At 72.0% G+C, this 56282-nt stretch carries 52 protein-coding genes and 1 tRNA gene (1 of these 53 only partly in view); 18 read left to right on the top strand and 35 right to left on the bottom strand.

The annotated features are described in order from the left end of the window. Positions 1-206, top strand: partial view of an ABC transporter ATP-binding protein gene (locus tag ACIBJF_RS03715; protein WP_399172032.1) — the final stretch only. The gene continues 745 nt to the left of window position 1, outside the view; 206 of the gene's 951 nt are visible here — the last part of the coding sequence; its start codon lies beyond the left edge, outside the window; the stop codon is at positions 204-206. Continuing rightward, positions 203-919: an ABC transporter ATP-binding protein gene (locus ACIBJF_RS03720; RefSeq protein WP_351800624.1), complete on the top strand. Its 717-nt coding sequence runs from the start codon at positions 203-205 to the stop codon at positions 917-919. Before ACIBJF_RS03715 ends, ACIBJF_RS03720 begins: the two co-directional genes overlap by 4 nt. A 67-nt stretch (positions 920-986) precedes the next feature. On the opposite strand, the gene ACIBJF_RS03725 is transcribed toward ACIBJF_RS03720, so the two are convergent. After that, complete coding sequence (locus ACIBJF_RS03725; RefSeq protein ID WP_356304553.1) at positions 987-1643, bottom strand: response regulator; 657 nt, start codon at positions 1641-1643, stop codon at positions 987-989. Positions 1644-1745: 102 nt separating this feature from the next. Here ACIBJF_RS03725 and ACIBJF_RS03730 point away from each other — a divergent pair. Then, positions 1746-1818: transfer RNA gene (locus ACIBJF_RS03730), tRNA-Leu, on the top strand. 260 nt (positions 1819-2078) lie between these two features. Here the strand turns inward: ACIBJF_RS03730 and pyk are convergent. After that, a complete protein-coding gene (gene pyk, locus ACIBJF_RS03735) occupies positions 2079-3515 on the bottom strand; it encodes a pyruvate kinase (protein WP_399172033.1) in 1437 nt (478 codons plus the stop codon). 208 nt (positions 3516-3723) lie between these two features. On the opposite strand from pyk, the gene ACIBJF_RS03740 reads away from it, so the two are divergent. Continuing rightward, positions 3724-5541 carry a bifunctional metallophosphatase/5'-nucleotidase gene (locus ACIBJF_RS03740; protein WP_399172034.1) on the top strand — a complete coding sequence of 606 codons (1818 nt, stop codon included), beginning with the start codon at positions 3724-3726 and terminating at the stop codon, positions 5539-5541. A 52-nt stretch (positions 5542-5593) separates the two neighbouring features. Here the strand turns inward: ACIBJF_RS03740 and ACIBJF_RS03745 are convergent, their stop codons facing one another. The 6 genes from ACIBJF_RS03745 to ACIBJF_RS03770 form a co-directional block, all read right to left on the bottom strand. Further along, positions 5594-7006, bottom strand: coding sequence for a lysine N(6)-hydroxylase/L-ornithine N(5)-oxygenase family protein (locus ACIBJF_RS03745; protein ID WP_399172035.1), 1413 nt, complete (start codon positions 7004-7006; stop codon positions 5594-5596). Further along, a complete protein-coding gene (locus tag ACIBJF_RS03750; protein ID WP_399172036.1) occupies positions 7003-8379 on the bottom strand; it encodes a pyridoxal phosphate-dependent decarboxylase family protein in 1377 nt (458 codons plus the stop codon). Before ACIBJF_RS03750 ends, ACIBJF_RS03745 begins: the two co-directional genes overlap by 4 nt. 140 nt (positions 8380-8519) lie before the next feature. Then, complete coding sequence (locus ACIBJF_RS03755) at positions 8520-9350, bottom strand: NAD(P)H-binding protein (protein ID WP_399172037.1); 831 nt, start codon at positions 9348-9350, stop codon at positions 8520-8522. A 111-nt stretch (positions 9351-9461) separates the two neighbouring features. Beyond that, positions 9462-11975, bottom strand: a complete 2514-nt coding sequence (gene pepN / locus ACIBJF_RS03760) for an aminopeptidase N (RefSeq protein WP_399172039.1) — start codon at positions 11973-11975, stop codon at positions 9462-9464. A gap of 601 nt (positions 11976-12576) precedes the next feature. Then, complete coding sequence (locus tag ACIBJF_RS03765) at positions 12577-12924, bottom strand: chorismate mutase (RefSeq protein ID WP_399172040.1); 348 nt, start codon at positions 12922-12924, stop codon at positions 12577-12579. A gap of 5 nt (positions 12925-12929) precedes the next feature. Further along, positions 12930-13847, bottom strand: a complete 918-nt coding sequence (locus ACIBJF_RS03770; protein ID WP_399172041.1) for a helix-turn-helix domain-containing protein — start codon at positions 13845-13847, stop codon at positions 12930-12932. A gap of 98 nt (positions 13848-13945) precedes the next feature. Here ACIBJF_RS03770 and ACIBJF_RS03775 point away from each other — a divergent pair, with 98 nt between their 5' ends. Both ACIBJF_RS03775 and ACIBJF_RS03780 read left to right on the top strand, forming a co-directional pair. Further along, positions 13946-15703 carry a beta-galactosidase family protein gene (locus ACIBJF_RS03775; protein ID WP_399172042.1) on the top strand — a complete coding sequence of 586 codons (1758 nt, stop codon included), beginning with the start codon at positions 13946-13948 and terminating at the stop codon, positions 15701-15703. Between the two features lie 57 nt (positions 15704-15760). Beyond that, a complete protein-coding gene (locus tag ACIBJF_RS03780) occupies positions 15761-16642 on the top strand; it encodes a hypothetical protein (RefSeq protein WP_399172043.1) in 882 nt (293 codons plus the stop codon). Positions 16643-16689: 47 nt separating this feature from the next. On the opposite strand, the gene ACIBJF_RS03785 is transcribed toward ACIBJF_RS03780, so the two are convergent. Continuing rightward, on the bottom strand, positions 16690-18129 hold the full coding sequence (locus tag ACIBJF_RS03785; protein ID WP_399172044.1) for an MFS transporter: 1440 nt from the start codon (positions 18127-18129) through the stop codon (positions 16690-16692). Positions 18130-18274: 145 nt separating this feature from the next. Here ACIBJF_RS03785 and ACIBJF_RS03790 point away from each other — a divergent pair, with 145 nt between their 5' ends. After that, positions 18275-18757 (top strand): MarR family winged helix-turn-helix transcriptional regulator, encoded by a 483-nt coding sequence (locus ACIBJF_RS03790; protein WP_399172046.1) that lies wholly within the window; start codon positions 18275-18277, stop codon positions 18755-18757. 25 nt (positions 18758-18782) lie between these two features. Here the strand turns inward: ACIBJF_RS03790 and ACIBJF_RS03795 are convergent, their stop codons facing one another. Both ACIBJF_RS03795 and ACIBJF_RS03800 read right to left on the bottom strand, forming a co-directional pair. After that, positions 18783-19394: a TetR/AcrR family transcriptional regulator gene (locus ACIBJF_RS03795; protein ID WP_351800585.1), complete on the bottom strand. Its 612-nt coding sequence runs from the start codon at positions 19392-19394 to the stop codon at positions 18783-18785. 24 nt (positions 19395-19418) lie between these two features. After that, positions 19419-20141: a VWA domain-containing protein gene (locus tag ACIBJF_RS03800; RefSeq protein WP_399172047.1), complete on the bottom strand. Its 723-nt coding sequence runs from the start codon at positions 20139-20141 to the stop codon at positions 19419-19421. A gap of 137 nt (positions 20142-20278) precedes the next feature. On the opposite strand from ACIBJF_RS03800, the gene ACIBJF_RS03805 reads away from it, so the two are divergent. Both ACIBJF_RS03805 and ACIBJF_RS03810 read left to right on the top strand, forming a co-directional pair. Beyond that, on the top strand, positions 20279-21145 hold the full coding sequence (locus ACIBJF_RS03805) for a rhomboid family intramembrane serine protease (protein WP_399172048.1): 867 nt from the start codon (positions 20279-20281) through the stop codon (positions 21143-21145). A gap of 56 nt (positions 21146-21201) precedes the next feature. Beyond that, positions 21202-21879, top strand: coding sequence for a hypothetical protein (locus ACIBJF_RS03810; protein ID WP_399172049.1), 678 nt, complete (start codon positions 21202-21204; stop codon positions 21877-21879). A gap of 111 nt (positions 21880-21990) precedes the next feature. Here the strand turns inward: ACIBJF_RS03810 and ACIBJF_RS03815 are convergent, their stop codons facing one another. From ACIBJF_RS03815 to ACIBJF_RS03825, 3 genes are all read right to left on the bottom strand, one after another. Beyond that, on the bottom strand, positions 21991-23454 hold the full coding sequence (locus ACIBJF_RS03815) for a glutamate synthase subunit beta (protein WP_399172050.1): 1464 nt from the start codon (positions 23452-23454) through the stop codon (positions 21991-21993). Beyond that, positions 23447-28042: a glutamate synthase large subunit gene (gene gltB / locus ACIBJF_RS03820; protein WP_399172051.1), complete on the bottom strand. Its 4596-nt coding sequence runs from the start codon at positions 28040-28042 to the stop codon at positions 23447-23449. Before gltB ends, ACIBJF_RS03815 begins: the two co-directional genes overlap by 8 nt. Positions 28043-28493: 451 nt before the next feature. Further along, positions 28494-29225, bottom strand: a complete 732-nt coding sequence (locus ACIBJF_RS03825) for a VIT1/CCC1 transporter family protein (protein ID WP_351800571.1) — start codon at positions 29223-29225, stop codon at positions 28494-28496. Between the two features lie 257 nt (positions 29226-29482). Here ACIBJF_RS03825 and ACIBJF_RS03830 point away from each other — a divergent pair, with 257 nt between their 5' ends. Genes ACIBJF_RS03830 through ACIBJF_RS03860 form a run of 7 tightly spaced genes read left to right on the top strand, consistent with a single transcriptional unit; the run spans position 29483 to position 37368 of the window. Continuing rightward, positions 29483-30706, top strand: coding sequence for an ADP-ribosylglycohydrolase family protein (locus ACIBJF_RS03830; RefSeq protein ID WP_399172052.1), 1224 nt, complete (start codon positions 29483-29485; stop codon positions 30704-30706). Next, the gene (locus tag ACIBJF_RS03835) at positions 30703-31821 is read left to right on the top strand and encodes an ADP-ribosylglycohydrolase family protein (RefSeq protein WP_399172054.1); all 1119 of its coding nucleotides are present in this window, start codon (positions 30703-30705) and stop codon (positions 31819-31821) included. Before ACIBJF_RS03830 ends, ACIBJF_RS03835 begins: the two co-directional genes overlap by 4 nt. 8 nt (positions 31822-31829) lie before the next feature. Then, entirely contained in the window at positions 31830-33032 is a 1203-nt protein-coding gene (locus ACIBJF_RS03840; protein ID WP_399172056.1) for an ADP-ribosylglycohydrolase family protein, read from the top strand. Beyond that, entirely contained in the window at positions 33020-34432 is a 1413-nt protein-coding gene (locus ACIBJF_RS03845) for an ADP-ribosylglycohydrolase family protein (protein WP_399172057.1), read from the top strand. The genes ACIBJF_RS03840 and ACIBJF_RS03845 overlap by 13 nt, the downstream gene beginning before the upstream one ends. Then, entirely contained in the window at positions 34429-35322 is an 894-nt protein-coding gene (gene rbsK, locus ACIBJF_RS03850) for a ribokinase (protein WP_399172058.1), read from the top strand. Before ACIBJF_RS03845 ends, rbsK begins: the two co-directional genes overlap by 4 nt. A 37-nt stretch (positions 35323-35359) precedes the next feature. Continuing rightward, on the top strand, positions 35360-36559 hold the full coding sequence (locus ACIBJF_RS03855; RefSeq protein WP_399172060.1) for a CaiB/BaiF CoA transferase family protein: 1200 nt from the start codon (positions 35360-35362) through the stop codon (positions 36557-36559). Then, positions 36556-37368, top strand: a complete 813-nt coding sequence (locus ACIBJF_RS03860) for an HpcH/HpaI aldolase/citrate lyase family protein (protein WP_399172061.1) — start codon at positions 36556-36558, stop codon at positions 37366-37368. The genes ACIBJF_RS03855 and ACIBJF_RS03860 overlap by 4 nt, the downstream gene beginning before the upstream one ends. An 81-nt stretch (positions 37369-37449) precedes the next feature. Here the strand turns inward: ACIBJF_RS03860 and lgt are convergent, their stop codons facing one another. From lgt to ACIBJF_RS03905, 9 genes are all read right to left on the bottom strand, one after another. Beyond that, entirely contained in the window at positions 37450-38418 is a 969-nt protein-coding gene (lgt, locus tag ACIBJF_RS03865; RefSeq protein ID WP_399172062.1) for a prolipoprotein diacylglyceryl transferase, read from the bottom strand. Positions 38419-38520: 102 nt separating this feature from the next. Further along, positions 38521-39297: a DsbA family protein gene (locus tag ACIBJF_RS03870; RefSeq protein ID WP_399172063.1), complete on the bottom strand. Its 777-nt coding sequence runs from the start codon at positions 39295-39297 to the stop codon at positions 38521-38523. A gap of 111 nt (positions 39298-39408) precedes the next feature. Next, a complete protein-coding gene (gene trpA / locus ACIBJF_RS03875) occupies positions 39409-40227 on the bottom strand; it encodes a tryptophan synthase subunit alpha (RefSeq protein WP_399172064.1) in 819 nt (272 codons plus the stop codon). Then, positions 40224-41507, bottom strand: coding sequence for a tryptophan synthase subunit beta (gene trpB, locus ACIBJF_RS03880; protein ID WP_399172065.1), 1284 nt, complete (start codon positions 41505-41507; stop codon positions 40224-40226). The genes trpA and trpB overlap by 4 nt, the downstream gene beginning before the upstream one ends. 68 nt (positions 41508-41575) lie before the next feature. Then, complete coding sequence (gene trpM, locus ACIBJF_RS03885; protein WP_399172066.1) at positions 41576-41809, bottom strand: tryptophan biosynthesis modulator TrpM; 234 nt, start codon at positions 41807-41809, stop codon at positions 41576-41578. A 21-nt stretch (positions 41810-41830) separates the two neighbouring features. Further along, positions 41831-42640 (bottom strand): indole-3-glycerol phosphate synthase TrpC, encoded by an 810-nt coding sequence (gene trpC, locus ACIBJF_RS03890; protein WP_323375029.1) that lies wholly within the window; start codon positions 42638-42640, stop codon positions 41831-41833. Between the two features lie 135 nt (positions 42641-42775). Further along, positions 42776-43225 (bottom strand): DUF2752 domain-containing protein, encoded by a 450-nt coding sequence (locus ACIBJF_RS03895; RefSeq protein ID WP_399172067.1) that lies wholly within the window; start codon positions 43223-43225, stop codon positions 42776-42778. A gap of 115 nt (positions 43226-43340) precedes the next feature. Next, positions 43341-43601 carry an HGxxPAAW family protein gene (locus tag ACIBJF_RS03900; RefSeq protein WP_399172068.1) on the bottom strand — a complete coding sequence of 87 codons (261 nt, stop codon included), beginning with the start codon at positions 43599-43601 and terminating at the stop codon, positions 43341-43343. 187 nt (positions 43602-43788) lie between these two features. Continuing rightward, positions 43789-44427: a TIGR02234 family membrane protein gene (locus ACIBJF_RS03905; RefSeq protein WP_399172069.1), complete on the bottom strand. Its 639-nt coding sequence runs from the start codon at positions 44425-44427 to the stop codon at positions 43789-43791. Between the two features lie 262 nt (positions 44428-44689). On the opposite strand from ACIBJF_RS03905, the gene ACIBJF_RS03910 reads away from it, so the two are divergent. Beyond that, complete coding sequence (locus tag ACIBJF_RS03910; RefSeq protein WP_399172070.1) at positions 44690-45907, top strand: peptidase S8; 1218 nt, start codon at positions 44690-44692, stop codon at positions 45905-45907. Between the two features lie 6 nt (positions 45908-45913). Here the strand turns inward: ACIBJF_RS03910 and ACIBJF_RS03915 are convergent, their stop codons facing one another. Together ACIBJF_RS03915 and hisI are read right to left on the bottom strand one after the other, a co-directional pair. Beyond that, positions 45914-47392: an anthranilate synthase component I gene (locus tag ACIBJF_RS03915; protein WP_399172072.1), complete on the bottom strand. Its 1479-nt coding sequence runs from the start codon at positions 47390-47392 to the stop codon at positions 45914-45916. Positions 47393-47403: 11 nt separating this feature from the next. Further along, positions 47404-47817 (bottom strand): phosphoribosyl-AMP cyclohydrolase, encoded by a 414-nt coding sequence (gene hisI, locus ACIBJF_RS03920; RefSeq protein ID WP_399172074.1) that lies wholly within the window; start codon positions 47815-47817, stop codon positions 47404-47406. Between the two features lie 83 nt (positions 47818-47900). On the opposite strand from hisI, the gene ACIBJF_RS03925 reads away from it, so the two are divergent. Further along, entirely contained in the window at positions 47901-48536 is a 636-nt protein-coding gene (locus tag ACIBJF_RS03925) for a TIGR03085 family metal-binding protein (RefSeq protein ID WP_399172075.1), read from the top strand. A 22-nt stretch (positions 48537-48558) separates the two neighbouring features. Here the strand turns inward: ACIBJF_RS03925 and ACIBJF_RS03930 are convergent, their stop codons facing one another. The 10 genes from ACIBJF_RS03930 to hisD all read right to left on the bottom strand — a co-directional run bounded on the left by ACIBJF_RS03930 (position 48559) and on the right by hisD (position 56209). Further along, the gene (locus ACIBJF_RS03930) at positions 48559-49803 is read right to left on the bottom strand and encodes an MFS transporter (protein WP_399172076.1); all 1245 of its coding nucleotides are present in this window, start codon (positions 49801-49803) and stop codon (positions 48559-48561) included. Positions 49804-49816: 13 nt separating this feature from the next. Beyond that, positions 49817-50404, bottom strand: coding sequence for an ArsR/SmtB family transcription factor (locus tag ACIBJF_RS03935; protein ID WP_399172077.1), 588 nt, complete (start codon positions 50402-50404; stop codon positions 49817-49819). An 84-nt stretch (positions 50405-50488) separates the two neighbouring features. Further along, complete coding sequence (gene hisF / locus ACIBJF_RS03940) at positions 50489-51244, bottom strand: imidazole glycerol phosphate synthase subunit HisF (RefSeq protein ID WP_399172078.1); 756 nt, start codon at positions 51242-51244, stop codon at positions 50489-50491. A 6-nt stretch (positions 51245-51250) separates the two neighbouring features. Next, positions 51251-51646 carry a RidA family protein gene (locus ACIBJF_RS03945; protein WP_399172079.1) on the bottom strand — a complete coding sequence of 132 codons (396 nt, stop codon included), beginning with the start codon at positions 51644-51646 and terminating at the stop codon, positions 51251-51253. After that, complete coding sequence (gene priA / locus ACIBJF_RS03950) at positions 51643-52368, bottom strand: bifunctional 1-(5-phosphoribosyl)-5-((5-phosphoribosylamino)methylideneamino)imidazole-4-carboxamide isomerase/phosphoribosylanthranilate isomerase PriA (protein ID WP_399172080.1); 726 nt, start codon at positions 52366-52368, stop codon at positions 51643-51645. The genes ACIBJF_RS03945 and priA overlap by 4 nt, the downstream gene beginning before the upstream one ends. Positions 52369-52371: 3 nt before the next feature. After that, complete coding sequence (hisH, locus tag ACIBJF_RS03955; protein WP_399172081.1) at positions 52372-53022, bottom strand: imidazole glycerol phosphate synthase subunit HisH; 651 nt, start codon at positions 53020-53022, stop codon at positions 52372-52374. Then, the gene (locus tag ACIBJF_RS03960; RefSeq protein WP_351800499.1) at positions 53013-53177 is read right to left on the bottom strand and encodes a hypothetical protein; all 165 of its coding nucleotides are present in this window, start codon (positions 53175-53177) and stop codon (positions 53013-53015) included. The genes hisH and ACIBJF_RS03960 overlap by 10 nt, the downstream gene beginning before the upstream one ends. Positions 53178-53181: 4 nt before the next feature. Then, on the bottom strand, positions 53182-53784 hold the full coding sequence (gene hisB, locus ACIBJF_RS03965; RefSeq protein ID WP_361124800.1) for an imidazoleglycerol-phosphate dehydratase HisB: 603 nt from the start codon (positions 53782-53784) through the stop codon (positions 53182-53184). After that, entirely contained in the window at positions 53781-54887 is a 1107-nt protein-coding gene (locus tag ACIBJF_RS03970; protein ID WP_399172082.1) for a histidinol-phosphate transaminase, read from the bottom strand. Before ACIBJF_RS03970 ends, hisB begins: the two co-directional genes overlap by 4 nt. Then, a complete protein-coding gene (hisD, locus tag ACIBJF_RS03975; protein WP_399172083.1) occupies positions 54884-56209 on the bottom strand; it encodes a histidinol dehydrogenase in 1326 nt (441 codons plus the stop codon). The genes ACIBJF_RS03970 and hisD overlap by 4 nt, the downstream gene beginning before the upstream one ends. Between the last annotated feature and the right edge of the window lie 73 nt (positions 56210-56282).

The following is a 56282-nucleotide window of genomic DNA, read 5'->3' on the forward strand; positions in this document are numbered from 1 at the left end:
ACCTCGGTGAGCCCTTCGAGGGCGACCCGGGAGCGGCGGAGGTCGCCGAGGTCGAGGCCGCCGAAGCCGAAGCCGCCCAGCCCGAGGCCGAAGCCGCGGCGGACGAGGCCGAAGCACCGACAGCAGGAGACGCAGCCGAAACCGACTCGGAGACGGAGTCCGCCGACGCGGAGAGCACCGGCACCACCAAGGGAGAGACCCAGTGACCGCACTGCTGGAGGTCGAGGACCTCAGGGTCGCCTACGGCAAGATCGAGGCCGTCAAGGGCATCTCGTTCAGCGTCGAGGCCGGCCAGGTCGTCACCCTCATCGGCACCAACGGCGCCGGCAAGACGACGACCCTGCGCACCCTGTCGGGCCTGCTCAAGCCCACGTCCGGAAAGATCGTCTTCGACGGCAAGCCGCTCACGGGCGTACCGGCACACAAGATCGTCGCACTCGGACTCGCCCACTCCCCCGAAGGCCGGCACATCTTCCCCCGCCTGACCATCGCCGAGAACCTCCAGCTCGGCGCCTTCCTCCGCAAGGACAAGGAAGGCATCGAGAAGGACATCCAGCGCGCCTACGACCTCTTCCCCATCCTGGGCGAGCGGCGCAAGCAGGCCGCGGGCACCCTCTCCGGCGGCGAGCAGCAGATGCTGGCGATGGGGCGCGCCCTGATGTCCCAGCCGAAGCTGCTCATGCTCGACGAGCCGTCGATGGGCCTCTCGCCGATCATGATGCAGAAGATCATGGCCACGATCAACGAGCTGAAGTCCCAGGGCACGACCATCCTGCTGGTCGAGCAGAACGCCCAGGCGGCGCTCTCCCTCGCCGACCAGGGCCATGTCATGGAGGTCGGCAACATCGTCCTGTCCGGCACCGGCCAGGACCTGCTGCACGACGAGTCGGTCCGCAAGGCCTACCTGGGCGAGGACTGACCCGAACGACGAGGAAGGCCCGCGCCCCCTTCTCCGGGGCGCGGGCCTTCCTCGTACAGGCCGGCCGTCAGCCCTTCTTGGCCGCCTTCTTCTCCTCGTTGTCCGCGATGACCGCCTCCGCGACCTGCTGCATCGACATACGCCGGTCCATCGACGTCTTCTGGATCCAGCGGAACGCGGCCGGCTCGGTCAGCCCGTACTCGGTCTGCAGGATCGACTTCGCGCGGTCCACCAGCTTCCGCGTCTCCAGACGCTGGGTGAGGTCGGCGACCTCCTGCTCCAGCTGCTTCAGCTCGGTGAAACGGGAGACGGCCATCTCGATGGCCGGGACCACATCGCTCTTGCTGAACGGCTTGACCAGGTACGCCATCGCACCGGCGTCCCGGGCACGCTCGACGAGGTCACGCTGCGAGAAGGCGGTGAGCATCAGGACCGGCGCGATGGACTCCTCGGCGATCTTCTCGGCGGCCGAGATGCCATCGAGCTTGGGCATCTTCACGTCCAGGATGACCAGGTCCGGCCGGTGCTCGCGGGCCAGCTCGACGGCCTGCTCACCGTCCCCGGCCTCGCCTACGACGGTGTACCCCTCCTCCTCCAGCATCTCTTTGAGGTCGAGCCGGATCAGGGCCTCGTCCTCGGCGATGACGACACGGGTCGTCAGCGGAGGCACGTGCGACTTGTCGTCGTCGGGCACGTCTACGGGCTGGGGCGACTCGGGGGTCACGGGGGCTCCTCGTTCCAGGCAGGGGTACTGCTGACAAGAGCCTACCTAGCTACGGTATGGTGGACGCGCGGAGGGTCACAGCTAACCTTCGTTTTGCAGGAAGCCCCGGTAGCCCAGCGGGAGAGGCACGGTGCTCAAACCACCGACAGCGTGGGTTCGAATCCCACCCGGGGCACTTTTCCTTTGATTCCAAGGTCGCGCCTCATAAGCGGATGTGCACGTTCTCGTGAACATCCGCTTTTTGCTGCGTGTTGCTGCGATCACTCACGCACGGTGTTCGCATGTACGACATCAGCACACGCAAGCGAGCCCTCGCGCCGGTGGGCCAGGGTCGAAGCCTGAACTCCGTCAGCATGGAAATGGGCATCTCCCGGCACGCGACACCCACGTCGGCCCCAAACACTGAAAAGGCCCCGCAAATGGAGCCCCGGCCAGTTACTTCGGGCTGTCGTCCTCCCCGATGTGGTGGACCCGGACCATGTTGGTCGAGCCGGAGACGCCGGGCGGGGAGCCCGCCGTGATCACCACGATGTCGCCCTTCTCGCAGCGGCCGTACTTCAGGAGCAGCTCGTCCACCTGGTCGACCATGGCGTCGGTGGAGTCGACGTGCGGGCCGAGGAAGGTCTCGGCGCCCCAGGTGAGGCTGAGCTGGGAGCGGGTGGCCGGTTCGGGGGTGAAGGCCAGGAGGGGGATCGGGGAGCGGTAGCGGGAGAGGCGGCGGGCGGTGTCTCCCGACTGGGTGAAGGCGACCAGGAACTTGGCGCCCAGGAAGTCGCCCATCTCCGCCGCCGCGCGGGCGACCGCGCCGCCCTGGGTGCGGGGTTTGTTGCGCTCGGTGAGCGGGGGCAGGCCCTTGGCGAGCATGTCCTCCTCGGCCGCCGCGACGATCTTGGCCATGGTGCGTACGGTCTCGACCGGGTACTTGCCGACGCTGGTCTCGCCGGAGAGCATCACCGCGTCCGTGCCGTCGAGGACCGCGTTGGCGACGTCGGAGGCCTCGGCGCGGGTCGGCCGGGCGTTGTCGACCATGGAGTCGAGCATCTGGGTGGCGACGATGACCGGCTTGGCGTTGCGCTTGGCGAGTTTGACCGCGCGCTTCTGTACGATCGGCACCTGTTCCAGGGGCATCTCCACGCCCAGGTCGCCGCGCGCGACCATGAGTCCGTCGAAGGCGGCCACGATGTCGTCGAGGTTGGCGACGGCCTGGGGCTTCTCGATCTTGGCGATCACGGGGAGGCGGCGGCCCTCCTCGGCCATGATCCGGTGTACGCCCTTGGCGTCGTCGCCGCTGCGGACGAAGGAGAGCGCGATGACGTCGAAGCCGGTGCGCAGCGCCCAGCGCAGGTCCTCCTCGTCCTTTTCGGACAGGGCGGGGACGGAGACGGCGACGCCGGGGAGGTTGAGGCCCTTGTGGTCGGAGATCACGCCGCCCTCGACGACGAGGGTGCGGATGCGTGGGCCGTCGACCGCGGTGACCTCCAGGCAGACCTTGCCGTCGTCCACGAGGACGCGCTCACCGGTGGTGACGTCGGCGGCGAGGCCGGCGTAGGTGGTGCCGCACTGGTGGCGATCGCCTTCGACGCCTTCCTCGACGGTGATGGTGAAGGCGTCGCCGCGTTCAAGGAGTACCGGTCCTTCGGCGAAACGGCCGAGCCGGATCTTCGGGCCTTGAAGGTCGGCGAGGATTCCGACGCTGCGGCCGGTTTCGTCGGCCGCCTTGCGCACTCGCTGGTAGCGCTCCTCGTGTTCGGCGTGGGTGCCGTGGCTGAGATTGAATCGGGCCACGTCCATTCCGGCGTCGACCAGTGCCTTGATCTGGTCGTACGAGTCGGTGGCGGGCCCCAGAGTGCAGACGATCTTTGCTCGGCGCATATGTCGAGCCTAGGCCTTACCAGCGGGTAGAGAATCGGCCCCACGTGACCACTCAACAACCTTTGAGTAAAGGGTCATTGACAAGTGTTGAATTGTGCGGTCACTCGCTCCGATGAGCGAATTCCCTTCGTGTGAAGTCTGGCGTGGCGGGTCATGTCCAAGTCAGAATCTACGCGCGTCGTTGACTGATTCACGAGGAGACCATGAGATGCCTTTGAACCGCCGGAAGTTCATCAAGCAGTCCGCCGCCACGGGGGCGGGAGTGGCGATCGCCGGCGCGGCGGCGGCTCCGGCGGCCGAGGCCGCGCAGCCCCACACGCCCGTTCACCCCGTCAAGCGGTACTCCCTGACCGTCATGGGCACCACCGATCTGCACGGCCATGTCTTCAACTGGGACTACTTCAAGGACGCGGAGTACTCCGACAAGGCCGGCAACGCGATGGGCCTGGCCCGCATCTCGACCCTGGTCGAGGAGGTGCGCAGGGAGAAGGGCCGCCGCAACACCCTGCTGCTGGACGCCGGTGACACCATCCAGGGCACTCCGCTGACCTACTACTACGCCAAGGTCGACCCGATCACCGCCGAGGGCGGCCCGGTGCACCCGATGGCGCGGGCGATGAACGCGATCGGGTACGACGCGGCGGCGCTCGGCAACCACGAGTTCAACTACGGCATCGAAACCCTGCGGAAGTTCGAGGAGCAGCTCGACTTCCCGCTGCTCGGCGCCAACGCGGTCGACGCGAAGACCCTGCGGCCCGCCTTCCCGCCGTACGTCGTCAAGACGTTCCACGTGCCCGGCGCCAAGCCGGTCAAGGTGGCCGTGCTGGGTCTGACCAACCCGGGCATCGCGATCTGGGACAAGGCTTACGTGCAGGGCAGGTTGGCGTTCCCGGGGCTTGAGGAGCAGGCCGCGCGCTGGGTGCCGAAGCTGAGGTCGATGGGCGCGGACGTGGTCGTGGTGTCCGCGCACTCGGGTACGTCGGGCACCTCGTCGTACGGCGACCAGGTGCCGTACGTGGAGAACGCGGCCGCCGACGTGGCCCGGAAGGTGCCGGGCATCGACGCGATCCTGGTCGGGCACGCGCATGTGGAGATCCCCGAGCTGAAGGTCGTCAACGAGAAGACCGGCAGGACGGTCGTGCTCTCCGAGCCGCTGTGCTACGCCGAGCGGCTCACCCTCTTCGACATCGAGCTGGTCTTCGGCAGGGGCGGGTGGGAGGTCGAGTCGGTCTCCGCGTCGCTGCGCAACTCCAACACGGTCGCCGACGACCCGGAGATCACCCGGCTGCTGAAGGAGGAGCACCAGAAGGTCGTCGCGTACGTCAACCAGGTGGTGGGCCGGGCCACCGAGACGCTGACCACGGTCGAGGCCCGCTACAAGGACGCCCCGATCATCGACCTGATCACCAAGGTGCAGGAGGACGTGGTCAAGGCGGCCCTCGCGGGCACCTCGTACGCCTCGCTGCCGGTGATCGCCCAGGCCTCGCCGTTCTCCCGGACCTCCGAGATCCCGGCGGGCGATGTGACCATCCGGGATCTGTCGGGCCTGTACGTGTACGACAACACGCTGGTCGCCAAGCTGCTGACGGGGGCCCAGGTGCGGGCGTACCTGGAGTACTCGGCGGAGTACTACGTCCAGACGGCCGCCGGCGCCCCCGTCGACGTCGACAACCTCACCAACGCCGGTGGCCGCCCCGACTACAACTACGACTACGTCTCCGGGCTGTCGTACGACATCGACATCGCCCGGCCGGCCGGGTCCCGGATCAGGAACCTCACCTTCGACGGCGCCCCGCTGGACGACGCCCAGCGGTTCGTCCTGGCGGTGAACAACTACCGGGCGAACGGCGGCGGTGCGTTCCCGCACGTGGCCACCGCGCAGGAGCTGTGGTCGGAGTCCACGGAGATCCGCACCCGGATCGCGGAGTGGGTCGCCGCGAAGGGTGTGCTGGACCCGAAGGACTTCGCGTCGGCGGACTGGAAGCTGGTGCGGGACGGTGTGCCGGTGTTCCAGGGGGTGGCGTAGCTCGGTGCCGGGCGGGGGTGGCGCGGCGGCGGCGTCGGGCGGCTGCCGCCCGTCACCTTCCCTCGACCAGTGGTGTGAGGCGCGGTGCCTGGCGGGCCTGCGGCATGCGGTGCGGTGCTGCCTCGAGTCCGAACGAGGTGAAGGCGGTTCGTGAGGGCTGCGGGTAGGGCTCCTTTCCGGTGAGGGAGTTGAGGATGGTGGCGCTGCGCCAGGCGGCGAGGCCAAGGTCGGGGGCGCCCACGCCGTGGGTGTGCCGTTCGGCGTTCTGGACGTACACCGAGCCGGTCACGGACGGGTCGAGGACGAGCCGGAACTCCTCGTCGATGCACGGGCGTTCGCTGCTGTCGCGGCGGATGTAGGGGTCGAGCCCGGCGAGGATGCGGCCGAGCGGGCGTTCGCGGTAGCCGGTGGCGAGGACGACGGCGTCGGTCGTCAGCCGGGAGCGGCTGTCCTGCTGGAGGTGTTCCAGGTGGAGCTCGATCCTGGTGTTGGCGATGCGGCCCGCGGTGCGGACCCGGACGCCCGGGGTGAGGACGGTGTCGGGCCAGCCGCCGTCGAGGGTGCGCCGGTACAGCTCGTCGTGGATGGTGGCGAGGGTGCCGGCGTCGATGCCCTTGTGCAGCTGCCACTGGGCGGCGACCAGCCGGTCGCGGACGGGTTCGGCGAGGGCGTGGAAGTAGCGGGTGTAGTCGGGGGTGAAGTGCTCCAGGCCCAGCTTGGAGTACTCCATCGGCGCGAACGCCTCGCTGCGGCCGATCCAGTGCAGCTTCTCGCGTCCGGCGGGGCGGTGCCGCAGCAGGTCGAGGAAGACCTCGGCGCCGGACTGTCCGGAGCCGACGACGGTGACGTGGTCCGCGGCGAGGATCTCGGCGCGGTGGTCCAGGTAGTCGGCGGCGTGGACGACCGGCACGCCCGGGGCGTCCACCAGGGGCTGGAGCGGATCGGGCACGTGGGGCGCGGTGCCGACGCCGAGGACGACGTTGCGCGTGTAGGTGCGGCCCAGGGCCTCGGCCTCGCCCTCGGCGTCGAGCTGGGTGAAGTCGACCTCGAAGACGTCTCGTTCGGGGTCCCAGCGGACCGCGTCGACCTGGTGGCGGAAGCGCAGCCCGGGCAGGCTCTGTGCGACCCAGCGGCAGTAGGCGTCGTACTCGGCGCGCTGGAGGTGGAAGCGCTCGGCGAAGTAGAAGGGGAAGAGCCGCTCGCGGGCTTTGAGGTAGTTCAGGAAGCTCCACGGGCTGGTCGGGTCGGCGAGGGTCACCAGGTCGGCCAGGAAGGGCACTTGGATGGTGGCGCCCTCGATGAGCAGGCCGGGGTGCCAGTCGAAGCCGGGGCGCTGTTCGTAGAAGACGGCGTCGAGTTCGGCGAGCGGGTGGGCGAGGGCTGCCAGCGAGAGGTTGCACGGGCCGATGCCGATGCCGACCAGGTCGCGGGGGGATGTGGGCTCGTGTCGTGGGGGGTTGGTCATGCGAGGGTGCCTTCTTCGACGAGTTTCAGGAGCTGGGCCAGGTCGTCCGGCCGGGTGTGGGGGTTGAGGAGGGTGGCCTTGAGCCAGAGGCGGCCGTCGAGCCGGGTGCGCCCGAGGACGGCCCGGCCCTCGTGCAGCAGCCTGCGGCGTACGGCGGCGACGGCGTCGTCGGTGGCGTCCGCGGGGCGGAACAGGACGGTGCTGATCACGGGCTGGTCGTACAGCTCGAAGCCGGGGTGTTCCCGGACGAGGGCGGCGAAGCCGTGTGCGTGGGCGCAGACCTGGTCGACGAGGGCGCCGAGTCCGGTGCGGCCGAGGGTCTTCAGGGTGACCGCGGTCTTGAGGACGTCGGGGCGGCGCGTGGTGCGCGGGGAGCGGCCGAGCAGGTCGGGGAGGCCGGCGTCGGTGTCGTCGTCGGCGTTCAGATAGTCGGCGCGCTGGTGGAGGACGGCGAGTTCGCCGGGGCGGGCGACGGCGAGGAGGCCTGCGGCGATCGGCTGCCAGCCGAGCTTGTGCAGGTCGAGGGTGACGGTGTGGGCCGCTTCCAGCCCGGCGAGTTTCTTCCGGTGCCGGTCGCTGAAGAGGAGGCCTCCGCCGTAGGCCGCGTCGATGTGCAGGCGGGCGCCGTGCGCGGCGCACAGGCCGGCGATCTCGGGCAGCGGGTCGATGAGGCCGGCGTCGGTGGTGCCGGCGGTGGCGGTGACCAGCAGGGGGCCGGAGAGCGTGGTGAGGGCCTCGTCGAGGGCGGCGAGGTCGAGGGTGCCGCCGGCCGCGGGGACGACGACCGGGTCGGGCAGGCCGAGCAGCCAGGCGGCGCGTGGCAGCGAGTGGTGGGCGTTGGCCCCACACACGAGGCGCACGCTGCCGCCGTGTGCCTCGCGGGCGAGCAGCAGGGCGAGTTGGTTGGACTCGGTGCCGCCGGTGGTGACGAGGGCGTCGGCGAGGCCGGCGGCGTGGGCGAGGGCGCGGGTGACCGCGGCCTCCAGGGCGGAGGCGGCCGGGGCCTGGTCCCAGGAGTCCAGGGAGGGGTTGAGGGCGCTGACGGCGAGGTCGGCGGCGGTGGCCACGGCGAGCGGCGGGCAGTGCAGATGGGCCGCGCACAGCGGGTCGGCGGGGTCTGCGGCGCCCTCCGCGAGGGCGTGTACGAGGGCGCGCAGGGCGTCGGGGTCGCCGTGGTCCGGGAGTACGTCCCCGAGCGCGTCGGCGACGCGCGCGGCGACGGCCTCCGGTCCCCCGCCGGGCAACGGCCCGCCGCGCGCCCGGGCACCGGCCGCGAGCGCGTCGAGGACGGTGCCGAGGAGGGGACGCAGGGCGTCGGGGCCGTGCGGGCCCGAGGCGAGGGGTGGCGTGCGCAGAGGTTCCTCACCGCTCATCGGCTGTCCCTCCGCTCGTGGACCGACCCCGGCTTCCGGCTTTACGGGGCCTTGGGCTTCCAGCTTGTACGGGAAGCGCCCCGTGTGTCCCGAAAGCTCAACGATCGGAACCCGAAAGTGGGTACGGCGCAAGGGCGTGCTCAGGCCTTTGCGCCGAAGTCCTCCGTGTGATCCCGTGCCCACTGGGCGAAGGTCCGGGCGGGGGTGCCGGTGAGTTTCTCCACCGTGCCGGTGATCTCCGGTGGTACGCCGACCGTCTCCTCGAAGGTCCGCAGCAGTCGTTCGAGCATCTGCGGCGGGACGTGCGGGAACAGCTCCGGGCCCGCCTGGCGGGGGTCGGCCTCCACGAACGTCAGCTCCCTGCCGAGGGCCGCGCCGATCGCCGCGACCTGCTCGGCGTTGGTGGTCGCCTCGGGACCGGTCAGCCGGTGCACTGCGCCTTCGTGTCCGCCGTCGAGCAGTACCCGCTCGGCCACGGCCGCGATGTCGTCCTCGTGGATCGGTGCGGAGAGCGCGTTCGCGAAGACCCCGCGGACGGTGTTCCCGGCGCGGACCTGCGGCGCCCACTGCAGGGCGTTGGTGGCGAAGGCGTTCGGGCGCAGGAAGGTCCAGTCGAGCCCGCTGTCGCGGATCTGCTGTTCCACGGTGGCGTGCATGACGTGGATGGGGTGGGTCTCGTCGGCGCCCTCCTGGATGATGCCGCTGGAGAGCAGGACGACGTGCCGCACCCCGTGGGCGCGGGCGGCTTGGAGGAGGTCGGGCGCGCCGGCCTGTGCGTACAGGAAGAGGGCCGTCGCCCCGCCGAACAGGGCGGCCGGGTCGTCCGGCCGGAACCGGACCACCTCGGCGCCGGCGGGCAGGGCGGCCCGCTGCGGGTCGCGGGTGAGCGCCCGCACGGGCCGGCCCGCGGCGAGGAGACGGTCGACGAGGGCACGGCCGACGTTGCCGGTCGCGCCGGTCACTACGATCACGGAAGGTGCCTCCGAAGGCTCGGCTGATCGCTTCTGACAGCTCGAGCCTAGGGGGACGACCGGGACCGCGGCATCGTCGGCGCGGACCAGCCGCGCCCTACGCCGATGGACCTACTCCGGCCGTGCCGCCTGCGCCTCTTCCGTTTCCTCGCCGCGCACCCGCAGGGCGCGGGCCAGGTCGTCGAGGCGGTCGGCGAGGGTGCGGCGCAGGGCCGGGGTGGGGTCGGCGTCCCGCAGACAGGCCTCGCCGAGCCGGAGGTTCTCGGTGTCGACGGCGTGGGCCGGGAAGGCCCAGCGGCCGGCGGCCTGCGCGATGGCGGGCCCGCGCCGGGCACTGAGGGCGACGGCGTCCGCGTAGAAGCGCGGCACGTACTCCCGTACCAGATCGGCCTGTTCGGGCTGCCAGAAGCCCTGGGCGGTGGCCGTGAAGAGGTAGTTGGACAGGTCGTCGCCGGCGAACATCGCCTCCCAGGCGGTCCGCTTGGCCTCCGGGTCGGGCAGGGCGGCACGGCAGCGGGCGGCGCCCTCCTGGCCGGTGGCGCTCGGGTCGCGCTCCAGCTCGGCGGCGATGGCGGCCTCGTCGGTGGCGCCGAGCACGGCGAGCCGGCCGAGGACGCGCCAGCGCAGCTCGGGGTCGAGTTCCGGCCCGCCGGGCACCGTGCCGTCGGCGAGCCAGGCGGCGATGGTGTCGGGGTGGGCGGCCACGCCGATCAGGTGCCGTACGGCGAGCAGCCGCAGGCCGGGGTGGTCGCCGTCCTCGGTGCGCCGCAGCAGGTCGCGGCAGAGGGCGGTGAGGGTCGCCAGGGCGGCCGGGCGGTCCTCGGGCCTGAGGTACTGGTCGGCGATCTGGCCGGAGGCGAAGGCGAGGACGCCCTGGACCAGGGCGAGGTCGGTCTCGCGGGGAAGGTGGGCGCGGGCCGTCTCCAGGTAGGCGGCGGGCGCCAGTTCGCCGTCGCGTACGGCGTCCCTGAGGGCGTTCCAGACGACCGCGCGGGTGAGCGGGTCGGGCAGGCCCGACAGGCCGGTGCGGACCGTCTCGAAGGACTCGGCGTCGAAGCGGATCTTGGCGTAGGTGAGGTCGCCGTCGTTGAGCACGAGCAGCGCGGGGGGCTTGCCGATGGGCTGCGGGTCGGGCTGCGGGACGTCGAGGTCGAGGCGCTCGCGCAGCACCAGCCGGCCCTCGTCGGCGACGTCGTGGTCGTACAGGCCGGCGGTGAGGCGGTGCGGGCGGCTGCCGGTGCGGTCGACGGTCAGCGCGCAGGTGCCGTCGGCGGAGGCGAGGACGGGCGTGAGCTTGTCCACGCCCGTGGTGCGCAGCCAGCTGTCGGCCCAGGCGGGCACGTCGCGCTCGGTGGCGGAGGCGAGGGAGTCGATGAAGTCGGCGAGGGTGGCGTTGCCGAACCGGTGCCGGGCGAAGTGGGTGTTGATGCCGGCGAGGAAGTCCTTCTCGCCGAGCCAGGCGGCGAGCTGGCGCAGCGCGGAGGCGCCCTTGGCGTAGGAGATGCCGTCGAAGTTGAGCAGTGCGGAGGCCGTGTCGTCGACCTTCTCGGGGGCGACCGGGTGGGTGGTGGGCCGCTGGTCGGCGTCGTAGCCCCAGGCCTTGCGGGTGACGCCGAACTCGGTCCAGGGGCCGGTGAAGCGGGTCGCCTCGGCGGTGGTCTGGTAGCCCATGTACTCGGCGAAGGACTCGTTCAGCCAGATGTCGTCCCACCACTTGAGGGTGACGAGGTCGCCGAACCACATGTGAGCCATCTCGTGCGCGATGACCATGGCGCGGGTCTCGCGCTCGGCGTCGGTGACGGCGGAGCGGTAGACGAACTCGTCGCGGAAGGTGACCAGGCCCGGGTTCTCCATGGCGCCCGCGTTGAACTCGGGGACGAACGCCTGGTCGTAGGAGTCGAAGGGGTACGGCTCCTCGAACTTCTCGTGGTAGCGGTCGAAGCACGCGCGCGTGACGTCGAGGATCTCCTCGGCGTCGGCCTCCAGGTGGGGGGCGAGGGAGCGGCGGCAGTGGATGCCGAAGGGCAGGCCGCGGTGCTCGGTGCGCACCGAGTGCCAGGGGCCGGCGGCGACGGCGACCAGGTAGGTGGAGATCAGCGGGGTGGGAGCGGCCTGCCAGACGCCGTCGGCGCGCTGCTCGGTGATGCCGTTGGCGAGCACGGTCCAGCCCTCGGGCGCCCTGACGGAGACCTCGAAGACGGCCTTCAGGTCGGGCTGGTCGAAGGCGGCGAGGACACGCTGGACGTCGTCCATGAACATCTGCGTGTAGACGTAGGTCTCGCCGTCGCTCGGGTCGGTGAAGCGGTGCATGCCCTCGCCGGTGCGGGAGTAGCGCATCGCCGCGTCGACGCGCAGCTCGTGCTCCCCGGCGGAGAGGTTCTTCAGCGGCAGCCGGCCGTCGTCGAGCGACTCGGGGTCGAGGGGCTCCCCGTCCAGCGTCACCGCGCGCAACTCGGCGGGCTTCAGCTCCACGAACGTGTCCCCGGCGGACCGCGCGGTGAACCGGATCACGGTGCGGGAGTCGAAGGTCTCGTCCCCGGTCGTGAGGTCCAGTTCGACCGTGTAGCGGTGGACGTCGAGGAGCTGTGCTCGGAGCTGCGCTTCATCGCGCGTGAGTACGGACATGCAGGCCATGCTGCCTGATCGCGCCGACAGCGCACAGGGGGCGGACGGCTTCACGGCTTATGTCCGACTCGCCATCCCACCGCCTGCCCACGCCCCGGCCGCCCCCGCCCGGCACATCCTCGACCGCACCGCGCTTACTTCTGCACGCTCCAGACCACACCTGGCCGATCCCGACCGAACGTGACCACGTGACCCGCCTCCGGCCGATCGCGCCCCCATCCTGGAAGGCCCCCGCTCGCTCCCGACCGTTCCCCCGCCCGGCCCTGAACCGCCCGCGCCGCACTCCCGTCCGCTCGCCCCGGTCCGACTTCCAGCCGCCCCGTCCGGCTCCGGCCCTCCGCGCCACTGCCATCCGCCGCAGTCGCTCGCTCGCCGTTGCCGGCCAGACCGAGGGGGGATCAGGCGTCCGCCTCCTGGCCCGCTGCTCCTGTCCGGTCGGGCCCGGCCGCCCGCGCCACTCCCCGCAGCCCCGTCCCCGTCCAGCCCCCGGCCGCCCGCACCCCACTCCCGCCCGGCCGCCCCTGGCCAGCCCCGGCCCTCCGCGCCACTGCCATCCGCCCCCGCCGGCTCGCTCGCCGCTGCCGGCCGGACCGAGCGGGGATCAGGCGTCCGTCTGCTGCCCGTTCGCGGTGTCCTCGGCGATGCGCTCGTGGTGCCGGATGACCTCGGCGATGATGAAATTCAGGAACTTCTCGGCGAAGGCCGGGTCGAGCTTGGCGTTCTCGGCGAGGCGGCGCAGCCGGGCGATCTGGCGGGCCTCGCGGGCCGGGTCGGCGGGCGGCAGCTGGTGCACGGCCTTGAGCCGGCCGACCTGCTGGGTGGCCTTGAACCGCTCGGCGAGCAGGTGGACGACGGCCGCGTCGATGTTGTCGATGCTGTCGCGCAGCCGCTCCAGTTCCCGGCGGACCTCCGGGTCCACGTCACCGGTTCCGGTGTTGCTGGTGGTCATGCCGGTCACCCTATGGGTTCTGCGGGCCGCGCCTCGGGGCTGTCCGGAGAGTGGATCATCGGCGGATCGTCCGGGTCCGGGACGCGGTCGCTCCAGCCGCCGGGCACGCTGCGGCCCTGCTGGGCGCGGAAGCGCACCGGGGCGAGGCCCACACGGCGGGTGAACAGCCGGGAGAAGTACGCGGGGTCGTCGTAGCCGACGCGACGGGCGACGGCGGCGACCGGCAGCTCGGTGGCGGCGAGGAGTTCCTTGGCGCGGCCGAGGCGGATGCCGAGCAGGTAGTCCTTGGGGCTGCAGCCGGCGGCCCGGCGCACGGCACTGCGCAGCTCGGCGGGGGTCATACCGTGCACGCGCGCGTGGTCGGCGACGCTCATCGGCGTGCAGGCGTCCCGCGCGAGCGCCTGGAGCACCTGGTCGCCGTCCGGCGCGAGGTCGGCGCGGGCGCGGCGCAGGGCGACGAGGAGCTCGTGCACGGCGGCGCCGGTCTCCACCTCCAGCAGCGGGTTGCCGCGGCGGGCGGCGCGGGCGATGCGGGCGACCACCGCACGGGGCCCGGAGGCGTCGGAGAGCGGGACGACGGGCCGCTCGGGTTCGATGTAGCCGAGCTCGGTGTACGTCGTGGTGGCGGGCCCGGCGAAGTCGACGAAGCCCTCGTCCCAGCCGGTGTCCGGATCGGGCGCGTAGTGGTGGGGCACCCCGGGGGTGAGCCAGAGCAGCGCGGGCGCGGTGACCATCGTGCGGCGGCCGTCGGCGCCCCGGTACCAGCCGCGGCCGGAGCTGATCACGACGACCACGTGGTGGTCGAGGGTGCGCGGGCCGACCGTGGGCAGGGCGCCGTGCTGGAGGCCGACGCCGAGGCAGACCAGGCCGAGGCGGTGGTGGGCGGGGCCGGGGCTGAAGAACCGCATCCAGGTCTGGTACATCGGCGCTCCTCCCGGCGTCGGCGACCGCGGACTTTTGTCCAAGCGGCGACGATCTTCGTCCATGGCGCGGACCGCCGGAAGAGGTGAGGCTGGGGCGCATGAGCGAGTTCACGGTGGGGGAATCCGACTTCCTGCTGGACGGGCGGCCGGTACGGCTGCTGTCCGGGGCGCTGCACTACTTCCGGGTGCACGAGGGGCACTGGCGGCACCGGCTGGCGATGCTGCGGGCGATGGGCCTGAACTGCGTGGAGACGTACGTCCCCTGGAACCTGCACTGGCCGGTCCGGGGCGGCTACCGGGACGTGCGGGCGCTCGGCCGGTTCCTGGACGCGGTCCGGGAGGCCGGGATGTGGGCGATCGTACGGCCGGGTCCCTACATCTGCGCCGAGTGGGAGAACGGCGGAGTGCCGCCTTGGGTGACGGGCGAGGCGGGCACGCGCGTGCGCACGCGTGACGAGCGGTATCTGTCCCGTGTGGAGCACTGGTTCCACCACCTGATGCACGAGGTCGTGCCCCGGCAGATCGACCGCGGCGGCCCGGTGATCCTGGTGCAGGTGGAGAACGAGTACGGCAGTTTCGGCAGTGACACCGGCTATCTGGAGGCGCTGGCCGGTCTGCTGCGCGCCAAGGGGGTCACGGTCCCGCTGTTCACCTCGGACGGCCCCGAGGACCACATGCTGACCGGCGGTTCGCTGCCCGGGGTGCTCGCCACGGTGAATTTCGGCTCCCACGCGCGCGTGGCCTTCGAGACGCTGCGCCGCCATCGCGCCGAAGGCCCGCTGATGTGCATGGAGTTCTGGTGCGGCTGGTTCGACCACTGGGCCGGCGAGCACGTCGTACGGGACCCCGGGGAGGCCGCCGGGGCGCTGCGGGAGATTTTGGAGTGCGGGGCGTCGGTGAACCTCTACATGGCGCACGGCGGCACGAGTTTCGGCGGCTGGGCGGGCGCCAACCGGGGCGGCGGCGAGCTGCACGAGGGCCCGCTGGAGCCGGACGTGACCTCCTACGGCTACGACGCCCCTGTGGACGAGTACGGCCGGCCCACAGAGAAGTTCTGGCGCTTCCGCGAGGTGCTGGCCGAGTACCGCTCAGGGCCGCTGCCCGAACCGCCGCCACCACCCGCCCTGTTGGGCCGCCCTGCGGAGGTGACGCTCGACGGCTGGGCGCCCTTGGGCGAGGTCCTCAGGGCGCTGGGCGGCGAGGAGACGGTCGCCCCCGTGCCGCCCACCTTCGAGGAACTGCACGTCACCCGGGGCCTGGTGCGCTACGAGGTGGACGTCCCCGGCCCCCGGCGGCCGTACCCGCTGACCCTGCGCGGGCTGCGGGACCTCGCGGTGGTGTACGTCGACGGGGAGCGGGCCGGGGTGCTCACCGAGGAGGAGGCGCGGCTGAAGGAGCCCGTCGCCGGCCCCGCGCGCGTGGAGCTGTGGGTGGAGTCCCTCGGGCGGGTGAACTACGGGCCGCGCTTCGGCGAGGCGAAGGGGATCACCGGCGGCATCCTGCACGAGCGGCAGTATCTGCACGGGGTACGCGCGCGTGGGCTGGATCTGTGCGCGTTCGACGACGGCGTGGACGCGGTGCGGTTCGGCGCGCTGCCGCAGGAGGGCGCGCCGGGGCTGTACCGGGGCACCGTCATGGTCCGCGGGGCCGGGGACGCCCGGCTGGAGCTGCCCGGCCGGACGCGCGGGTTCGTCTGGATCAACGGCTTCAACCTGGGCCGCTACTGGTCGGTGGGGCCCCAGCGGTCCCTGTACGTTCCCGGACCGGTGCTGCGGGAGGGCGGGAACGAGGTGTGGGTGCTGGAGCTGCAGGAGGCCGACCCGGACTGCCCGGCGCCTCGCCTCCTGCCGGTGTGACCGGCCCCCGTCCCGCCTACAGTGGAGAGGGGTTCCGGCGTCTTTGGGGGTGCGGACGTGGCGAACGGCGGACCGGTCCAGCACGGCTATCCGCACCTGGAGACGGTGCGGGCCGCCATCACCGCGCTCTACAAGCGGCTGTCCCGCGACACCGTCCAGACCTTCTCCACCAGTGTGATCCCCGCCGACGTGGCCTTCTGCGACACCGACGACCTGCATCTGGGCGCGCAGCGGGTGGCCCGGGAGATCGTGCGGCACTTCCGGTTGCCGGACGCGCGGCTGATCGTCGGCTTCCGGGAGATGACCCATGCGGCGAACGTCGAACTGGCGGCGGGCCCCGAGTACTTCGTGGAACTGAACGACCGTTTCCGCACCCACCGCCGGGACATCGGCGCGGCGCTCGCCCACGAGGTGGCGCACGTGTACCTCCACCGGCTGGACCTCTCCTTCCCGACCACGGCGGAGAACGAGATCCTCACGGACACGGTGACGACGTATCTCGGCGCGGGCTGGCTGCTGCTGGACGCCTTCCGGGAGGACGCGCTCTCCTCGCAGAAGCTCGGCTACCTCACCCCTGAGGAGTTCGGTTACGTCCTGGCCAAGCGGGCGCTGCTGTTCCATGAGGACCCCTCGGTGTGGTTCACCAGCCCGCAGGCCTACGACGCGTACGTCAAGGGACTGGCCCTGGCCCGCCGGGACGAACAGCAGCCGCCGCTGACCGGGGCCGGCTGGGCGGGGCGGCGGCGCTACGCCCACGACCGCCGGCACGTCTCCGGCGTGCAGCCGACGGCGCCCTACGCCTTCTCCCCCGACCCCAGCGGCCGGCTCCGCGTCTCCTTCTCCTGCCCTACCTGCCATCAGCGGATCAGGGTGCCGGTGAAGGGGCGGGTACGGGCGCGGTGCGGGTTGTGCCGGACGGTACTGGAGTGCGACACCTAGGTTCACGGCGGCACTCTGGAGGCTCCGCCCCCAGGGGGTGCGGGGTGTCAGCCGAGCTCCTCGGACGCCGCCCGCCGGGGAAGTGCCGCACACAGCCCTCCGCACACCACGAAGGCCCCCACGACCCACGGCATCGCATCCCCCAACGCCCCGGTCATCCCCGAAGACACCCGCCCGAAGAACACCGTGCCGACCACGGCGGCACCGAGCGCTCCCCCGAACTGCTGAGCCGTGGAGAAGATCCCGGAGGCCGCGCCGGCCAACTCCCCCGGCACCGCCGACAGCACCACGTTCACCAGCGGCACCACCAGGAACCCGAGTCCGGCCCCGGCGATCAGCAGCCCCGGCACCAGCGGCCACGCCCCCGCGTGCGCCACCGGCGCGTCGTCGACCACGGACCACACCCAGCCGAAGCCGCCCGCCATCAGCAGCGCGCCCGCGCCGAGCACCAGCCGCCCGTACCGTACGGCGAGCCCGTCCGCGGCGGGCGCGGTGAGGAAACCGCCGGCCGAGAACGCGACCGTCACCAGCCCGGCCTGCATCGGCGTGTACCGCTCACCGGCCTGCAGCCAGACCGCGAAGACCAGGAAGAAGCCCTGCATGCCGACGGAGAACAGCAGTTGGACGAGTACGCCCACGGAGAACGCGGGGAGCCGGAAGGCGCGGGCGGGCAGCAGCGGCACGGTCCCGGGCCGGTGGCGTCGCGCCTCGTACACGCCGAGCCCCGCCACGGTCACGGCACCCGTGCCGAGGCAGGCCCAGCCCCACAGCGGCCAGCCGTTCTCCCGGCCCTGCACCAGCGGCAGCACGATCGCGGCCAGGCCGCCGGCCAGCAGCAGGCTGCCCAGGACGTCCGGCCGGCCCGCCGACCGCTCGCGCGTGGCCGGGACCAGCAGCAGCCCGCCGGCGAAGGTCGCCACGGCCACCGGCACGTTCACCAGGAACACCGAGCGCCAGCCCCAGCCGAACAGATCGGCGTCCGTGAGCACCCCGCCGAGCAGCAGCCCGACGGCGGAGGCGAACCCGGCGACGGCGCCGTACATCCCGAAGGCGGCCCCGCGTTCCCTGCCCTGGAAGAGGGTGCGGAACGAGCCGATCACCTGCGGCACCAGCACGGCGGCGAGGACCCCCTGCACCGCCCGTGCGGCGATCAGCTGGCCCGGTGACTGGGCGATCCCGCAGGCGAGGCTCGCCAGCCCGAAACCGGCCGTGCCGGCGAGGAAGAGCGGGCGGCGGCCGATGCGGTCGCCGAGGTGGCCGGAGACGATCAGGGCGGCGGCGAAGCCCAGCAGATAGGCCGAGACGACCCACTGCAGATCGCTGGCCGAGGCGTGCAGATCCCGGCTGATCGAGGGCACGGCCACGTTGACGATCGTGCCGTCCAGCAGGTCCATGAGCGCCGCGATCATCATCACGACGGCGGCCGCCCAGCGGCGGGGATGCGGTTCCGCCACGGTGGCGGAGGGTTCGGTGAGCGTTGCGGACATGGAGATCTCCTCAGCTCCTTGCCAACGGATCCCGGACGGAAGGACCGAGATTTATTTCGTTCGAGCTAACGAAATAGTTACACCGGCACCTCTGCCCCCGCAAGTCCTTAGTTCGACCGAACGAAATTTTTGCTAGCCTCAAGGCATGGCCAAGGCAGACGAGAAGCGGGACGAGGCGGCGCGGTCCGAGACGCTGGCGCAGCTCATGGAGGTGGGCCGGACCCACAGCGGGGTCACGGTCATGTTCCACTCGGCCGTCGCCGCCAAGCAGGGGCTGAACGCGACGGAGGAGAAGACCCTCGACCTCCTCCAGCGGCAGGGCCCGCTCACCGCGAAGGACCTCGCCGGGCTGACCGGACTCGCCCCCGCCTCCGTCACCGGGCTGCTCGACCGGCTGGAGGCCAAGGGTTTCGTGCGCAGGGTGAAACACCCGACGGACAAGCGCCGGGTGCTGGTCGAGCTGAACGAGGAGAAGATCGCCGAGCTCGCCGTGTTCTTCGAGGACTGGGCGCGGGACGTCGTCGAGGCCTGCGAGGAGTTCAGCACGGACGAGCTGCGGACGGTCGTCCGCTTCCTGTCCGTCATGAGCGACCGCCAGCGCGCCGCCGCGGCCCGCCTGACCGGCTGACGCGCACGCCGGTCCCCGCGGCGCGCTATGCGCGTACGGCGATCCCGTCCAGCACCATCGACAGATACTGGCGGGCGATCTCCTCGGGGCTGTGCCCGCCGCCGGGCCGGTACCAGGAGGCGGCGACCCACACGGTGTCGCGCACGAACCGGTAGGTGAGGCGGACGTCGAGGTCGGCGCGGAAGACGTGCTCGGCGACCCCGCGTTCCAGCGTGCCGAGCCACGCCTTCTCGAACCGTGCCTGCGACTCGGCGAGGAAGGCGAACCGCTCCTGGGCGACGAGCTGCCTGCTCTCCTTCTGGTAGATCGCGACGGCGGCGCGGTGCCGGTCGATCTCCCGGAAGGACTCGGTGACGAGCGCCTCCAGCGTCTCGCGGGGGCCGAGTCCGGAGCCGAGGACGGTGTCGTAGCCGTCCCACAGCTCGTCGAGGAAGGTCCGCAGGATCTCCTCGAGCATCGACTCCTTGGAGTCGAAGTGGTAGTACAGGCTGCCCGCGAGCATCCCGGCGTGGTCGGCGATCCTGCGGACGGTGGTGGCGTTGTAGCCGTGCTCGGCGAAGACCTCGGCGGCGACGCCGAGGAGTTCACCGCGCCGGGCCGCCGCCGCGGTCACCTGAGGCTTCTTCTTGGTCGGCACGACACCCATTGTTCCAAACGCTTGTTAGGTCCGTACGACGCCCGCGGCACGTGCGGCCCTCAGCCAGTGCGGGAACTCGCCGACGAGACGGTCGTACAGGTCGGCGTCGCGGACGCGCCGCGGGTCCTCGCCGGCGTGGAAGAAGCCGGCGTTGTCCAGGATCCGCCTGTCCGGTACGGCCAGCTCGTCCAGCTTCCGCAGGAACTCGAACTGCCGGCTGCCCGGGTCGCCGAAGCCGACGAACTGCCAGAACAGCGGGAGCTTCGCCGCCTTGCACAGATAGCGTTCGGCGGCGAGCTTGTTGATCGGGCCGCCGTCGGTCTGGAAGACGACCAGGGCGGGGTCGGTGGCGCCGCTGTCCAGGTAGTGGTCGATGACGGCGTCCATGGCCAGGTGGTAGCTGGTCTTGCCCATGTGCCCGAGCCGGGCCACGGTCCGCTCGATCCGGCCCTCGTGGTCGTCGAGGGCGATGTCGGTGACCGCGTCGACGTCCGTGGAGAAGAACACCACCGGCACCCGGCCGTCGTCGTCCAGGTGCGCGGACAGGCCCAGCACCCGGTCGGCGAGCGTCTGCACGCTGCCGTCCTTGTAGTACGGCTTCATCGAGCCGGAGTAGTCGACAACCAGGTAGACCTCGGCGCGCAGCCCGGCCAGGCCGTGCTTGGTGAGCGACACGCCCGCCGACTCGTAGGCGCCGACGAGCGCGGGCGCGGTCTCCTCCACCTTGCTGAGACTGATCGCGGCCATGGATCCCCCCACAGGCTTTTCGGGAAGCTTATGTGATCACCGGGCCCTGTTGTCGCTCCTGTCACAGCAGTTCGCTATTTTGTTCGCCGCCGTCCCCACCGGCTCATCCCGTCCCGACCTTCCTCAAGGAGCCGGCCGTGACCGCCGAGTCCGCCGTCACCACCTGCTTTCGCCATCCCAAGGTGGAGTCCCACGTCCGCTGCACCCGCTGCGACCGCTACATCTGCCCGGACTGCATGCGCGAGGCGGCCGTCGGCCACCAGTGCGTGGAGTGCGTGAAGGAGGGCGCGCGGTCCGTCCGGCAGGCGCGCACGGCGTTCGGCGGCCGGATCAGCGCGGTGCCGCTGATGACGTACGTCCTCATCGGGCTCAACGTGCTCGCGTATCTGGCCGAGTTGGCGCGGCCGTCCATCGAGGACCGCTTCGCGATGCTCGGTACGGTGCCCGCGGGCTACCTCCCCCAGGGCGTCGCGCATGGCGAGTGGTACCGCCTGCTGACCGGCGCGTTCCTGCATCTGACGCCCGGCGAGGGCACGTTCGGCATCACGCACATCCTGTTCAACATGCTCGCGCTGTGGAACGTCGGCCGGGTGGTCGAGGCACAGCTGGGCCGGGTCCGCTATCTCGCGCTGTATCTGCTGTCGGCGCTGGGCGGCTCGGTGCTGGTGCTGCTGCTCGCCCCGACGTCCTTCACCGTCGGCGCGTCCGGCGCGATCTTCGGCCTGGGGGCGGCGTACTACGTGATGGGCCGCCGCCTCGGCTACGACATGCGGGCGGTCAACCAGTACATGGGCGGGCTGCTGGCATGGCTGGTGATCTCCGCCTGGCTGACCTCCTGGCAGGCCCACCTCGGCGGTCTGCTCGCGGGCGGAGCGGTGACGCTGGCCTACGCGTACGCGCCCCGCGACGGCCGGCGCACGCCGGTCCAGGCGGGCGTGTGCGTGGCGGTGCTGGCGCTGCTGCTGGTGCTCACCTGGATGAAGGTGACCTCGCTGACGGCCTGAGCGGGCGCGGGAAAACCAGGTGTCCGGCCCGCGGAGCCGACCGTACGCTTCCGGCCATGCCTGAGCACCCGTGGTTCGCCATCGAACCGGAAGACGACGAAGAGTTCGCATTCACCGACGCCGAGCGCGCCTTCGCGGCCGCGCTGCGGGAGCGCACCGCCGGCTGGGCCGAGGCCCATGTCGACGGAGATGTCTTCCGGCCGGACGGCTGGGACTCGCTGGTCGCCTCCCTGTCCTTCGGCGATCCCGGGGCGCGGCGCCATCTGATCGACGTCGGAGTGCACTTCTACGGCGACCGGGTCCGCGGAGACCGTCTGCACAACCAGCTGTTCACCCTGGCCGACCGCCCCTCCGGCTGGGGCCTGGAGGCCATCGGCACCGTCGAGGAACTGGCCGACCGCTCCGCGCGGTGGTTCCGTACGGTGCTGGACAAGCCCGTCGTGCTGTACGTCTGGCTGAACGCCGACCGGTACGCCTACGCGGCACGGTTCGCCTTCGCCGACGACGACCAGACGATCTGCCAGATGTACGGCAAGGACCTGGCCCCGCCCGGGCAGGCGGAGGAGCTGATCGCGGCCGGGCATGTGCACGGCCGTGGCTGGATCCAGACCGTCGGCCTGCCCACACCCACGCTGTACCAGCACATCCGCGGCGATCTGGGCAGGGCCGTGCTGCCGTCCGGGGCGCGGGCCGTCACGCAGCGCGGCGCGCTCACCGGCGTCTGGTACGAGTAGGCACGGCCCGCGGAAGAGCAACGACGCCTGCCCAGGCGTCCGGTCGGGGACAGGGGCAGGCGTCGTCTGGTGTTCCGTACGCCGTTGTACGGGACGCTTATCGGGGTGCCGTCAGACCGCCAGGGCGCGGTCGGTCGGGCGGATCGGGGCCGGCAGGTCGCTGGCACCGGTCAGGAACCGGTCGACACCGCGGGCGGCCGAGCGGCCCTCCGCGATCGCCCACACGATGAGGGACTGGCCGCGGCCGGCGTCACCGGCGACGAACACACCCGGCACGTTGGTCTGGAAGTCGGCGTCGCGGGCGATGTTACCGCGTTCGTCGAGGTCCAGGCCGAACTGCTCCACCAGGCCGTTCTCCCGGTCGGTGCCGGTGAAGCCCATGGCGAGGGCGACCAGCTGTGCCGGGATCTTGCGCTCGGTGCCCGGCTTGGAGGTCAGCTTGCCGTCCACGAACTCCACCTCGGCGAGGTGCAGCCACTGCACGTTGCCGTCCTCGTCGCCCTCGAAGTGGGTGGTGGAGGCGGAGTAGATCCGCTCGCCGCCCTCCTCGTGGGCCGAGGTGACCTTGTACAGGATCGGGAAGGTCGGCCAGGGCTGGTTGGTCGGGTGCCGCTCGTCGTTCGGGCGGGGCATGATCTCCAGCTGGGTGACGGAGGCCGCGCCCTGCCGGTGGGCGGTGCCCACGCAGTCCGCGCCGGTGTCACCGCCGCCGATGACCACGACGTGCTTGCCCTCGGCCGAGATCGGCGAGGTGACGTAGTCACCCTCCTGGACCTTGTTCGCCAGCGGCAGGTACTCCATGGCCTGGTAGATGCCCTTGAGCTCGCGGCCCGGCACCGGCAGGTCACGGGCGGTCGTGGCACCGGCGGCGATCACGATCGCGTCGTACCGCTTCTTCAGGTCGCGGGCGTTGATGTCGCGGCCGATCTCGACGCCGGTGCGGAAGCGGGTGCCCTCCGCGCGCATCTGCTCGATACGGCGGTTGATGTGCCGCTTCTCCATCTTGAACTCGGGGATGCCGTACCGGAGGAGGCCCCCGATGCGGTCCGCGCGCTCGTAGACGGCGACCGTGTGGCCGGCCCGGGTCAGCTGCTGGGCGGCGGCGAGACCCGACGGGCCCGAGCCGATGACCGCGACCGTCTTGCCGGACAGGCGCTCGGGGATCTGCGGGGCGACGGTGCCCGCGTCCCACGCCTTGTCGATGATCGAGACCTCGACGTTCTTGATGGTGACCGGCGGCTGGTTGATGCCGAGCACACACGCCGACTCACAGGGCGCCGGGCAGAGGCGACCGGTGAACTCCGGGAAGTTGTTGGTCGCGTGCAGCCGCTCGGACGCGGCCGTCCAGTCCTCGCGGTAGGCGTAGTCGTTCCACTCGGGGATCAGGTTCCCCAGCGGGCAGCCGTTGTGGCAGAACGGGATGCCGCAGTCCATGCACCGGCTGGCCTGCTTGCTGATGATCGGCAGCAGGGAGCCGGGAACGTAGACCTCGTTCCAGTCCTTGACCCGCTCACCGACGGGACGGGTCTTGGCGACCTCGCGGCCGTGGTTCAGGAAGCCCTTCGGGTCAGCCATTGATCGCCGCCTCCATCATCTTCTCGGTGATCTCGGTCTCGGTCAGACCGGCTCGCTCGGCGGCGTCCTTGGCGGCGAGCACTGCCTTGTACGTGCTGGGGATGATCTTGCTGAACCGCTCCACGGCCTGCTCCCAGTCGGCGAGCAGCTTCTCGGCGACCGTCGAGCCGGTCTCCTCGGCGTGACGGCGCACCACGTCGTACAGCCACTGCCTGTCCGCCGCGTCCAGCGCCTCGACGGACTCGACGTTGCCGACGTTGACGTTGTCGCGGTCGAGGTCGATGACGTAGGCGATACCGCCGGACATGCCCGCCGCGAAGTTGCGGCCGGTCGGGCCGAGGACGACCGCGCGACCGCCGGTCATGTACTCGCAGCCGTGGTCGCCCACGCCCTCGGAGACGACCAGCGCGCCGGAGTTGCGGACGCAGAACCGCTCACCGGTGCGGCCGCGCAGGAACAGCTCGCCCCCGGTGGCGCCGTAGCCGATGGTGTTGCCCGCGATGGTCGAGTACTCGGCGAGGTGGTCGGCGGCCCGGTCCGGGCGGACGACGATACGGCCGCCGGACAGGCCCTTGCCGACGTAGTCGTTGGCGTCGCCCTCCAGGCGCAGCGTGACGCCGCGCGGCAGGAACGCGCCGAAGGACTGGCCGGCCGAGCCGGTGAAGGTGATGTCGATGGTGTCGTCGGGCAGGCCCGCGCCGCCGAACTTCTTCGTCACCTCGTGGCCGAGCATGGTGCCGACCGTGCGGTTGATGTTGCGGATGGCGACCTGGGCGCGCACCGGCTGGGCCTCGGTCGCGTCGTTCGCGGCCAGGGCGTCGGCGGCGAGCTTGATCAGCTCGTTGTCCAGCGCCTTCTCCAGGCCGTGGTCCTGCTCGATCAGCCGGTGGCGGACCGCGCCCTCGGGGAGGTCGGGCACGTGGAACAGCGGCTCCAGGTCCAGGCCCTGTGCCTTCCAGTGGTCGACGGCGCGCTCGACGTCCAGCACCTCGGCGTGGCCGACGGCCTCCTCGATGGAGCGGAAGCCCAGCTCGGCCAGCAGCTCACGGACCTCCTCGGCGATGAACTGGAAGAAGTTCACCACGTACTCGGCCTTGCCGGAGAAGCGGTCGCGCAGGGTCGGGTTCTGGGTGGCGATGCCGACCGGGCAGGTGTCCAGGTGGCAGACGCGCATCATCACGCAGCCGGAGACGACGAGCGGCGCGGTCGCGAAACCGAACTCCTCGGCGCCGAGCAGCGCGGCGATGACCACGTCACGGCCGGTCTTCAGCTGGCCGTCCGTCTGCACCACGATCCGGTCGCGCAGGCCGTTGAGCAGCAGGGTCTGCTGGGTCTCGGCGAGGCCGAGCTCCCAGGGGCCGCCGGCGTGCTTCAGCGAGGTGAGCGGCGAGGCGCCCGTGCCGCCGTCGTGCCCGGAGATCAGGACGACGTCCGCGTGCGCCTTGGAGACACCCGCGGCGACCGTGCCGACGCCGACCTCGGAGACCAGCTTGACGTGAATCCGCGCCTGCGGGTTCGCGTTCTTCAGGTCGTGGATCAGCTGGGCCAGGTCCTCGATGGAGTAGATGTCGTGGTGCGGCGGCGGGGAGATCAGGCCGACACCCGGCGTCGAGTGACGCGTCTTCGCGACCCACGGGTAGACCTTGTGGCCGGGCAGCTGGCCGCCCTCGCCGGGCTTGGCGCCCTGGGCCATCTTGATCTGGATGTCGTCCGCGTTGACCAGGTACTCGGAGGTCACGCCGAAGCGGCCGGAGGCGACCTGCTTGATGGCGCTGCGCCGCGCGGGGTCGTACAGGCGCTCCGGGTCCTCGCCGCCCTCACCGGTGTTGGACTTGCCGCCCAGCTGGTTCATGGCGATGGCGAGGGTCTCGTGCGCCTCCTTGGAGATGGAGCCGTACGACATGGCGCCGGTGGAGAAGCGCTTGACGATCTCGGAGACCGGCTCGACCTCGTCGACGGAGATCGGCGCCCGGTCCGACTTGAAGCCGAAGAGCCCGCGGAGCGTCATGAGACGCTCGGACTGCTCGTTCACCCGGTCCGTGTACTTCTTGAAGACGTCGTAGCGGCCGGTGCGCGTGGAGTGCTGCAGGCGGAAGACCGTCTCCGGGTCGAACAGGTGCGGCTCGCCCTCGCGGCGCCACTGGTACTCGCCGCCGATCTCCAGCGCGCGGTGCGCCGGGGCGATGCCGGAGGCCGGGTAGGCCTTGGCGTGGCGGGCGGCGACCTCCTGGGCGATGACGTCGATGCCGACGCCGCCGATCTTGGTGGCGGTGCCGTTGAAGTACTTCTCGACGAAGGCCTCGTCCAGGCCGACGGCCTCGAAGACCTGGGCGCCGCGGTAGGAGGCGACGGTGGAGATGCCCATCTTCGACATGACCTTCAGCACGCCCTTGCCGAGGGCGTAGATCAGGTTCTTGATGGCCTTCTCCGGCTCCAGGCCGCTCAGGAAGGTGCCGGCGCGCAGCAGGTCCTCGACCGACTCCATCGCCAGGTACGGGTTGACGGCGGCGGCGCCGTAGCCGATCAGCAGGGCGACGTGGTGGACCTCGCGGACGTCACCGGCCTCGACCAGCAGGCCCACGTGGGTGCGCTGCTTGGTGCGGATGAGGTGGTGGTGGACGGCCGCGGTGAGCAGCAGCGACGGGATCGGCGCGTGCTCGGCGTCCGAGTGGCGGTCCGACAGGACGATCAGCCGGGCGCCGTTCTCGATCGCCGCGTCGGCCTCGGCGCAGATCTCCGCGATGCGCGCGGCGAGCGCGTCACCGCCGCCGGAGACCCGGTACAGGCCGGAGAGGGTCGCGGCCTTGAAGCCGGGCATGTCGCCGTCGGCGTTGATGTGGATGAGCTTGGCCAGCTCGTCATTGTCGATCACCGGGAAGGGCAGGGTGACCGAGCGGCAGGAGGCGGCCGTCGGGTCGAGCAGGTTGCCCTCCGGGCCCAGCGACGAGCGCAGGGAGGTGACCAGCTCCTCGCGGATCGCGTCCAGCGGCGGGTTGGTGACCTGCGCGAACAGCTGGGTGAAGTAGTCGAAGAGCAGCCGCGGGCGCTCGGAGAGAGCGGCGATCGGGCTGTCCGTGCCCATGGAGCCGATCGGCTCGGCGCCGGTGCGGGCCATCGGGGCGAGGATGACGCGCAGCTCCTCCTCGGTGTACCCGAAGGTCTGCTGGCGGCGGGTGACCGAGGCGTGGGTGTGGACGATGTGCTCGCGCTCGGGCAGGTCGCCCAGCTCGATCTCGCCGGCCTCCAGCCACTCGGCGTACGGCTTCTCGGACGCGAGGGTCGCCTTGATCTCGTCGTCCTCGATGATGCGGTGCTCGGCGGTGTCGACGAGGAACATCTTGCCGGGCTGCAGGCGGCCCTTGCGGACGACCTTGGCCGGGTCGATGTCGAGGACGCCGACCTCGGAGCCGAGGACGACGAGGCCGTCGTCGGTGACCCAGTAGCGGCCGGGGCGCAGGCCGTTGCGGTCGAGCACGGCGCCGACCTGGGTGCCGTCGGTGAAGGTGACACAGGCGGGGCCGTCCCAGGGCTCCATCATCGTGGAGTGGTAGCCGTAGAAGGCGCGCCGGGCCGGGTCCATGGAGTCGTGGTTCTCCCACGCCTCCGGGATCATCATCAGCACGGAGTGCGGCAGCGAACGGCCGCCCAGGTGGAGCAGTTCGAGGACCTCGTCGAAGGAGGCGGAGTCGGAGGCGTCCGGCGTGCAGACCGGGAAGATCCGCTCCAGCTTCTCCTGCGGCCCGAACAGGTCGGAGACCAGCTGGGACTCGCGGGCGCGCATCCAGTTGCGGTTGCCCTTGACGGTGTTGATCTCACCGTTGTGCGCGACGAAGCGGTACGGGTGGGCGAGCGGCCACGACGGGAAGGTGTTCGTGGAGAACCGGGAGTGCACGAGCGCGATCGCGGAGGCGAAGCGGCGGTCGGACAGGTCCGGGAAGAAGGGCTCCAGCTGGCCGGTGGTCAGCATGCCCTTGTACACGATCGTGCGCGCGGAGAGCGACGGGAAGTAGACACCGGCCTCGCGCTCGGCGCGCTTGCGCAGCACGAAGGCCTTGCGGTCCAGCGCGATGCCCTCGCTGGCGCCGTCGGCGACGAAGATCTGCCGGAACACCGGCATGGTGGAGCGGGCGGTGGCGCCCAGCAGCTCCGGGGCGACCGGAACCTCGCGCCAGCCGAGGACGGTGAGGTCCTCCTCGCCGGCGATCGTCTCGATGCGCGAGACGGCGTCCTCGGTCCCCTCGGTCGGCAGGAAGGCGATACCGACGGCGTACGAGCCGGCGGCGGGCAGTGCGAATCCGGCCACCTCGCGGAAGAAGGCTTCGGGCAGCTGGCAGAGGAGACCCGCGCCGTCGCCCGAGTCGGGCTCGGAGCCGGTGGCACCGCGGTGCTCCAGGTTGCGCAGGACGGTGAGCGCCTGCTCGACCAGGGTGTGGGACGCCTCGCCGGTGAGGGTGGCGACGAAACCGACGCCACAGGCGTCGTGTTCGTTGCGGGGGTCGTACATACCCTGCGCAGCAGGGCGAGCATCCATGAACGACCAGTTCTGGCCATTCGCGGAATGCTGGGACGGCTGGCGCGGCGTACGCATCGGCTCTCCCGTCGTCGTCATGAGGCATGTGGCAAGTGCCGAGGGACGACGTTGGCCCTCTGCGTGATCTCAAAATTTCGAGCAGGTTACATGATGGGGCGGATCCCGGGAAGCGGATAGACCGTTCCAACATGCGGACGCCACGGGGTCCGTGGCGAAGGTGCCGCGCGTGACGGCGGGGGCCGCGCGTGACGGCCGGGGTGCCGCGCGGTGGCGGCGAAGTGTGAGGGGGACCGTACGGACGCGATCGGTCGGATCGGCGGCCGACGGCCCGGTGGGGGGCGGGGGGAGCGGCTTCACTCACCCCACGGGGGTGCGGCAGGCGTCATTGCCCACAGCGCTTACGGCTCATGCCCGGTGGTCACGCGGTCGAAACCAGCGAGTAACGAGCGATCGTGCGACTGCTCTCGCGCGGCTACTTATGCGGCCCAACGCATAAGTAGCGGCACCGCTATCCTACGGCCGTTCCGAACAGGGTACCGAGGGCGTACGTCACACCGGCGGCCGCGCCGCCCAGCGCGAGCTGCCTGAGGCCGCTGTACCACCAGCTGCGCGCGGTCACCTTGGCCACCACGGCACCGCAGCCGAAGAGTCCGGCGAGGGCGAGCAGTACGGCGGGCCACAGCACGGTCGCACCGAGCAGGTAGGGCAGCACGGGGAGCAGGGCACCCAGGGCGAAGGACCCGAAGGAGGAGACGGCGGCGACCAGGGGCGAGGGCAGGTCACCGGGGTCGATGCCCAGCTCCTCGCGGGCGTGGATCTCCAGGGCCTGCTCGGGATCCTTGGACAGCTGCCGCGCGACCTCACGGGCGAGGCCCGGCTCCACGCCCCGGGCGACGTACAGCGCCGCGAGCTCGTCCTCCTCGTCCTGGGGGTGCTTGCGCAGCTCACGGCGCTCGACATCGAGCTCGGCCTCGACCAGCTCCCGCTGGGAGGCGACCGAGGTGTACTCGCCGGCCGCCATGGAGAAGGCACCCGCCGCGAGCCCCGCGAGGCCGGTGATGACAATGGTCTGCTGGCTCACGGATCCGCCGGCCACACCGGTCATCAGGGCGAGGTTGGAGACGAGTCCGTCCATGGCCCCGAAGACGGCGGGGCGCAGCCAGCCGCCGTTGACGTCGCGGTGCGTGTGGTTGTCGCGGTGCGCTTCGTGCAGCGCGGCCTGGGTTTCGATGACGGCCATGCGGGCCCCCCGGATAGCTTAGCCAAAGCTAACTTTGGACGAGTTCTACTTTTCGACAACGCAGAACCTACGCCCCTTCTTCCGCTGCCGCCAGCAAGGAAAGGCTCGGCTAACCTGCGCCTTTACCTGTCTTTGCTCATCCGTGCATGATCTTGCTCAGATGCCAAGCGGGTGACTTCGACCCGGGGAGGCTCGCGGGGGCGCGCCCCGTGGCACACATCCGCAAAGGGCGTTCCCGGCCCCGAAGGAGTCCGCCCATGGCATCGATCGCCTGCACTCCCCCGGTTCTGGCGCCCGACGACGCCGTCGGGCTCCGTGAGAGGGCCCGTGGCGCGCTGCTCGGCCTGGCCGTCGGGGACGCGCTGGGGGCGCCCGCGGAGAACCTCAAGCCCTCCGAGATCCGCGCCCGCTGGGGTCGCATCACGGGCTATGTGGCCGAGAGCCCGTCCGGCACGGACGACACGGAGTACGCGATCTTCTCGGGCCTGTTGCTCGCCCGGCACGGCTCGGCACTCACCTCAGGCCATGTGGAGGCGGCCTGGCACGAGTGGATCGCCGACCTGGCCGAGGGCCCCTTCCGGGGCGCGGGCTTCAGCGAACGTGGCACGCTGGAGAACCTGCGCCGGGGCCTCGCCGCCCCGATCTCGGCCCAGCACCGGCACGCCTGGAGCGACGGTCTGGCCATGCGGGCGGCCCCCTTCGGCGTCTTCGCCGCCGGCCGCCCCGCCGAGGCGGCCCGGCTGGTGGCGATCGACGGTTCGGTGAGCCACGAGGGCGAGGGGATCTGCGGCGGCCAGGCGGTCGCGGCGGGGGTGGCGGCGGCGATGACGGGCGCCCCGGTTCCGGTGGTGATCGCCTCCGCCCTGGCGGTGATCCCCGAGGACTCCTGGACGGCGCGCTCCCTGCGCCGGGCGGTGGCCGTGGCCCACCGCGGCGAGCGCGCGGTCCGCTCCGCGGTCGTCATCGGCGGCTATCCCTGGACCGACCTGGCCCCCGAGGCGGTCGCCCTCGCCTTCGGCGCGTACGCGGCGGCCGACGGCGATTTCGGGGAAGCGGTCCTCACGGCCGTCAACATGGGCCGCGACGCGGACACGACGGCGGCCCTGGCCGGCGCCCTGTCCGGCGCGGCCCACGGCATCTCGGCGATCCCGCCCGCCTGGGCCTCCGCCATCGGCCCGGTCAGCGGCCGCTGTCTGCCGTCGATGGCCGGCCATCACGTACTGGACGTGGCGGAACTGCTGGTGCCGGAGGAGGGCGGGAAGTGGGGGGCGGGGGTGGTGCCGGAGGGGCCACCGGTGGCGGCACCGGTCGTGGTTCCGGCGGAAGCGCGGGAGGCCGTACAGGAGACGACCGCACCCCTCACGCCCGGCATCCGGCCGGCCGAGCCGGGTAAACGGGTCGGCAAGCGAGGGGCGAGGGGGCGCAGCCCCCTGGTTGGGGCGGGACACTCCGGGCACCCGGACGGCGAGGGTCAGTCATGACAGCGCGCCGTATCGAGGGACTCCTGCTCGGCCTCGCCGCAGGCGATGCGGCCGGCTGGCCCGCCGCCCGGCACCGGGCCGCCCGCATGCCCGAGTGGACCCGCCGCCTCACCCGCGAGCTGGACACCTTCGCCGAGCAGAACGCCACCACCACCCTCCCGGTACCGATCGCCCTCAACCAGCCCCCCGAACCCCTGCGCCTCGGCCCCTCCGACGACGCCGAGTGGGCGGCCTTCGCCGCGGAGGCGATCCTCCGGGCCGGCACCGACGACGCCCTCGGCGACCTCAGCCGGGAGCGCCGTACCCGCGCCGCCATCGACCTCACCTGGACCGCCGTGGCCGCGGAAGTCGCCGCCGCGGCGGACCGCGCACCCGAGGTCGAGTCCGCCGTACTGCCCCTGCGCGCCCGCATCTCCGTCCGCGCCGGCCTCGGCAACCTCGCCACCGGCCTGCGTCCGCCCGCCACCGGCCACGACAACCCGCACTACTTCGACGACGCCGCCTGTGTCCGCGCCTGCGTCCTCGCCGTCGCCCACCCCGGCGACCCCGAACGCGCCGCCGCCCTCGCCGAGTTCGACGCCCGCTACACCCAGGACGGCGACGGCGTGCACGGCGCGCGCGCCATGGCCGCCGCCCTCGCGCTCGCCCTCGCCGACGCCGAGACGGGCACCTGTGTGACCGCCGCGCTCACCGAACTCCCGCCCGACACCGAGATCGGCCGCAACGCCCGCCACGCGCTCGCCCTCGCCGAGGACGGCGAGTCCGCCTTCGCCCTCGTCCCGCTCCTGGAACACCAGATCGTCGACCACGTCTACAGCTACGGCATCGCCGCCGCCGAGACCGTCCCGGTCGCCCTCGCCCTGGCCACCGCCGCCCGCGGCCGTATCGCCGAGGCCGTACCCGCCGCCGCCTGCCTGTCCCGGGTCGCCGACTCCGCCCCCGCCCTCGCGGGCGCCCTCACCGGAGCCCTCGGCGGCGGCGCGGCCATCCCGCAGACCTGGCGGGACGCCTGCCGCACCCTGTCCGGCTGCGCCCTGCCCCGCCTCACCGGGACCGACCTGGTGGAACTCGCCGGACTCCTGGAAGCCGCACAACCGGCCCGCCCAGGAGGATGATTCGGGGCATGACGCCCAAGGAGTCCAAAGGACTCAAAGAAGAAGAAAGCAGCAGTCTCTCCCTGCCCGGTCTCGACGACCGGATCACCGGTGCCCTCGTCGGAGCCGCCGTCGGCGACGCCCTCGGCGGCCCGGTCGAGGGGTACTCCCCCGACCAGATCGCCGAGCGCCACGGCGGCCGCGTCCACGGCGTCGTCGGCCCCTGGCACGGCGACGACTGGCGCACCGCCCGCCCCATCGCCCCGTACCACAAGGGCGACGGCCACGTCACCGACGACACCCTGATGACGCATGCCCTGATCCGGGTGTACGCCCGCGTCCGCGACCACCTCGACGCCTACGCGATCGCCGACCACCTGGTCCCGGACCTGATGACGAACCCGCGCTGGATCCCGGAACTGGAGACCGAGACGCTGCCCCTGCACCGCCTCTTCCTCGCCGAGAAGTGGCTCGTGACCCGGCTCGCCCACGCGCACGCCGATCCCCGGGAAGCGGGCGTCGGCAACATCGTCAACTGCGGCGCGGCGATGTACATGGCCCCCGTCGGCCTGGTCAACGCGGCCAACCCGGCCGCCGCCTACGCCGAGGCCCTGGACATCGCGGGCGCACACCAGTCGTCGTACGGCCGTGAGGCGGCCGGTGTCCTCGCCGCGGCCGTGGCCGCCGCCGCGACCCCGGGCGCGACGCCGGACTCGGTCGTCACCGCCTGCCTGTCCCTGGCGAAGGACGGCACACGCGAGGCGATCGAGAAGGTCTGCGAAACGGCCCGCGACCACAGCGACTTCGAGTCGGCGCTACGGCCGCTGCGCGCGGCGGTGGCCCCGTACGACACCGTCGGCCCGGACTACCGCGCGCCCTCCCTGGCCGCCCGCCGCCCCTCCCGTCTGCACTCGATCGAGGAACTGCCCGTCGCCCTCGGCATGCTCCTGGTATCCGGTGGCGACTATCGGCACGCCGTGCTCGGCGCGGTCAACTACGGCCGCGACTGCGACTCGATCGCGACGATGGCCGGCGCCCTCGCGGGCGCGCTGGGCTCGCCCGTCCCGGAGGACTGGGCGAAGACGGTGGCGGAGGCCAGCCGGCTGGACCTGTGGGAGCCGGCCCGCACGCTCACCGAGGTGGCGCGGGAGGTCTTCGAGCGGGACGTACGGCGGCGGCGCGCCCACGAGCGGGCGTTCACGGCCCTCGGAGGCGCCGCATGCTCCGACTGACCTGGGTCCAGCCCGAGGACCTGCTCGGCCACGAGCTCCGCCAGGCCCGCCTGGACGGGCGGGAGCCCTCGGCGATCGAGGCGCGGTGGCGGGCGGCGGGCGGCCCGGACGCGCCGGCCCGGGCGGGCGCCTCCGCCCACGGTGTCTCCCGGTATCTGCGCCTCCTCGCGGAAGACCTCCTGGACGAACTGGCCGACCTCCCCAGCGGCTTGTCCCACGACGAGCCGACGGACCTGGCCCGCATCAAGTCCCTGTGCACGGACTGGCCGAGTGCCCCCTCCGGGGGCGGCACCCCGCCGGCGCGGACAGGCGGCCCCACCCCCGCACCGGCCGCTCGGGCCCCCGCCCCGGCCGCCCTCGAAGCCGCCTGGCTCGGCCGGGCCATCGGCTGCCTCCTCGGCAAACCCGTCGAAAAGCTCCCCCTCGACGCCATCCGCGCCCTCGCCCAGGCGACCGGAAACTGGCCCCTGACCACGTACTTCACGGCCCGCGGCGTCCCGGAGGACCTGCTCGCCGCGCACCCCTGGAACCGGCGCTCGGCTGCCACCTCCCTCGCCGAGAACATCGACGGCATGCCCGAGGACGACGACCTCAACTACCCCCTCCTGAACCTCCTGCTCCTGCGCCGTCACGGCAGGGCCTTCACCACCACCGACGTGGCCCGGCTCTGGCTCGACGAGCTCCCGCCCGGCCGCACCTTCACCGCCGAACGCGTCGCCTACCGCAACCTCCTCACCGGCATCGAACCCCCGCACACCGCCCGCCACCGCAACCCCTTCCGCGAGTGGATCGGCGCCCTGATCCGCGCCGATGTGCACGGCTGGACCAACCCCGGCGATCCGGCGGCCGCCGCCGAGCAGGCGCACCGCGACGCGGTGCTCACACACACCGCCAACGGCGTCTACGCGGCGATGTTCACGGCCGCCGTCATCGCCACCGCCGCCACCGGAAGCCATGACGTCCACGCCTGTCTGCGCACCGGCCGCCGGGTGATCCCGCCCCGCTCCCGGCTCGCGCGGGCGATCGACCACGCCGTCCGACTGGCCGGGTCCCACGAGGACTTCGACGACGTGGTGGACGAGCTCCACGCCCGCTACACGCCCGCCCACCACTGGGTGCACGCCATCCCCAACACCGCCCTGCTCACCGCCGCCCTCACCCACGCGGACGGCGACTTCACCGGCTCCATCCGCCGTGCGGTGTCGGGCGGCCTGGACACCGACTCGAACGGGGCGACGGCCGGCAGCGTCGCGGGACTGCTCGCGGGCGACCCCGCCGCACTCCCCGACCACTGGCGGGCCCCGCTGAAGAACCGGCTCGCCACCACCGTCGCCGACTTCGACGGCACCGGCTTCGACACCCTCGCCCACCTCACCCACCTGGAGGCGACCCGACCATGACCCACATCGTCGTCCTCGGCAGCACGAACATGGACCTCGTCACCTATGTCACGAAGGCCCCGCAGCGCGGCGAGACCGTGACGGGACGGGAGTTCCGCACGATCCCCGGCGGCAAGGGATCCAACCAGGCGATCGCCGCGGCCCGCGCCGGCGCCACCGTCTCGATGATCGGCGCGGTCGGCAACGACGCCTTCGGCCTGCGGCTGCGCGACACCCTCGAGCACTCCGGCGTGGACACCGACTTCCTGCGGACGGTCGAGGGCCCGTCCGGCACCGCGCACATCGTGGTGGACGACGAGGGCGCCAACTCCATCGTCGTCATCCCCGGCGCGAACGGCACCGTCGACCACCTCTCCCCCGGCGACGAGGGCGTGATCGCCTCCGCCGACGCCCTGCTGCTGCAGCTGGAGATCCCGCTGCGCGCGGTCGTCCTGGGCGCTCAGGCGGCGCGCCGGCACGGGGTCCGTACGGTGCTCACCCCTTCGCCCGCCCAGCCGCTGCCGCTCGAACTCCTCGACGTGACCGACCTGTTGGTGCCCAACGAGTACGAGGCGATCACCCTCACCGGCCGCACCGACCCGCGCGAGGCCGCCGCCGACCTGCTCCACCTGGTGCCGGAGGTCGTCGTCACGCTGGGCGCGACCGGCAGCCTCTACCTGGCCCGGGGCGCCGACCCGCTGGTGATCCCGGCACCGCAGGTGACCGCCGTCGACTCCACGGGCGCCGGCGACACCTTCGTCGGCGCGCTCGCGGTGGCCCTCGCCGAGGAGAAACCGGTGCGGGAGGCCCTGTCCTGGGCGGCGGCCGCCGCGGCGATCTCCGTGCAGCGGGCCGGGGCATCGGTGTCGATGCCGTACCGCCCGGAGATCGACGCCCAGTTCACCGCGTGAGGTACGACGCATGAGGTTCGACGCAGAGGTACGACGCATGAGTACGACGACTCCACCGCCCCTCACCGGTCTGCGGGTGCTGGACCTCGCGACCCTCTTCGCCGGCCCGCTGGCCGCCACGCTGCTCGGCGACTTCGGCGCCGAGGTCATCAAGGTCGAGCATCCGCGCCGGCCCGACCCCTCCCGTGGGCACGGCCCGGCCAAGGACGGCGTCGGCCTGTGGTGGAAGGTGCTCGGCCGCAACAAGCGGACCATCACCCTGGACCTGTCCACCCCCGGCGGCCGTACCACCCTGCTCCGGCTCGCCGCCACCGCCGACATCGTGATCGAGAACTTCCGCCCGGGCACCCTGGAGAAGTGGGATCTGGGCTGGGCGGAACTGGCGGCCGCCAACCCCCGGCTGGTCCTCGCCCGGGTGACGGCCTTCGGTCAGTTCGGGCCGTACGCCCACCGCGCCGGCTTCGGCACGCTCGCCGAGGCGATGAGCGGCTTCGCCGCGATCACCGGCGAACCGGACGCGCCGCCCACGCTCCCGCCCTTCGGGCTCGCGGACTCGGTCGCGGGCCTGGCGACCGCCTACGCCGTGCTCACCGCGCTGGCCGCACGGGAGCGCACCGGCGCCGGGCAGGTCGTCGACATGGCGATCATCGAGCCGATCCTGTCGGTCCTCGGCCCCCACCCCACCTGGTACGACCAGCTCGGCCACGTCCAGGAACGCACCGGAAACCGGTCCGCGAACAACGCCCCGCGCAACACCTACCGCACCGCGGACGGCCACTGGGTCGCCGTCTCCACCTCCGCGCAGTCGGTCGCGGAGCGGGTGATGCGCCTGGTGGGCCGCCCGGAGCTGATCGGGGAACCGTGGTTCGCCACCGGCGCGGACCGCGCCGCCCACGCCGACGTCCTGGACGAGGCGGTCGGCTCCTGGATCGCCGCCCGCACCCGCGCCGAGGTCCTCGCGGCCTTCGAGAAGGCGGAGGCGGCCGTGGCCCCGGTCCAGGACGTCCGGGACGTCCTGGCCGACCCCCAGTACCAGGCGCTGCACACGGTCACCACCGTCGACGACCCCGAGCTGGGCCCCCTGCGCATGCAGAACGTCCTGTTCCGGCTCTCCGCGACGCCCGGCGCGATCCGCTGGGCCGGCCGCCCTCACGGCGCCGACACCGAGGCCGTGCTCACCGAGCTGGGCCTCACCCCCGGCGAACTGCGCGCCCTGCGCGAGGAGGGCGCGCTGTGACCCCGCACCCCCTCACCTGGCTCTACGTCCCCGGCGACCGCCCGCCCGTGGTGGCCAAGGCGCTGGCCGCGGGCGCCGACGTGGTGGTGATCGACCTGGAGGACGCCGTCGCGCCGGACCGCAAGGAGTACGCCCGCGCGGCCACGGCCGAGCTCCTCACCGGACCCCCGCCGGTCCCGGTCCACGTCCGTGTCAACGCCCTGGACAGCCCCTGGTCCGCCGGCGATCTGGCCACCCTGGCCGCACTTCCCGGACTGGCGGGCCTGCGGCTGCCCAAGGTGACCGCCCCGGCCGAGATCAGACAGGTCGCCACCGCCACCCCCGTGCCGCTGTACGCCCTGCTGGAGTCGGCCCTCGGCATCGAGCACGCCTACGCCATCGCCACCGCCCACCCCGCCCTGCGGGGCATCGCCGTCGGCGAGGCGGATCTGCGGGCCGACCTGGGGGTACGGGCCGACGCGGGCCTCGACTGGCCGCGCTCCCGGGTGGTCGTCGCCGCCCGCGCGGCGGGCCTCGCCCCGCCGCCGCAGTCGGTGCACCCCGACATCCGGGACCTGGACGGCCTCGCCGCCTCCTGCGCCCACGGCCGTTCCCTCGGCTTCCTGGGCCGCGCCGCCATCCATCCCCGGCAGCTCCCGGTGATCGAACGGGCCTACCTTCCGACCCCGGCAGAGATCGAACACGCCGAGACGATCATCAAGGCGGCCGCGGCGAAAGAGGGCGCCCAGGCCCTGCCCGACGGCCGCTTCATCGACGCGGCGGTGGTCACGATGGCCCAGCGGACCCTGTCACTGGCCCGCAGAGACTGACCCCGCACCGCCACGAGGTGCCCACACGCATCGAGGGCGCCCGAACAGCTTCGGGCGCCCTCGATGTCGTAGAACAGACGGTCAGCTCTTCTTGGTCGCCGACCCGGCCTCGTCCTTCGCCTCGGCGACATCCGCGGCCTTCGCGGCCTTGGTGGCTTCCACGGCCTCCGGCTCGGCCTTGTCCTCGGCCTCGGCCTCGTCGGCGCCTTCCGTACCGTCGGCCGAACCGTCGGGGATACCCGGCTCGACGACGGCTTCCCTGCCGGGCCGCTTCTTCGACGACACCACGATGTACGTCACCGCCAGCAGGAACACGATCAGCGCGGTCCAGTCGTTCAGGCGGAGGCCCAGGATGTGGTGCGCGTCGTCCACGCGCATGTACTCGATCCAGCCCCGGCCCACGCAGTAGGCCGCGACGTAGAGGGCGAACGCCCGGCCGTGGCCGAGCTTGAAGCGGCGGTCGGCCCAGATGACCAGGAGAGCCACGCCGATGCACCACAGGGACTCGTACAGGAAGGTCGGGTGGTAGTAGCCCGGCACCCGGCCGCCCTCGGAGGACGTGATGTGCAGCGCCCAGGGAACATGCGTCTCACGGCCGTACAGCTCCTGGTTGAACCAGTTGCCCCAGCGGCCGATGGCCTGCGCGAACGCGATGCCGGGCGCGACGGCGTCGGCGTACGCCGGCATCGGGATGCCCCGGCGCCGCGCGCCGATCCAGGCGCCGAGCGCGCCGAGCGCGATCGCGCCCCAGATGCCCAGGCCGCCCTGCCACACCTTGAAGGCGTCGACCCAGTCACGGCCCGGGCTGAAGTACAGCTCGTAGTCCGTGATCACGTGGTAGAGCCGGCCGCCGACCAGACCGAACGGCACAGCCCAGACCGCGATGTCGGCGACCGTGCCGGGCCGCCCGCCGCGGGCGATCCATCGCTTGTTGCCGAGCCAGACAGCGACGAAGACGCCGATGATGATGCAGAAGGCGTAGCCGCGCAGCGGAATGGGGCCGAGGTGCAGCACCCCGTGCGACGGGCTGGGAATGTAGGCAAGTTCCATGGCAAGTCCGACGCTACCCTGCCGGGCCGTGGTGACGGCAAGCAGCCCGGCTACGGGTGCATAACGGGGGCGTGAGAAATCCGGGCGGCGGAAGGAAGATCCTTACCCGCGGTTGGCCGCCTCCACCATCTGCTTGAGCTTGGCCGGGGTCATGCCCTGCTGCTGGTGGATGCTCTTGCCGTCGAGCAGGACCGTGGGCGTGGAGTTGAGGCCGCTGGTCTGGAAGGCCTTGTGGGACTTGTCGACCCAGCTGTCGTGGGTGCCGTCCTTGACGCACTTCTGGAAGGCGGGGGTGTCCAGGCCGCCGACCTTGCCGGCCAGGTCGATCAGCTTGGCGTTGTCCGCGAAGGCGTCGTCGGTCTCCTTGGGCTGGTTGGCGTACAGCACGTCGTGGTAGTCGCGGAACTTTCCGGCGTCCTGGGCGCAGGCCGCCGCGTTGGCGCCGCGCAGGGAGCCGGTGCCGCGGAGGTTGCCGTCGATCAGCCGGACCAGGTGGTACTCGATTCTGAGTTTGCCCGAGTCGACCAGTTCATGGAGGGTCGGGCGGTAGGCGACCTCGAAGGCCTGGCAGGCCGGGCAGCGGACGTCCTCCCAGACGGTGAGCGTCGACTTGGCGCCGTCCTTGCCGACCGGGATGGCGAGGCTGTCCTTGCCCTGCGCGCCCGAGGGCACCACGACCGGGCCCGCCTTCTCGCTGCTCTTGTTCTTGCCGGCGTTCGCGGCGAGCACGCCGATCACCGCCGCGAGGCCCAGGACGCAGACGATGCTCGCGCCCACGATCAGCGTGCGCCTTCGCTTGTCCGCGGCCTTCTGCTTCTCACGCTCGACCGCCAGCCGCTCCCGGGCGGTGCGCTTTCCGTCACGGTTCTTCTCGCTCACACCCCCAGAACGAACCGGGGAGGCGCAGCGCGCCTCCCCGGTTCCAGGTCCACTCGTTCGAGTGACCGAATGTTCTGACGGGGGTGTTCTGATAGGGAAAGTGACCTGCGGTTACGCCTGTTCGCGCACGCCCTTCGCCAGCTCCCCGGCCAGCTCGCGGACCGCCTCCACGCCGGCCGTGTGGTCGGGCGCGTCCAGCATCCGCTTCACGAAGGCCGAGCCGACGATGACGCCGTCGGCGAAGCCGGCGACCTCGGCGGCCTGAGCGCGGTTGGAGACGCCGAGTCCGACGCAGACGGGCAGCTCGGTGCCGGTGGCGCGGGTGCGCTCGACCAGGTTCCGGGCCTGGGCGCCGACGGATTCGCGGGTGCCGGTGACGCCCATCAGCGAGGCCGCGTAGACGAAGCCGCTGCCCGCCCCGGTGATCTGGGCGAGCCGCTCGTCCTTGCTGCTCGGCGCCACCACGAACACGGTCGCGAGGCCGTGCTTCTCGGCGTGCTCCCGCCACAGCGCCGACTCCTGGACGGGCAGGTCGGGCAGGATGCAGCCCGCACCGCCCGCCTCGGCCAGCTCGGCGGTGAACCGCTCGACGCCGTAGCGGTCGATGGGGTTCCAGTACGTCATGACCAGCACGGGCTTGCCGGTCGCCGCGTACACCTCGCGGACCGTGCGCATCACATCGGCGATCTTGACCCCGCCGCGCAGGGCGATGTCGTCGGCGGTCTGGATGACCGGGCCGTCGAGGACGGGGTCGCTGTGCGGCAGGCCCACCTCCACGACATCCGCCCCGCCGTCGAAGACGGCCTTGATCGCCTCGATGCCGCCGTCCACGGTCGGGAACCCGGCCGGGAGGTAGGCGATGAGCGCGGACCGGCCCTCGGCCTTGGCGGCGGCCAGGGTGTCCGACAGCAGCTGGATCTTCCCGCTCACTTGGCGTCCCCCTCGATCTCGGCGGTGTCGGCTTCGTCGGCGGCCACCTCGGCGTCGGTGTCGTACAGGCCGAAGTAGCGGGCGGCGGTGTCCATGTCCTTGTCGCCGCGGCCGGACAGGTTGACGACGATCAGGCCGTCCTTGCCCAGCTCCCTGCCGACCTCCAGGGCGCCGGCGAGGGCGTGGGCGCTCTCGATGGCCGGGATGATGCCCTCGGTGCGGGACAGCAGACGCAGCGCCTGCATGGCCGCGTCGTCGGTGATCGCGCGGTACTCGCCGCGGCCGGAGTCCTTGAGGTAGGAGTGCTCCGGGCCGATGCCCGGGTAGTCCAGGCCGGCGGAGATGGAGTACGGCTCGGTGATCTGGCCCTCGTCGTCCTGCAGGACGTACGAGCGGGAACCGTGCAGGATGCCCGGCTCGCCCGCGGTCAGGGTGGCCGCGTGCTCGCCGGTCTCGATGCCGTGCCCGGCGGGCTCGCAGCCGATGAGCCGGACGCCCTCGTCGGGGATGAAGGCGTGGAAGAGGCCGATGGCGTTGGAGCCGCCGCCGACGCAGGCGACCGCGGCGTCGGGCAGGCGCCCCGCGCGCTCCAGGAGCTGGCGGCGGGCCTCCACGCCGATCACGCGGTGGAAGTCGCGGACCATGGCCGGGAAGGGGTGCGGGCCGGCGACCGTACCGAACAGGTAGTGGGTGTGGTCGACGTTCGCCACCCAGTCGCGGAACGCCTCGTTGATGGCGTCCTTGAGCGTACGGCTGCCGGACTTCACCGCGACGACCTCGGCGCCGAGCATGCGCATGCGGGCCACGTTCAGGGCCTGGCGCCTGGTGTCGACCTCGCCCATGTAGATGGTGCAGTCGAGGCCGAACAGGGCACAGGCGGTCGCGGTCGCGACGCCGTGCTGACCGGCGCCGGTCTCCGCGATCACGCGGGTCTTGCCCATCCGCTTGGTGAGCAGCGCCTGGCCGAGGACGTTGTTGATCTTGTGGGAGCCGGTGTGGTTGAGGTCCTCGCGCTTGAGGAACACGCGAGCGCCGCCGGCGTGTTCGGCGAAGCGGGGGACCTCGGTGAGGGAGCTGGGGCGGCCGGTGTAGTGGACCATCAGGTCGTCGAGCTCTCGGGCGAACTCGGGGTCGTGCTTGGCCTTGTCGTACTCGACGGCGACCTCGTCCACGGCGGCGACGAGGGCCTCCGGGATGAACTTGCCGCCGAACGCGCCGAAGTAGCCTTCGGCGCTGGGGACTTGCCCCTCCGGCGCGGGGTGGAAGAAGTTGCTGGGCATGCCGAAACCTCACGGTGAGTGCGTGGAAGAACACTATTCGCCGTGGGGGCGGAGCTTGTCGTACGACCTCAGGCCGTCTGTGGCTGGTCGCGCCCACGCGACGCAGTCGCATAGTCGGATACAGCCCCGCGCCCCTTTGGGGCGCGCTGCCATCGACGTCCGTTTACCTGCCCAGGTTCGTCACCGATGACGTATCGCACGCGACGGCCGTGGACACGCCGGGCCGGGGCGCGGCAGCCCCTCGGGCGGCAGCCGCGCGCCAGGCGGGCGTACCGGTCCACGGTCGTCACGGTGAGAGTCATCGGGATCAGCCTACCGGGTGATCAGCTCCGGCCGTGCCGCAGCGCGGGATGTTCGCCCGCTGCGACCAGGTCGGCGACGGCGGTCTTGGGGTCGCGCCCGGTGACCAGGGACTCGCCGACCAGGACCGCGTCGGCGCCGGCGTTGGCGTAGGCGATCAGGTCGTGCGGGCCGCGGACACCGGATTCGGCGACCTTGACCAGGTGGTCCGGGATCTCCGGCGCGACCCGCTCGAACGTGCCGCGGTCGACCTCCAGCGTCTTCAGGTTGCGCGCGTTGACACCGATGACCTTGGCGCCCGCGTCCACGGCCCGCTCGACCTCGTCCTCGTCGTGCACCTCGACGAGCGGGGTGAGTCCGATCGACACCGCGCGCTCGATCAGCGACTCCAGGGCCGGCTGGTCCAGGGCGGCCACGATCAGCAGCGCGAGGTCGGCGCCGTACGCCCGGGCCTCCCACAGCTGGTACGAGGTGACGATGAAGTCCTTGCGCAGCACCGGGATGTCCACGCGCGCGCGGACGGCCTCCAGGTCGGCCAGCGAGCCGCCGAAGCGGCGCTGTTCGGTGAGGACGGAGATGACGGCCGCGCCGCCCGCCTCGTAGTCCGCGGCCAGCCCGGCCGGGTCGGCGATCGCCGCCAGCGCGCCCTTGGAGGGGCTGGAGCGCTTGACCTCGCAGATCACCTTGACGCCGTCGCCCTTGAGCGCGGCCACCCCGTCCTTGGCGGCGGGAGCCTTGGCCGCGCGCTCCTTGAGCTCGTCGAGGCTGACGCGTGCCTGCCGCTCCGCGAGGTCGGCACGGACTCCGTCGATGATCTCGTCGAGCACACTCACGCGAGCGGCCCCCTTTCCTGACGGTGGTTCCTTCAGGTTTTGAAAACCCGTGGTCACTGCGATGGTATCCGCAGGAGCGCGGAGCCCTCGCATCCGGTGGACACCGGTCCCACTACCTGGACCTTCCCGATGTGATCAAGGGTGCAGCCAGCCACCCGACGGCAGGTTCCGGACAGCCGCGAACACCAGCACCAAGGCGCCGATCGCCCACAGGTGCCCCGGCCGCGGGTCCAGCCGCAGCGGCCGGCCGCGCACGGACTGGACCACCCATACGGTCCACAGCACCGCGAAGCCCAGGTAGGCGGCCACGCCCAGCGCGTTGTCGCGCAGCGCGGTGAGCAGGTCGCCGTGGACGAAGGCGTGCGCGCTGCGCAGTCCGCCGCAGCCGGGGCAGTACAGGCCGGTGAGCCGGTACAGCGGGCAGACCGGATAGTGGCCGGGTTCGTTCGGGTCGACCGCGCCCACGTACGCGAAGGCCCCGGCGACGGCCGCGAGGAGCCCCGCCGGGACGGCGAGGCGCCGCAACGGCGGGCTGACCGGGACGTGAGGGGTCACGGGCGGGAACGGACGGCTCTCGGCGTTCACCTCAGCATTGTCTCCGGCGCGCGGGCACCGCGCGCGCTGGTCCGCCCCTCCTGAACCAAGAAAGGCGGCCAGCACCTTGTGCAGGTGCGGGCCGCCCCTCGGGAAAACCGTCGGCTCAGCTCTCGACGCCGGCCGGCTCACGGGTGGTGAGGGGGGCGCCGCTCATCTTGAGAGGGGCCTGCTTCGCGCCGAGGCCCATGGCGCGCATGATGCCACCGACCACCGCGCCGCCGAGGATGAGCACCATGCCGGCCCAGAAGCCGATCGGCTGGGCCATCACCATGAAGGCGCCCGCGACGCAGAAACCGATGAAGGAAATGATGACACCGGTCCAGGCGGCCGGGGTGTGACCGTGGCCGTGGCTGCTGCCCGCCATGTCTGTGCTCCTCGTTGCTGTGTACGTGTCCCAGGAGAGCGGCGTACGTCTCGTACGGCTCCGAGCCCGACCGTCACTGTCGTCACTGTCCGAGCCGGACGCTCGTCGTCCATTGTCCCGTACGAGCACGCGTGCCGGGCGCGGGGGTGGCGTCTGTTTCGCCACACCGGGGCCGTCGGCCGGCGGCTCAGGCCCCGGTGGGGTCCTCGCCGCGGTCCAGGGCCTTCCAGATCTCCTCCGGCCGTTCCGGGTCGACCGGGCGGGCCTTGCGGCGCGGACGGTCGGCGCCGCGCTCGTAGCGGCCGGACATGGCGGGCCACCGGCTGCCGTAGCGCAGCGCCAGCAGGCCGGCCAGCAGGATCAGCAGGCCGCCGGCGGCCGCGACGTAGGGCCAGCCGGTGTGGCTGAGCGCGGCGACGGTGGCGGAGGTGTCGCCGCTGGCCTGGGCGGCCTGCTCGTCCAGCGCGGAGCTGTCGGAGGCGCCGATGAGCGCGGCGGCGACGATGCCGGCGCCGGACAGCGCGAGCAGCCCGGCGACGACGAACCGGCCGGCCCTGCGGACGGCGAAGACGGCGACGAGCGCGGCGAGGCCCACTATGGCGAGGGCCGCCGGGACGCCCGTGACGTCGCTGCCCTTGGCGTTCAGCGGGAACGGGCCGCCGGCCACCGTCGCGGTGCCCTCGGCCCAGCGCTGCCGGGTCGCGAGCAGCGCCACGGCCGCGCCGAGCGCGCCGCACAGGAGGGCCACGGCGAGGCTCCGCCGGTCGGACCGGACGGGCGCGGCGGCTTCGGTACGAGGGTGAGGTACGGCAGTCACGTACTCCACTATCGCCTGAACCCCGGGCGAACCGTCACCCGGGTCCGTCAAGCCATGGGCGGGTCGAATCTCGGCCATGATCCGCTCACGAACGGCACATGAACGTCCCAGGAACCGCAAAGGAACGTTCTCCCTTCAACATCCATCTTGTTGACGTGGCCCCGCCATCCGTACGTTCTGCGCCACCACGGCACGACACCACGCGCCGTGGTGGCACTCGCGCACCCCCCACAGCCCTTCCCGATCCACCCCACCTCGTGGAGGACGTACGTTGCGCAGAACCGCTTCGCTCGCCGCCGTGGCCACGCTCGCCACGGCCGCCCTCGCCCTGGCCGCCCCGCTCGGCCAGGCGGCCCAGTCCACCGCCTCCCCGTCCCACGGTGTCAGCGTCGCGCATGCCTGCGCCGCCCCGACGAAGGGAGAGATGGCCTGCAACGCCCTCAAGGTCACCGCGGGCACCCCGAAGTCGGCGCACGCGGAGAGCGATCTGACCGCGGCCGCCGCACCCTCCGGCTACGGCCCCGCCTCGCTGCAGGCGGCGTACAACCTGCCCTCCGCGAGCGGCGGTTCGGGCCGGACGGTGGCGATCGTCGACGCCTACGACGACCCGAACGCCGAGTCCGACCTCGCCGTCTACCGCTCCCAGTACGGCCTGCCCGCCTGCACCACCGCCAACGGCTGCTTCCAGAAGGTGGACCAGAACGGCGGCACCAAGTACCCGCGCGGCAACTCCGGCTGGGCCGAGGAGATCTCCCTCGACCTCGACATGGTCAGCGCGGCCTGCCCGAACTGCAAGATCCTGCTGGTGGAGGCCAGTTCGGCCAGCATGACCAACCTGGGCACGGCCGTGAACACCGCCGTCCGCCTCGGCGCGAAGTTCGTTTCCAACAGCTACGGCGGCTCCGAGTCCTCCAGCGACGCGACGTACGACTCCTCGTACTTCAACCACCCGGGTGTCGCCATCACCGTCTCCTCCGGTGACAACGGCTACGGCGTCGAGTACCCGGCGGCGTCGAAGTACGTGACGGCGGTGGGTGGTACGTCCCTGAAGACGGCCTCCAACTCCCGCGGCTGGACCGACACGGTGTGGAGCGGAGCCGGCTCCGGCTGCTCCGCCTACGACGCCAAGCCCAGCTGGCAGAAGGACTCCGGCTGCGCGAACCGTACGGTCGCGGACGTCTCGGCGGTCGCCGACCCCAACACCGGGGTCGCGGTGTACGACACGTACGCCCAGGGCAGCGGCTGGATGGTCTTCGGCGGCACCAGCGCCTCCGCCCCGCTGATCGCGGCGACCTACGCGCTGGCCGGCACCCCGTCCGCCGGCTCCTCCCCGGCGTCCTTCCCGTACGCGCACACCTCGGCGCTGAACGACGTCACCAGCGGCTCCAACGGCAGCTGCGGCGGCTCGTACCTGTGCACCGGCACCGCCGGGTACGACGGGCCGACCGGGCTCGGCACCCCGAACGGCACCGCCGCGTTCACCGGCTGAACTCTCCTATGAGCTGAGCCTGTTGGCCGTGTGCACCGCGCGGAGGACCGCCGCCGCCTTGTTGCGGCACTCCTGGTCCTCCGCCACCGGGTCGGAGTCGGCGACGATGCCGGCTCCGGCCTGCACGTATGCCGTGCCGTCCCGGAGCAGCGCCGTACGGATGGCGATCGCGGTGTCGGAGTCGCCCGCGAAGTCCAGATAGCCGACACAGCCGCCGTACAGGCCGCGCCGGGACGGCTCCAGTTCGTCGATGATCTGCATCGCGCGGGGCTTGGGGGCGCCGGAGAGGGTGCCCGCCGGGAAGCAGGCGGTGAGCACGTCGAAGGCGGTGCGGCCCTCGGCCACCCGGCCGGTGACCGTCGAGACGATGTGCATCACGTGCGAGTAGCGCTCGATGGACATGAAGTCGACCACCTCGACCGAGCCGGGCTCGCAGACCCGGCCCAGGTCGTTGCGGCCGAGGTCCACCAGCATCAGGTGCTCGGCGCGCTCCTTGGGGTCGGCCATCAGTTCCTCGGCGAGGGCCTGGTCCTCCTGCGGGGTGGTGCCGCGGGGCCGGGTGCCGGCGATGGGGTGGACCATCGCCCGCCCGTCCTCGACCTTCACCAGGGCCTCGGGGGACGAGCCGACGACGTCGAAGCCGTCGAAGCGGAACAGGTACATGTACGGGGACGGGTTGGTGGCCCGCAGCACCCGGTAGACGTCCAGCGCGCTCGCCGTGCACGGGGTCTCGAAGCGCTGGGAGGGCACGACCTGGAAGGCCTCGCCCGCGCGGATGCGCTCCTTGACGTCCTCGACGGCGACCTGGAAGTCGGGGCCACCCCACAGCGCGGTGTACTCGGGCAGTTCGGAGGGCGGCAGGACGGCCGGGGGCTGGGCGACCGCGCGCGTGAGGTCGGCCTCCATGGCGTCGAGCCTGGCCACGGCGTCGGCGTAGGCCTCGTCCACACCGGTGTCGAGGTCGTTGTGGTTGATCGCGTTGGCGATCAGCAGGACCGAGCCCTCCCAGTGGTCCATGACGGCGAGGTCGCTGGTCAGGAGCATGGTCAGCTCGGGCAGCCGCAGGTCGTCGCGCTCACCGGGGCCGATCTTCTCCAGGCGGCGGACGATGTCGTAGCCCAGATAGCCGACCATGCCGCCGGTGAAGGGCGGCAGGCCTTCCTGCTGCGGGGTGTGCAGGGCCTGGAGCGTGGCGCGCAGGGCCTTCAGGGGGTCGCCGTCGACCGGGACGCCGACCGGCGGGGTGCCGAGCCAGTGCGCCTGTCCGTCGCGTTCCGTCAGCGTCCCGGCGGACCGGACGCCGACGAAGGAGTACCGGGACCAGGAGCGGCCGTTCTCCGCGGACTCCAGCAGGAAGGTGCCGGGGCGCTCGGCGGCCAGTTTGCGGTACAGCGCGACCGGCGTGTCGCCGTCGGCGAGGAGCTTGCGCGTCACCGGGATGACGCGCCGGTCGGTGGCGAGCTTGCGGAAGGTCTCGAGGTCCATGGCGGCCGACCTTACTGATCAGATGCCGGAACGGCGGAATCGGCGTCGGTGTCGGCGCCCTTCAGGAGCACGTCCTCGTCGAAGCAGGTGCGCGCGCCGGTGTGGCAGGCCGCGCCCACCTGGTCGACCTTGACCAGGACGGTGTCGGCGTCGCAGTCGAGCGCGACCGACTTCACCCACTGGACGTGGCCCGAGGTGTCGCCCTTGACCCAGTACTCCCGGCGGCTGCGCGACCAGTAGGTGCAGCGGCCGGTGGTCAGCGTGCGGTGCAGGGCCTCGTCGTCCATCCAGCCGAGCATGAGCACCTCACCGGTGTCGTACTGCTGGGCGATGGCGGGCAGGAGGCCGTCCGCGCTGCGCTTGAGGCGGGCGGCGATCTCCGGGTCGAGGCTGCTGGGCCGGGGAGTCCCGGTCGTACTGGTCATGGGTGCCATTGTGCCGCGCGGGTACGACAACGCCGGTGCCGTGTCCACTGCGCGGACTGACCGCCTGGTCGTAGGCTGACACCATGTCGACCTTCGCCAAGCGTGAACGGCTCCTGCTCGCCGACCTCTTGGAAACCGTCGGTCCGGACGCCGAGACCCTCTGCGAGGGCTGGCGGACCCGGGACCTGGCCGCGCATGTCATCGTGCGCGAGCGCCGCCCGGACGCGGCCGGGGGCACGCTGATCAAGCAGCTCGCGCCGCGCCTGGAGAAGGTGATGGCCGAGTACACCGCGAAGCCGTACGAGGAGCTGATCCAGCTGATCCGTACCGGCCCCCCGCGCTTCTCCCCGTTCCAGCTCAAGCAGATCGACGAGGCGGCCAACATCGTCGAGTTCTACGTCCACACCGAGGACGTGCGCCGGGCCCAGCCGGACTGGAGCCCGCGCGAGCTGGACCCCGTCTTCCAGGACGCCCTGTGGTCCCGGCTGGAGCGCACCGCGCGGCTGGTGGCCCGCGGTGTGCCGACGGGTCTGGTGCTGCGCCGCCCGGACGGGCAGACGGCGGTGGCGCACCGGGGCGCGCCGGTGGTGACGGTGACCGGCGAGCCGTCGGAGCTGCTGATGTTCGTGTTCGGGCGGCAGAACGCGGCCGAGGTGGAGGTCGAGGGCGAGACGGACGCGATCACCAAGCTGACCGAGTCCAGGCAGCTGGGCATCTGAGCCTGGGGCGGGCCGGTGGAGGTCAGCCCCCCGGGAGTTCCGCGCGCCGCAGGGCCGGTACGGCGAGGGCGACGACCCCGCCGAGGCCGCAGACGCCGGCGCTGACGACGTAGACCGGCCCGAGACCCCAGGCACCGATCGCGGCCGCCGCGAGCGGCATGCTGAGCGGGGTCAGACCGAGGCTGATCAGACTGGCGACGGCGGTGACCCGGCCCAGGTAGGCGGGGTCGGACCGGGTCTGCAGCAGGGCCCCGCACAGGGCGCCGCTGAGCCCGGCGAGCAGGCCGACGAGCAGGGCCACGCCGACGGCGGCGCCGAGCGTGGGGACGAAGGCGAGGGCGCCGATGGCCACGGCCCCCGCGGCGCACGCCGACCCGGTGACGAGTCCCGCGCGCGGCAGCCGCCCCCGGACCGTGAGCAGCAGCGCGGAGGCCCCGGCCCCGACCCCGAACCCGGCCAGCACCCAGCCCATGCCGGAGGCGCCCCAGCCGCGCCGGTCGGCGAGCAGGGTCAGACCGACGTTCAGCGGGCCGACGAAGCCGAGGTCGCCGAGGGCGATGGCCAGCATCAGCGGGGCGAGGACGCGGTGACGGCGGATGTAGTGCAGACCGGCGCGCAGGTCGCTCCAGGCGGTTCCGGCCACCTCGGGCGTGTCGTCCTTCGGCAGGTCCCGCACGCGTACGGAGACCAGCAGCGGCACGGACACGGCGATGAGCAGCCCGGCGAGGGCGAACGCGGCCGGAGCACCGCCGACGGCCACGCCGAGCCCGCCGAGCGGGGCGCCGGCCACGCCGGCGAACCGGATCGCGAGGCCGCGCATCCCCTGGACCCGGGCGAGCTGGCCCTTCTCGGTGAGACGGGCCGGCAGGGCGCCCACGGCGGGCATGAACACGGCGTCGACCGTGCCGAAGACCAGCGCCAGCAGGGCGAGCGGCCACAGTCCCGGCCTGGTGAGGAACAGCAGGGCGGCCACGGCGAGGACGGCCGCGCAGCGCACGGCGTCGCTGCCGATCACGACCCGGCGCGGGCCGAACCGGTCGGCGATCACTCCGCCGCCGAGCATCAGCACGGCCCGGGGCAGCGCGCTCGCGGACATCACGAGCCCGGCCTGCGCGGGCGTTCCGGCCTGTACGGCGGCCCAGGACAGGGCGAGGTAGTACACGCTGTCGCCGAGCATCGAGGAGGTGTAGGCGGCGAGCCAGCGCAGGACGTTGGGGTCGCGGTGGGCCTGCGGCGCGGTCACCGGCGGTGTGAGCGTGGCGGTCACGGGAGGGGGCCTCTCAGACGCGGAACGGGAAGCCGTACAGGTGGAGCGCGACGTGCTCGCGTCCCTCGGTCTCGCCCGCGGCCTCTGCGGCCCGGCCCCGCTCGTCGTACCTGCGCAGGACCGCTTCCAGTTCGTCCTTCAGCGCGGTGAGCTCCGCCGGGGTCAGTCGCAGCCACGACTCGAAGTCCACGGACGCGGTGTTCCACTCGGGCTGCCAGGTGGGGCGTTCGTCCAGGTAGCGGCGGTACTGGTCGGCCCGCTGGTCGTGGAAGAGACGCGTGGCCGCGAGATGTGCGGCGGCCTTTCCCGGCTCGCCCCGGAAGTCCTCGTCCCGGATGCTCACCCCGTCCGACGCCGGCTGCCACCAGCGCTCCCGCCCGTCCGCGGTCTGCGGCCGGGCCTCCTCGATCAGCCCGTGGTCGGCGAGCTTGCGCAGGTGGTAGCTGACCAGGGACACCGCCTCGTCCACGTGCTCGGCCAACTGGGAGGCGGTGGCCACCCGCTCCATGCACAGCAGCCGGTACAGATTGGCGCGCAGCGGATGCGCAAGCGCCTTGAGCGTCCCCACATCCGTGATCCGGCGCTCTTCTTCACGAGCCATACCCCGACCCTAGATACGAAAGAAAAGTTGCACAACAGATTTTGCGCAACTTCCCTTTCGTATCTGCCGAAGCTCGGCGCGGCGTCAGCGCACGGGGTGTCCCGCTGCCCGCAAGGTCTCCTTCACCTCGCCGATGCGCAGGTCCCCGAAGTGGAACACCGACGCGGCCAGGACCGCGTCCGCGCCCGCCTCGATGGCCGGCGGGAAGTCGGTCAGCTTGCCCGCGCCGCCCGAGGCGATCACCGGGACGGTCACGTGCTTGCGGACCGCCGCGATCATCTCCAGGTCGTAGCCGTCCTTGGTGCCGTCCGCGTCCATGGAGTTCAGCAGGATCTCCCCGGCGCCCAGCTCGGCCGCCCGGTGCGCCCACTCGACGGCGTCGATGCCGGTGCCGCGCCGGCCGCCGTGCGTCGTCACCTCGAAGGAGCCCGACTCGGTGCGGCGCGCGTCCACCGACAGCACCAGCACCTGCCGGCCGAACCGCTCGGCGATCTCGCGGATCAGCTCGGGGCGGGCGATCGCGGCGGTGTTCACGCCCACCTTGTCGGCGCCCGCCCGCAGCAGCTTGTCCACGTCCTCGGCGGTACGGACGCCGCCGCCGACCGTCAGCGGGATGAACACCTGCTCCGCGGTGCGCCGCACCACGTCGTACGTCGTCTCCCGGTCGCCCGAGGACGCGGTGATGTCCAGGAACGTCAGCTCGTCGGCGCCCTCGGCGTCGTACACCTTGGCCATCTCGACGGGGTCGCCCGCGTCGCGCAGGTTCTGGAAGTTGACGCCCTTGACGACCCGGCCGTTGTCCACGTCCAGGCAGGGGATGACTCGGACCGCCAGGGTCATGACTGCTCAGGCTCCTCTGAATGCTTCAAGTTCCACTTCCACCAGGATGCGCGGATCGACGAACCCCTCCACGACCAGCAGGGTCGAGACCGGGCGCACGGAGTCGAAGATCTCCTTGTGGGCCCGGCCCACGGCGTCCACGTCCCGCACATGGGTGAGGTACATCCGGGTACGGATCACGGACCCGATGCCGAGCCCGAACTCGGCGATCGCCTCGATGGCGCCGGTGAACGCCACCTTGGCCTGCTCGTACGGGTCGCCCTCGCCGTACAGCACGTCGCCCCGGAAGGACGTCGTGCCGGCGACCAGCACGCGGTCCCCCGCCGCGACGGCCCGTGCGAAACCGAAACTCTCTTCCCAGGGACTTCCGCTCTGCACACGCCGCACGGCATCGGACGTCATGACGACACAGCCTCCAAGGCCTCTTCCAGGGTGAACGCCTTCGCGTACAGGGCCTTCCCGACGATCGAGCCCTCGACACCGAGGGGTACCAGCTCGGCGATGGCGCGCAGGTCGTCCAGGGACGACACGCCGCCGGAGGCCACGACCGGACGGTCCGTCGCCGCGCACACGTTCTTCAGCAGCTGAAGGTTGGGGCCCTGGAGGGTGCCGTCCTTGGCGATGTCGGTGACGACGTAGCGGGCGCAGCCCTCCTTGTCGAGGCGCTCCAGCGTCTCGTAGAGGTCGCCGCCGTCGCGGGTCCAGCCGCGGCCGCGCAGGGTCGTGCCGCGCACGTCCAGGCCGACCGCGATCTTGTCGCCGTGCTCGGCGATGACCTTGGCGACCCACTCCGGGGTCTCCAGGGCGGCCGTGCCGAGGTTCACGCGGGTGCAGCCGGTGGCCAGGGCGGCGGCCAGCGAGGCGTCGTCGCGGATGCCGCCGGACAGCTCCACCTTGATGTCCATCGCCTTGGCGACCTCGGCGATCAGCTCGCGGTTGTCGCCGGTGCCGAAGGCCGCGTCCAGGTCGACCAGGTGCAGCCACTCGGCGCCGGAGCGCTGCCAGGCGAGGGCGGCCTCCAGCGGGGAGCCGTAGGAGGTCTCGGTCCCGGACTCGCCGTGCACGAGGCGGACGGCCTGGCCGTCGCGGACGTCGACGGCGGGGAGGAGTTCGAGCTTGGCCATGGTCTACAGGGTTCCGATCCAGTTGGTGAGGAGCTGGGCGCCGGCGTCGCCGGACTTCTCGGGGTGGAACTGTGTGGCCCACAGGGCGCCGTTCTCCACGGCGGCCACGAACGGCTTGCCGTGCGTCGACCAGGTCACCTTGGGGGCCGCGATCACCGGGTTGTGCGACTCCAGCCGCCAGTCGTGCACGGCGTAGGAGTGCACGAAGTAGAAGCGGGCGTCGGCGTCGAGGCCGGCGAACAGCTCCGAGTCGGCGGGGGCGTCGACGGTGTTCCAGCCCATGTGGGGCACGACCTCGGCCTGGAGCGGGGCGACCGTGCCGGGCCACTCGTCCAGGCCCTCGGCCTCCACGCCGTGTTCGATGCCGCGCGCGAACAGGATCTGCATGCCGACGCAGATGCCCATCACGGGGCGTCCGCCGGAGAGCCGGCGGTCCACCACCCAGTCACCGCGGGCGGCGCGCAGACCCTGCATGCAGGCAGCGAACGCGCCGACGCCCGGCACGAGCAGGCCGTCGGCGTTCATCGCCTTGTCGAAGTCGCGTGTGATCTCGACGTCGGCGCCCACGCGCGCGAGGGCGCGCTCGGCGGAGCGGACGTTGCCGAAGCCGTAGTCGAAGACCACGACCTTCTTGCCGCCGGTGCTCAATTCCACACCCCCAGCCGCATGACGCCCGCGACCAGGCACATGCCCGCGCCGATGGAGAGCAGCACGATCAGGCTCGTGGGCATCTTCTGCTTGACGAAGGAGATGATGCCGCCGAGCAGGAAGAGACCGACGACGATCAGCAGGGTGGACAGGCCGTTCATGGGTTTACAGCGCGCCCTTCGTGGAGGGGAGGATGCCGGCCGCGCGGGGGTCGCGCTCGGAGGCGTAACGCAGCGCCCGGGCCAGCGCCTTGAACTGGCACTCCACGATGTGGTGCGCGTTGCGCCCGTACGGCACGTGCACGTGCAGCGCGATCTGCGCCTGGGCGACGAAGGACTCCAGGATGTGCCGGGTCATCGTGGTGTCGTACTCGCCGATCATCGGCGCCATGTTCTCGGGCTCGGTGTGCACGAGATACGGGCGGCCGGACAGGTCGACGGTCACCTGGGCGAGGGACTCGTCCAGCGGCACCGTGCAGTTGCCGAAGCGGTAGATCCCCACCTTGTCGCCGAGCGCCTGCTTGAAGGCGGCGCCGAGCGCGAGGGCGGTGTCCTCGATGGTGTGGTGGGAGTCGATGTGCAGGTCGCCGTCGGTCTTCACGGTCAGGTCGAACAGACCGTGCCGGCCGAGCTGGTCGAGCATGTGGTCGTAGAAGCCGACGCCGGTGGCGATGTCGGTCCGACCGGTGCCGTCGAGGTCTATCTCGACGAGGACGGAAGTCTCCTTGGTGGTGCGCTCGACCCTTCCGACGCGGACATCGCGAGTCATGCCTCAAGCTCCTTCTTCACTTCACGGACCGCGTCGAGGAACGCGTCGTTCTCCTGCGGGGTGCCGGCGGACACCCGCAGCCACCCCGGTACGCCGTTGTCCCGGACCAGGACGCCCCGGTCGAGGATCTTCTGCCAGGCCTCGTGGGCGTTCGCGAACCGGCCGAACTGGACGAAGTTCGCGTCGGACTCGATGACCTCGTAACCGGTCACGCGCAGCTCGGCGACCAGCCGGTCCCGTTCCGCCTTCAGCTGCTCGACGTATCCCAGCAGGGTGTCGGTGTGCTCCAGCGCGGCCAGGGCGGTCGCCTGGGTGATCGCCGACAGGTGGTACGGCAGCCGGACGAGCTGGACGGCGTCCACGACCGCCGGGTCGGCGGCGAGATAGCCGAGGCGGAGCCCCGCCGCGCCGAACGCCTTGGACATCGTGCGGGAGACGACCAGGTTCGGGCGGCCTTCCAGCAGCGGCAGCAGCGAGTCGCCGTGGCTGAACTCGATGTACGCCTCGTCCACGACCACCATCGACGGCTTGGCCGCCTGCGCCGCCTCGAACAGCGCGAGGACCGTCTCCGGTGGAACCGCGTTGCCGGTGGGGTTGTTGGGGGTGGTGATGAAGACGACGTCCGGCTTGTGCTCGGCGATCGCCTCGACGGCCGCCGCGACGTCGATCGTGAAGTCCTCGTTGCGCGGACCCGAGATCCAGCCCGTGCCCGTCCCGCGCGCGATGAGCGCGTGCATCGAGTACGACGGCTCGAAGCCGATGGCCGTACGGCCCGGTCCGCCGAAGGTCTGCAGCAGCTGCTGGATGACCTCGTTGGAGCCGTTGGCGGCCCACACGTTCTCGATGCCGAGCGGGTACTTGCCGGTCTTCGTCAGGTACTTGGCCAGCTCGGTGCGCAGTTGGACCGCGTCCCGGTCCGGGTAGCGGTTCAGGTCGCGGGCGGCCTCCCGCACCCGCTCCGCGATCCGCTCGACCAGCGGCTCGGGCAGCGGGTAGGGGTTCTCGTTGGTGTTCAGCCGTACGGGGACGTCCAACTGGGGTGCGCCGTAAGGGGACTTGCCGCGCAGCTCGTCCCGTACGGGGAGATCGTCGATGCGGGTCACTTGCTCTCGGGTACCTTCCAACCGAACCGTGCCTTGACCGCCGCGCCGTGCGCCGGCAGGTCCTCCGCCTCCGCCAGCGTCACCACGTGATGGGCGACCTCGGCGAGCGCGTCCTTCGTGTAGTCGACGATGTGGATGCCGCGCAGGAAGGACTGGACGGACAGGCCCGAGGAGTGGCAGGCGCAGCCGCCGGTGGGCAGGACGTGGTTGGACCCGGCCGCGTAGTCGCCGAGCGACACGGGGGCCCAGGGGCCGATGAAGATCGCTCCCGCGTTCTTGACGCGGTCGGCGACCTCGGAAGCCCGAGCGGTCTGGATCTCCAGGTGCTCGGCGCCGTACGCGTCGACGACCCTCAGGCCCTCCTCGACGCCGTCGACCAGCACGATCGCGGACTGCCGGCCCTTGAGGGCGGGCACGATCCGGTCCTCGACGTGCTTGGTGGCCGCGACCTGCGGCTGAAGCTCCTTCTCCACCGCCTCGGCCAGCTCGACGGAGTCGGTGACGAGGACGGCCGCCGCGAGCGGGTCGTGCTCGGCCTGGCTGATCAGGTCCGAGGCCACGTGCACCGGGTCGGCGGTGTCGTCGGCGAGGATGGCGATCTCGGTGGGGCCGGCCTCGGCGTCGATGCCGATCCTGCCGGTGAAGAAGCGCTTGGCGGCGGCGACCCAGATGTTGCCGGGGCCCGTGACCATGTTCGCGGGCGCGCAGGACTCGGTGCCGTAGGCGAACATCGCGACGGCGGTGGCGCCGCCGGCCGCGTAGACCTCGTCCACGCCGAGCAGGGCGCAGGCGGCGAGGATCGTGGGGTGCGGCAGCCCGCCGAACTCGGCCTGCGGCGGGGAGGCGAGCGCGATGGACTCGACGCCGGCCTCCTGGGCCGGGACGGCGTTCATGATGACGGAGGACGGGTAGACGGACCGGCCGCCCGGTGCGTACAGCCCGACGCGATCGACCGGCACCCACTTCTCGGTGACGGAGCCGCCGGGCACCACCTGGGTGGTGTGGGTGCTGCGGCGCTGCTCGCGGTGGACCAGGCGGGCGCGGCGGATGGACTCCTCCAGCGCGGCGCGCACGGCCGGGCCGAGGGCCTTGAGGGCATCGGTGAGGGCCTGGGCCGGCACACGGACGGATTCCAGCCGTACTCCGTCGAACTTCTCGGCGAAGTCGATCAGCGCCGCGTCGCCACGATGATGCACGGCCTCGCAGATCGGGCGCACCTTCTCCAGGGCGGCCGATACGTCGAAGTCGGCTCGGGGCAGCAGGTCGCGCAGGGCGGGGCCCTCGGGAAGGGCGTCGCCGCGCAGATCGATTCGGGAAATCACGGTCCCAATTCTCTCAGACCGCCGTCGCGAGCCGTGGACGCGTATCAATGGCTGATACAGAACGTGGCGGGAT

Origin of the sequence: Streptomyces sp. NPDC050743 (genome assembly GCF_044456925.1) — a bacterium.
Taxonomy (GTDB): domain Bacteria; phylum Actinomycetota; class Actinomycetes; order Streptomycetales; family Streptomycetaceae; genus Streptomyces.

Coding starts and splice junctions, on each gene's coding strand:
- lgt (WP_399172062.1), bottom strand. CDS start 38,418: ATGGAACTTGCCTACATTCCCAGCCCGTCGCACGGGGTGCTGCACCTC.
- trpB (WP_399172065.1), bottom strand. CDS start 41,507: ATGCCCAGCAACTTCTTCCACCCCGCGCCGGAGGGGCAAGTCCCCAGC.
- ACIBJF_RS03915 (WP_399172072.1), bottom strand. CDS start 47,392: ATGGACCTCGAGACCTTCCGCAAGCTCGCCACCGACCGGCGCGTCATC.
- ACIBJF_RS03745 (WP_399172035.1), bottom strand. CDS start 7,006: ATGACCAACCCCCCACGACACGAGCCCACATCCCCCCGCGACCTGGTC.
- ACIBJF_RS03960 (WP_351800499.1), bottom strand. CDS start 53,177: ATGAACGGCCTGTCCACCCTGCTGATCGTCGTCGGTCTCTTCCTGCTC.
- hisB (WP_361124800.1), bottom strand. CDS start 53,784: ATGACTCGCGATGTCCGCGTCGGAAGGGTCGAGCGCACCACCAAGGAG.
- hisF (WP_399172078.1), bottom strand. CDS start 51,244: ATGACCCTGGCGGTCCGAGTCATCCCCTGCCTGGACGTGGACAACGGC.
- pepN (WP_399172039.1), bottom strand. CDS start 11,975: ATGTCCGTACTCACGCGCGATGAAGCGCAGCTCCGAGCACAGCTCCTC.
- ACIBJF_RS03925 (WP_399172075.1), top strand. CDS start 47,901: ATGTCGACCTTCGCCAAGCGTGAACGGCTCCTGCTCGCCGACCTCTTG.
- ACIBJF_RS03945 (WP_399172079.1), bottom strand. CDS start 51,646: ATGACGTCCGATGCCGTGCGGCGTGTGCAGAGCGGAAGTCCCTGGGAA.
- ACIBJF_RS03800 (WP_399172047.1), bottom strand. CDS start 20,141: ATGGCCGCGATCAGTCTCAGCAAGGTGGAGGAGACCGCGCCCGCGCTC.
- ACIBJF_RS03775 (WP_399172042.1), top strand. CDS start 13,946: ATGAGCGAGTTCACGGTGGGGGAATCCGACTTCCTGCTGGACGGGCGG.
- pyk (WP_399172033.1), bottom strand. CDS start 3,515: ATGCGCCGAGCAAAGATCGTCTGCACTCTGGGGCCCGCCACCGACTCG.
- priA (WP_399172080.1), bottom strand. CDS start 52,368: ATGGCCAAGCTCGAACTCCTCCCCGCCGTCGACGTCCGCGACGGCCAG.
- trpM (WP_399172066.1), bottom strand. CDS start 41,809: ATGACTCTCACCGTGACGACCGTGGACCGGTACGCCCGCCTGGCGCGC.
- ACIBJF_RS03740 (WP_399172034.1), top strand. CDS start 3,724: ATGCCTTTGAACCGCCGGAAGTTCATCAAGCAGTCCGCCGCCACGGGG.
- ACIBJF_RS03825 (WP_351800571.1), bottom strand. CDS start 29,225: ATGGCCGTCATCGAAACCCAGGCCGCGCTGCACGAAGCGCACCGCGAC.
- ACIBJF_RS03790 (WP_399172046.1), top strand. CDS start 18,275: ATGGCCAAGGCAGACGAGAAGCGGGACGAGGCGGCGCGGTCCGAGACG.
- ACIBJF_RS03810 (WP_399172049.1), top strand. CDS start 21,202: ATGCCTGAGCACCCGTGGTTCGCCATCGAACCGGAAGACGACGAAGAG.
- ACIBJF_RS03900 (WP_399172068.1), bottom strand. CDS start 43,601: ATGGCGGGCAGCAGCCACGGCCACGGTCACACCCCGGCCGCCTGGACC.
- ACIBJF_RS03840 (WP_399172056.1), top strand. CDS start 31,830: ATGACGCCCAAGGAGTCCAAAGGACTCAAAGAAGAAGAAAGCAGCAGT.
- ACIBJF_RS03830 (WP_399172052.1), top strand. CDS start 29,483: ATGGCATCGATCGCCTGCACTCCCCCGGTTCTGGCGCCCGACGACGCC.
- ACIBJF_RS03750 (WP_399172036.1), bottom strand. CDS start 8,379: ATGAGCGGTGAGGAACCTCTGCGCACGCCACCCCTCGCCTCGGGCCCG.
- gltB (WP_399172051.1), bottom strand. CDS start 28,042: ATGCGTACGCCGCGCCAGCCGTCCCAGCATTCCGCGAATGGCCAGAAC.
- ACIBJF_RS03835 (WP_399172054.1), top strand. CDS start 30,703: ATGACAGCGCGCCGTATCGAGGGACTCCTGCTCGGCCTCGCCGCAGGC.
- ACIBJF_RS03765 (WP_399172040.1), bottom strand. CDS start 12,924: ATGACCACCAGCAACACCGGAACCGGTGACGTGGACCCGGAGGTCCGC.
- ACIBJF_RS03855 (WP_399172060.1), top strand. CDS start 35,360: ATGAGTACGACGACTCCACCGCCCCTCACCGGTCTGCGGGTGCTGGAC.
- rbsK (WP_399172058.1), top strand. CDS start 34,429: ATGACCCACATCGTCGTCCTCGGCAGCACGAACATGGACCTCGTCACC.
- ACIBJF_RS03845 (WP_399172057.1), top strand. CDS start 33,020: ATGCTCCGACTGACCTGGGTCCAGCCCGAGGACCTGCTCGGCCACGAG.
- ACIBJF_RS03935 (WP_399172077.1), bottom strand. CDS start 50,404: ATGGCTCGTGAAGAAGAGCGCCGGATCACGGATGTGGGGACGCTCAAG.
- ACIBJF_RS03770 (WP_399172041.1), bottom strand. CDS start 13,847: ATGTACCAGACCTGGATGCGGTTCTTCAGCCCCGGCCCCGCCCACCAC.
- ACIBJF_RS03815 (WP_399172050.1), bottom strand. CDS start 23,454: ATGGCTGACCCGAAGGGCTTCCTGAACCACGGCCGCGAGGTCGCCAAG.
- ACIBJF_RS03785 (WP_399172044.1), bottom strand. CDS start 18,129: ATGTCCGCAACGCTCACCGAACCCTCCGCCACCGTGGCGGAACCGCAT.
- hisI (WP_399172074.1), bottom strand. CDS start 47,817: ATGACCAGTACGACCGGGACTCCCCGGCCCAGCAGCCTCGACCCGGAG.